This is a genomic window from Methylocapsa sp. S129, assembly GCF_009765995.1.
In the GTDB taxonomy this organism is placed as follows: Bacteria; Pseudomonadota; Alphaproteobacteria; order Rhizobiales; family Beijerinckiaceae; genus Roseiarcus.
Genome location: NZ_LMUI01000011.1, coordinates 674,555 through 726,993, shown reverse-complemented (window position 1 = coordinate 726,993; position 52,439 = coordinate 674,555). Strand labels below are relative to the sequence as shown.

The window sequence follows — 52,439 nt, the reverse complement described above, 5'->3', positions numbered from 1 at the left end:
AAAAGGCTTGCGGATCGGCCCGCCACTCGGCATATACCTCGGCGTAGCGGCTGGTCATCGTCGCATCCTCCCCGGCGGCCATTGTTTTGCTTTTGGATTCCTGCCGCAAGCTTCACACGGCGTAATTGTTGACGCGCGTTGCGATCGAACGCAATGCGCATTGCGTGGACGCCGGGCGCGGAGCCAAGAAAACGAAACGAAAAGCGAAAAACATGCTTGTCGACTGGACCTTCTATCTCGCCGCCATCCCCGCAGTGATCCTCGTGGGACTTTCCAAGGGAGGCTTTTCGGGCTTGAGCATGATGGCGATGCCGTTGTTGTCGTTGGCGGTGTCGCCGGTACAAGCGGCGGCGATCATGCTGCCGATACTGATCGTCCAGGATTGGGTCAGCGTTTGGGCGTTTCGGCGCGATTTCGAGCCGCGCAACCTTCTCATCCTGATTCCAGCTTCGCTGATCGGGATCGGCGCCGGCTGGATGCTTTATTCGGATGTCAGCGAAGCGCTGGTCAGACTCGCCGTCGGCGTGATCTCGATCGGCTTTGTCGCCTATATGGTCATCCGCTCGCGCGGCGGCGAACCCGCGCCTTCGCAGGGAAAGGTCGCGCCGGGGATTTTCTGGGGGGCGCTCGCCGGGTTCACCAGCTTCGTCAGCCACGCCGGCTCGCCGCCTTTTCAGGTCTATGTGATGCCGCAAGGCCTGTCGCCACGCTTGTTCGCCGGCACTGCGGTGATGGTCTTTGCCGCGATCAACTTATTGAAAGTCATTCCTTATTTTGCTCTTGGGCAGTTCAGCCGCGAGAACCTGATGGCGGCGGCGACATTGTTTCCGCTCGCCATTCTCGCAACGATGGCTGGGGTCTGGCTGGTGCGGCGCGTGCCGGCTGACCGCTTCTATAATCTGGTCTATGCGATGACCTTCCTGATCGGACTGCGCCTTGTCTGGGTCAGTTTGAGCGAAATACTGAGCTAACCGATCCTTAAGGCGCGGGGGCGCAGTTTGGCTTTTTGCAAAGCAAAACGAGGCGATGCAATGAGCCTGAGCGGGCCGGAGGCCCTCGAACGGAAAAGCGCCTTGGCGCGTCAGATACCCGCCTTCCTCGTCATTGGCGCGCTGGGCTTTTGCATCGACGCCGCGATCACGATTTCCCTCGCACAAGGGTTCGGCGTGCCCCCGCTTTTGGCGCGCCCGCCCGCTTTCGTCATTGTGACGCTCATCAATTTCGCCCTCAATCGCACCTTTACGTTCCGCTCCGCCGGCGCGCCATGGCTCACGGCATTGGCGCGCTACGTGCTCGTCTGCCTTGCCGGTTTGGCGGTGAACTATGCGGTTTACGCGGCCTGCCTGGCGCTGGCGCCCTCGTTTGGCGTCGCGATTTCCCCGGCGACGCTGACTTTGTTTGTCGCCTGCGGCACGGCGGCGGCGACATTGCTGACGTTTGTGGGCTTTCGCTCCTACGCTTTCCGGCGCTAAAGTCGGGAAGTCCTTCCCGAGCCAGAGCCCCGGCCATGATTGTTTCGCCTTACGATCAGGACCTTGACCGCAATCCCGCCAATTTCCAGCCGCTGACGCCGCTTTCCTTTCTGGAGCGCGCGGCCGCTGTTTTCCCCGATCGCCTGGCGATCGTGCACGGGCCGTTGCGGCGCGATTATCGCGACTTTTATGCGCGCGCGCGTCGCCTTGGCTCCGCGCTGGCGCGGCGCGGCTTCAAACGCGGCGATACGATCGCCGTCATGCTCGCCAACACGCCGGCGATGCTGGAATGCCATTACGGCGTGCCGATGTGCGGCGCGGTTCTCAACGCCCTCAACACGCGCATGGACGCCGCCGCCCTCGCCTTCATGCTCGATCACGGCGAAGCCAAAGCGCTGATTGTCGATCGCGAGTTTTCGGCGACGATCGCTCATGCGCTGACCTTATGCAAAGTGCGCCCGCTTCTGATCGATTACGACGATCCCGAATATGTCGGCTCTGGCGCGAAGCTCGGCGGACTCGATTACGAGGCCCTGCTCGCCGAGGGCGACCCCGATTACGCCTATAGCGCGCCGCAGGATGAATGGGACGCCATCTCGCTGAACTATACGTCGGGCACGACAGGCGATCCCAAAGGCGTCGTCTATCATCACCGCGGCGCCAATCTCCTGGCGCTCGGCAATGTCGTCACCGCCGATATGGGCCGGCATCCCGTCTATCTCTGGACGCTGCCGATGTTTCACGCCAACGGCTGGTGTTTCCCGTGGTCGATCAGCGTCAAGGCGGGCGTGCATATTTGCCTGCGCCAGGTGCGCGCCAAACAGATGTATGCGCTGATCGCCGAGCATGGCGTCACGCATTTGTGCGGCGCGCCGATCGTCATGTCGACGCTGCTCAATGCGCCCGATGAGGAGAAACGCGCCCTGCCCCATCTCGTGCGTTTCTTCACCGCCGCCGCGCCCCCGCCCGCCGCCGTGCTCGCCGCCATGCGTGAAGCGGGCTTCGAGGTGACGCATCTCTACGGCTTGACGGAGACCTATGGTCCCGCCGTCGTCAACGACTGGCAGGAGCACTGGAACGATCTCGACGGCCCCGAACAGGCCGCGCTCAAATCGCGGCAGGGCGTGCGCTATCACGCGCTGGATGCGCTCGACGTCATGGATCCTGAGACGATGACGAGCGTTCCCGCCGATGGCGAGACGCTCGGCGAAGTGATGTTTCGCGGCAATGTCGTCATGAAGGGTTATCTCAAGAACAAACCCTCGACGGACAAGGCGTTCGAGGGCGGCTGGTTTCACTCGGGCGACCTCGGCGTCAAACATCCCGACGGCTATGTCCAGTTGAAGGATCGTTCGAAGGACATCATCATTTCGGGCGGCGAGAATATTTCGTCGATCGAGGTCGAAGACGCCCTGTTTCAGCACCCCGCCGTGCAACTTGTGGCGGTGGTGGCGCGGCCGGACGAGAAATGGGGAGAAACCCCTTGCGCTTTTGTCGAATTAAGGCCGCAGATGAGCGCGACCGCCGAAGAACTGATCGAATGGTGCAGGGGGCGCCTGGCGGGTTATAAGCGCCCGCGTCACATTGTCTTCATGGAAATCCCGAAAACATCCACCGGCAAGGTGCAGAAGTTTGTGCTTCGCGAGCGAGCGCGCGCCATTGACCAGGCTTGAGGGATGACCAGCAAGAGCGATCCATGGCCGGAGCATTGCCGCCGGCGGCTGATCGCGGCCATTCTCGACGCGGCCGATCTTTTCCCCCATTCGGGCGAGGACAGCGGAACGCGCATTCATGATTCGCGCAAAGCGCTGAAAGAGGCGCGCGCTGCCGCCCGGCTGTTCGCCGTCGCGGTCGGCCCGCCCGCTTATGAGGCGGTAAGCGCCCTGGAATCCGCGCGCCGCCAGCTCGGCCGCGCGCGCGACCTCGACGTCATGCCCGCCGCGCTCGCCAGCCTGGGAACCGCCATCGACGCGGAAACCTCCGCGCGTCTCGCCCGCGCCATCGCCTTCGAGCGGGAGGTCGCGCGTCACGCGCATCGCAACATCGACGTCGCGGCCGAGATTGCGCGATTGCGCGAACTCGCCCGATCGATCGAGGCTTGGGAGATCGCCCCGGAGGTGACCACAACGCAATTGCTCAAGGCGCTGCGCGTGGCTTACCGCGCAGCGCGCCGACATGGGCGGCGCGCGCTGGCGCGCAGCGACGCGCATGAGCTGCATCAGTTGCGCGCGCAGATCGTCGACCTTGGCCATCATTTCGCGGCGCTGGAGGCCGCCTGGCCGGCGCTGTTCGCGGCGATCGGCGCGGAATTCCAGCGCATGCGCCAATCGCTTGGCGAGCACAACGACCTGACGGTCCTCGCCGAATTCGCCGTCGGCAGCCGCGACCTCTCGCTGATGCAGATGACCGATCTGGCGCTGAAGGTGGAGCGCCGTCAAAAGCAATTGACCCGCCGCGCCCGCAAGCAATTCGAGCGCCTATTCGCCGAACGGCCAAGCGCGCTGGAGCGGCGGCTGGCGGCCTATCTCGAATATCCGAAGACGCGAATGAAAGAAGAAAGCTGAGCGCTTTCCCGCGCGCTCGCGCGGCCATCGTGCGTCGGCTCTTCAACTACGCGTGATTTCAACTATGCGTGAAACCCGTTGAGACGCGAAGCTCGAATCCTCACGTGATCTCCCATGGTCTGATCCGCTTTGGATGAGACTTAAAATCACGGAGGAAATGCTATGCGCAATCTGATCGTGGCCGGAAGCGCGGCCGCTTTGTTTCTGGCGCTCGGGTCGGTCGCGGCTAACGCCGCCAATCCCAATGTTCCATCCTATTCGCCCTATGCGATCATGGCGTACGACGCCCCCTCGGCGCCTCAGCCTCAGGTCATGGAGCCTCGGATGGGCGAGCGCCGCGCAGCGTTTATCGGCGGCCAACCCGTGGCGGCCGTCGCCAACGGCAACGTACCGTCCTATTCGCCTTATGCGATCATGCCTCAGGCGCAGTGACGCTTCGGGCGTATTGCCTCAAGGAATGAGGATTGGTTGATCCAAGGACGGTTACGGATACCGCGCCTTCATCTCCGCGATGCGTTGCGCATCGTGGTCGATGATGCAGGCAAGGCGCGGGTCGCCGCCTTTGGCGCTCATGCCGGCTTCAAACGGCGCGACATCCTGACAATCGGTGTCGCGCCAGCCGAGCCATTGCGCCTCCGATTCATTGAGCGATCGTTTCCATCGCGCCTTTTGCGCAGAAAGCAATCCGACGCGCGTATCGATGGATTTGGCGGCGGCGTCGATGACGGCGGCGAGGTCTTTTTCTGACTTATCGGCGGCGGCGCGAAGGCAATCGGCGAGTTCCCGCGCGCCGATCTTCTTGCTATCGCAGACAATCTGCGAAGGACGCAAATCGTCGGCCCGAGCCTTGTCGGCCAAAGCCATCGGCGCCGCGGCCAGACAAATCGCCAGGGGGAAGAGCAATCTTCGCATAATCGGGGATCCAAAGCGGCGATTCATCGTCCAAATAACGGGATTCGGACGGGTTGTGTCAATGACATCGGCGAGTTTTACGGGACGGGGCGGCGCCGGCGTTTTCATCGGACCGTGTTTCGACGGCTGAGAAAATCACCGATGCGCTCCAAAGCGCGCCGAATATTGACGGTAGAATTGGCGTAAGACAAACGGATGAACCCTTCCCCGAAAACGCCGAAATCAGGGCCGCCGATGGTCGCCACGCCGGAATCGTCGAGCAAAGCGGAAGCCAGCGCCTTGGCCTTCCAGCCCGTAGCGGCGATATTAGGGAAAGCATAGAAGGCGCCTTTGGGAACCGCCGCGCGCACGCCCGGCAATTGGTTCAACCCCTCGACCACGACAGAGCGGCGCGCGTCGAATTCGGCGACCATCGCGCGCACGGCGTCCTGCGGCCCGGTCAACGCCGCGAGGCCGGCAAATTGCGTCGGCGCGTTGACGCAGGAATAGGAATTGACCGCAAGCTTGCGCGCGTTTTCATAAAGCGCGGCCGGCCAAATGGAATAGCCGAGCCGCCAGCCGGTCATCGCATAAGTCTTCGACCAACCGTCGAGCATGATCAGCCGATCGCGGATTTCGGGATAGGCGAGCAGCGTCTGATGCGCGAGGCCGTCATAGGTCATCTGGCCGTAAATCTCGTCCGATAGAAGCGCGACATCGGGCCATTTGGCGAGGCCCGCCACGAGCTTGTCGATTTCGGCTTTCGGCGTGACGCCGCCAGTCGGATTGGCGGGCGAATTGATGATCAGGAGGCGCGTCTGCGGCGTGATCAGCGCCAGCGTCTCCTCCGCCGAAAAGGCGAAGCCGTTTTCCTCGCGCACCGGCACGGGAACCGGCCGCGCGCCGGTATATTCGATCATCGAGCGATAGATGGGAAAGCCGGGGTCGGGATAAAGGATATCGACGCCCGGCTCGCCGAACATCAAGATCGCCATATACATCGTCACCTTGCCGCCCGGCACGATCATGACGAGATCGGGCGAGACTTCGACGCCATGGCGGCGCTTGAGGTCAGCCGCCACCGCCTCGCGCAGCGGCAAAATGCCGGTGGCGGCGGTATAGCCATGATGCCCGTCATGCAGCGCTTTGACTGCCGCCTCGACGATATGAGGGGGCGTCGAAAAATCGGGCTGGCCGATCCCCAGATTGATGATGTCGCGCCCCTGACGCTGCAATTCGGCGGCCTTGGCGAGCACCGCGAAGGCGTTTTCCTCGCCGATGCGCGAAAAAGCGGGATTGACGTGCAGCATGGAGCGTTTCCTCAGGTTTGTTGACGCTGTTGTGCCGCGAAAGGGGGGACGGGATCAAGCGGGGAGGTTTTACCCCTCCCTTAGGGCTATCGAGGAGGGAGCGCGCGCTGCTTTTCGTGTTTCAGCGCGTCCGGATTGGCCACCCGCACCGGCGCGCCGCGCGCAAACGCCGCCATCGCCTCGGGGACGGGGCCGTAGAAGGCGCGCAAAGTCTCGCGCGTGACATAGCCCAGATGCGGCGTGACCGTGACATTGTCCATCGTCCGGAACGGATGATCGGCAGGCGGCGGTTCGAGATCGTAGACGTCGATGCCCGCGCCGGCGATGCGGCGCGCGCGCAGCGTCTCGATCAAAGCGGGTTGATCGACGATCGGCGCGCGCGACGTGTTGATGAGATAGGCGCCCGGCTTCATCAGCGCGAGTTCGCGCGCCGTCACCAGGCCGCGCGTGCGTTCGCTGAGCACGACATGGATCGACAGGATGTCGGCCTCGCGGAACAGAGCATCCTTGGAGACGTAGCGAACGCCGACCGCCGACGCGGCTTCTTCCGTAAGGTTCTGGCTCCAGGCGATCGTTTTCATGCCGAACACATGCGCGTATTCGGCCATCCGCTTGCCAATGCGGCCGAGCCCCAGAAGACCCAGGGTTCGTCCCGCAAGAATGACGCCAACCGTGCTCTGCCAGCCGCCCTCGCCCATGCGCCGGTTTTCGGTAGCGAGATGACGGACGGTGGCGATCATCAGGCCCCAGGCGAGTTCGGGCGTCGCATTGGCGATTCCCGCGAGAGCAGGCGCGCGCGTATCGGAATGGACGACGATCACCCCATGATCGGTCGCCGCCGCCATGTCGAGGTTGGGCAGGGAAAGGCCGACGATCGTCACCAGTTTCAGATGGGGAAGCTTTTCGAACAGGCTGCGCGGCAGCGCCATGCGCTCGCGCACCGTGCACAGCACGTCGAAGGGTTTCAGCGCCGACGCCGCTTCCTCTTCGGTGAGATGGCGGTCGAAGACCGTGATCTCGGCGATGCCCGCCAGCGGCGACCAGTCGGCCGAGTCCAGCGCGACGCGTGCGTAATCATCAAGGATGGCGAGTTTCAACATGGCGGCTCCTCCTGCGGCGAAACAACCAAAGCGCGAGATATCCCGGCCTGCGCGCTCACAGCGTATCGGCGACGGGCTGCGGTTCGCGCGGCGGCGGCGAAGACGCATAGCGAAGGCGCCAGAGGCTCGCCGCTCCGGCGCCGGCGGCGAACAAAGCGGCGACGCCAAGCGCGAGAGGCTCTGCGTTTGAGGCGAAGCGAAAAGAGATGGCGGCCAGCGTCGCGCCAGTCGTTTGGCCAATCAGGCGCGCCGTTGCGAGCATCCCGCCCGCCGCGCCGCTGCGCGCGATCGGCGCCGCCAACAGCATCGTGCGATTGTTCGGCGTCTGGAAGAAGCCGAACCCGAAGCCGCAGATCGCCATGCGCCAGACGATCGCAAGAGACGTCGCATCGACCGGCAGGAGCGCGAGGGACATGAGCCCCAGCGCCAGCAAGGCAAGGCCGGCGCCGCTGAGGATGGGGGCGGGAAACCGGTCGGCCAAAGGCCCGGCGACCGCCGCCGCGACTCCTGTCGCGAGGGGCCATGGCGTCATCAGAAGACCGGTGTCGACCTGGCTGCGATGCAAAACGCCCTGGAGATAGAAGGGCAGCGACACGAAGGCGATCATTTGCGCGGCGAAGGAGGCGATAGAGGTGACGACGGTCAGCGAGAAAACCTTGTTTCTGAGCAGGTCGATCGGCACGAGGGGGTTGGGTTGCGCGCGCGATCGCAGCAGCAATGTCAGGCCGGTCAGCGCGGCCAGGACGAGTTCGGCGCCGCCGATCCATGGATTGCCGCCGCGCGTGAGCGCATCGACGCCGGTGAAGCCGAAACCGAAAGTCGCGATATTGAGCAGCGTGCTGGCGAGATCGAGCTTTCCCGATGTCGGGCTGGCGGGCAATGACGCGCGCGCGACAAAGAACGCAAGAATGCCGATGGGAAGATTGACCGCGAATAGCCATTCCCATGGTCCCAGCGACAGAATGCCGGAAGCGACGGTCGGGCCGAACGCCGCGGCGCCCGCCACCACAAGCGCATTGAGACCGACGCCGCGACCGAGCATTCTCTTGGGATAGGTGAATCGCACCAGCGCGCCATTGACGCTCATGATGCCGGACGCGCCCAGCCCCTGCAGGACGCGGGCGGCGATGAGGATGGGAAGGCTGTCGGCGAGCGCGCAGCCGAGAGACGCCACGGTGAAAATGACGATGCCGACCAGATAGACGCGGCGATAGCCAATCATTTCGCCCAGCGCCGCCAGCGGCAACAGCGAGACGACGACCGCCAGTTGGAAGCCGTTCACGACCCAGACCGTTTGATCGGGCGCAGCGGAGAGCTCGCGCGCAATCGTCGGCAAAGCCACATTGGCGATCGCGCCGTCGAGCACGGCCATGGTCAAGGCGATCCAGACCGCGAGCGCCGACCAATAACGCTGCGGAACCGGCAGACCGTCAGACTCGACCATCGATTCTCCATCCTGGAAATGCGGGCGCATCGGCGCGCAATGGCGCCCTAACGCGGACCGGGCCTTTTTGGAACCATTTTGGCGCGATCGCCGCTACACAAAACATTGATTCGCCCGAAATATGCGGCGCGCGGATAGATTTGGCCCCGGCCCTTCCCAAACCTCGCCGCAATGGACGGCTACGCCCGATCGTCCGCATCCATGGAGTCCTTCATGCTCGACCTCGATCATCTGACCTCCTTGCAGCCGCCCGCCGCCCCTCTCAACCGCCGCGCTTTGGTCAAGGCGAGCCTGACCGTCGGCTTTTGCGCCGCCGTCGCGCCGGTCTGGGCGCAGGTGGTGACGACTTCGGCCGAAGGCCTTGTCGCCGGCGAAGTCAAAATCCCCGCCGGCGACGCCGATATTCCCGCCTATCGCGCGATGCCCGACCGCGGCGGCCCATTCCCGACCGTCCTGGTGATCCACGAAATTTTCGGTGTCCATGAATATGTCAAGGACGTGTGCCGGCGCTGGGCCAAGCTCGGCTATTACGCGATCGCGCCCGATCTTTATGCGCGCGAAGGAGACGCTTCGAAAGAGCCCGATATGGCCAAATTGATGGCGGACATCGTCTCGAAAGTCCCCGACGCGCAAGTGCAGAGCGACCTCGACGCCACTTTCGCTTTCGCCAAGGCGAGCGGCTCAGCCGATGTCTCGCGCGCCGCCGTAACCGGCTTTTGCTGGGGCGGGCGACAAAGCTGGCTCTACGCCGCGCATAATCCGGCGCTGAAGGCGGCGGTCGCCTGGTATGGACCGCTTGCGGGAGCGGCGAGCGCGCTGAAACCGAAGAATCCGCCCGATGTCGTCGACGAACTCAAAGTTCCCGTGCTTGGCCTCTATGGCGGCAAGGACCCCGGCATCACGGTCCCGCAAATCGAGGCGATGAACCAGAAGCTGACCGCCGCGGGCGGCGCCTCGAAGATCATCGTCTATGCCGATGCGGGCCACGCCTTCCATGCGGATTATCGACCCAGCTACAACAAGGCCGACGCCGAAGCGTCATGGAAGGAAGCGACGGCATGGCTGAAAGATCACGGCGTCTAAGAAGACGCCGTGGCTTCAGCTCTCCTCGACGGCTTTGGCCGCCGCGTCGATCGCCGCGGCGATGATGCGGATTTGTTCGTCGGTCGTGGGCCGGCCCCTAAGCCGCAACCTGAGCGCAACGCCGAGGTTCTCCATGGCGCGCATGACCGACAGCGGCGGCCCGCGACGCGAGGAATTGGCTTCGGAAACCCGCGCCAGAATGGCGTCGACCAGCGTGCGGTTGGCTTCAAGGAAGGCGAGGCCTTCGGCTGAGAGCGTATAGAGCCGACGCCCGCTATGCTCGTCGGTGACGGTGGCGTGGCCGACTTCCTCAAGCAGCGTCAGGGTCGGATAGACGACGCCCGGGCTCGGGCTGTAGCCGCCGCCGACGCGCTCTTCGAGGTCTTTGATGATCTCGTAGCCGTAGCGGGGCTTCTCCTTGAGCAGCGCCATAATGACAAGGCGAAGGTCGCCATGTTCGAAAACGCGCTCGCTGTCGCGGCCGCGAAATCCGCCGCGGCGATGATGGCCGTCCATGCCGCCATGGCGTCCGCGCCCAAAGTCGTCGCGCGCGGCATGGCCGGGTTCGTGTCGATGGAAATGTCTGAAAAACAATGTTCTCTCCTGAGTTGAATGACATATTACGATATGTCGTGACTTAAGATATATCTTGATAAGCTCTTGTCAAGAGCGGCGCGGCAATTTTTTTGGCCGCGGCGCATGCGCGTGTTTTTTCGCGGCCCGCCCCTTGCGCCCCGCGACAAATTGGCCTTCTGGGTTGGCGAACGTCACGCAAGCGCCGTCGACCGCTACGAATGCGCGCGCGATTCTGGAGGAATTCCCACTGTGGCCAAACTGACCTCGATCGAGCCCGGCTTTTATCGCATCCCGCTGCCCGAAGCGCTCAGCGACAGCACCCACGGCGAAATCCGCGCCTTCGAACTCAACACCATTCGCCTCCGCGACGCAGACGGGGCGGAGGGCGTCGGCTACACCTTCACGGTCGGGCGCAACGGCGCGGCGATCGACGCCATCCTGACGCGCGAAATGCGCGACATCTTCGCCGACGCCGAGGCCGACCATATTGAAAGCTTGTGGCAAAAGGCATGGTGGGCGCTCCATTATGGCGGTCGCGGCGGACCGACCGTCCTCGCCATATCCGCTTTCGACATCGCGCTGTGGGACCTCAAGGCGAAGCGCGCAGGACTGCCGCTGTGGAATTTTCTTGGCGGCTTCGATCCTAAGGTTCCGTGCTATGCCGGCGGCATCGACCTCGACCTGCCGCTGGAGAAACTGCTGCGCCAGACCGACGGCAATCTCGCCAAAGGCTTTCGCGCGATCAAGATGAAGGTCGGCCGCAAGCGTCTCGCCGAAGACGCCGAGCGCGTGAAGGCGATGCGCGCGCATCTGGGCGACGGTTTCCCGCTGATGGCGGACGCCAATATGAAATGGACCGTCGATGAGGCGATCCGCGCCGCCCGCGCGCTGCAGCCCTACGACCTGACATGGATCGAGGAGCCGACCATTCCCGACGATCCCGCGGGACATGCGCGCATCGTGCGCGAAGGCGGCCTGCCGGTGGCGGCCGGCGAGAACCTGCGCACGCTGTGGGAGTTCAAACAATATATCGCGTCGGGCGCAGTGACCTATCCCGAGCCCGACGTCACCAATTGCGGCGGCGTCACGCAATTCATGAAGATCGCCCATCTCGCTGAGGCCTTCAACATGCCGGTGACCAGCCATGGCGCCCATGACGTGACGGTGCATCTCCTCGCGGCCTGCCCGAACCGCAGCTATCTGGAAGCCCATGGCTTCGGCCTCGATCTTTATATCGCGGAGCCGCTGCGGATCGAGGAGGGTTGCGCGATTGCGCCGAACCGGCCGGGCCATGGCATTGTCTTCGATTGGAAGAGCCTGGAGAAAATCCGCGCGTGAGCGAACGTTATGACTACATCGTCGTCGGCGGCGGCTCGTCCGGCTGCGTCGCGGCGGCCAAGCTGGTGAGGGACGCGGGCGCCCGCGTGCTGCTGCTTGAAGCCGGGCATTCGCATCGCCATCCGCTGCTGGATATGCCGCCGGGCATCTTCAAGATGATCAACGGCAGCAAGTTCATGCGCTATCACCACACCGTTCCGCAGGACCATTTGAACGGACGCGTCCACGACATTCCGCAAGGCCATGTTCTGGGCGGCGGCTCGTCGGTCAACGCTCAGGTCTATATGCGCGGGCGGCCTTCCGATTATGACGAATGGGACGCGATGCTGCGCGGCGACAATGATTATCCGGGCTGGGGCTGGGCCGATGTGCTGCCGCACTTTCGCGCGATGGAAGGCAACAACCGACTTTGCGACGAGCGGCATGGCGCCGACGGGCCGGTGCTGGTGTCGGACCCTGGACATATCGACGATGTCTCGCGCTGGTTCGTCCAGAGCGTGCAGGCTTTGGGCGAACCTTTCAGTCATGACTTCAATGGGCCGAAGCAAAGAGGCGTCGGCTTCTATCAATTCACCAATCGGCGCGGCAAACGCAGCAGCGCGGCCTACGCGTTCATTACGCCGCTGGCGGACAATCCCAATCTGACGATCCGCCTCGGCGCGCAAGCGCGCCGCATCGAATTGGCGAACGGTCGCGCCGTCGGCGTGACCTATCGCGATGCGAGCGGCGCCGAACGGCAGGCTTTCGCGGATGGCGAAGTGATCGTCGCCGCCGGCGCGCTGGCGACGCCGCAATTGCTGATGCTTTCCGGCATCGGCCCGGCTGACCATCTCAAGACGCATGGGATCGCCTGCATCGCGGACCTGCCCGGCGTCGGCGAGAACCTGATCGACCACCCGGAAGTTCCGATCATCGCCATCGCCAACGGCAAGCACGGCTATTACAAGCAGGGCGTCGGCTGGCGGATGCTGCTCAACGGTCTGCAATTCAAGCTGTTCGGCACGGGGCGGATCACTTCCGCGGGGGTGGAGGCCGGCGCCTTCGTCAATCCGATCGACCCCGAGGCGGACCCGACGATTCAAGCGTTCTGCGTGCCGATCGTCTACCTCGATCGTGACGCGCTCGGCCATGTCAAGGACACCTATGGCGTGACCATCACCACGGTGGTGGTGAAGCCGAAATCGCGCGGCTTCGTCAGACTCGCCTCGTCCAGTCCAGACGATATGCCGCTGGTCTCGCCCCATCTCCTCAAAGACCCGGCCGATGCGCGCGCGATGATCGACGGACAGCGTTTCTTCCTGCGCGCCTTCCAGACCGGCCCGCTCGCCAAGCGAATCAGCCATGTCGTCGCCCCCGATCCCAATGACCTCAGCGACGAGGCGATCATGAATCATTGCCGGCGTTTCGTGAAAACGAATTATCACCCGAGCGGAACATGCCGGATGGGCGCGAGCCACGATTCCTTGGCCGCGCTCGATGCGAAACTCCGGGTTCGCGGCGTCGACAATCTGCGCGTCTGCGACCTCTCCGCGATGCCCAATATCAATGCCGGCAACACCAACGCGCCCGCAATGATGCTCGGCGGCCGATGCGCCGAATTTATCACGGAGGCCGCGAGCGGCGGCGGGAGGGCCTCGTGAGCCAGGACGAAATGGAAGACGAGAAAGAGGGAGCGCGGGAGAACCTGATGCAGGCGCTGGCCGCGCTGCGCGACGGTCGCCTCGACGGCGCCGCTAAGCCGTCGACGGAGCGATGTTGCGCCCAACCGCATCGCGCCAACCGCGATAGCGCGATTCACGTTCATCGCGCGGCATCGAAGGCGTAAACCGGCGCTCCCTGCGCCAGTTCCGCGCGAATTCTTCCGGGCCGGGATAGACGCCCGCCTGCCAGCCCGCAAGAAAGGCCGCGCCGAGCGCAGTGGTTTCGAGAACGCCCGGCCGATCGACAGGCGCGTCAAGCATGTCGGCGAGAAATTGCATCGTCCAGTCGCTCGCGCTCATGCCGCCGTCGATGCGGATGACGGGATTGGCTTCCGGGCCCCCGCCCCTGCCTCCGTCAGCTTGCATCGCCGCGATAAGATCGCGCGTCTGGTAGGCGACGCTTTCGAGTGCGGCGCGCGCGATTTCCTTGCGCGTCGTCCCACGCGTCAGTCCGGTGATCGCGCCGCGCGCTTCGCTGTTCCAGTGCGGCGCGCCCAAACCGGTGAAGGCGGGCACGAAATAAACACGCTGCGCCGCATCCGCGCCGGCCGCGAGAGCCCCGGTCTCTGCGGCATTCGCGATAATTCCCAATCCGTCGCGCAGCCATTGCACGGTCGCGCCAGCGGAGAATATCGAGCCCTCGAGCGCGTAGCGGCGCGCGCCCTTCCATTGATAGGCGATGGTGGTCAACAACCGGTGTTTCGAGGCGACGGGCTCGTCGCCGGTATTCAACAAAACGAAGCCGCCGGTGCCATAGGTCGATTTCGCCATACCCGGCTGAAAGCACGCCTGTCCGATCAATGCCGCCTGCTGATCGCCTGCGACGCCGCGAATGGGCGCGGCGACGCCAAAATGTTCGGGCGAGGCGACGCCGAATTCGGCGGCGCAATCGCGCACCTCGGGCAACATCGAACGCGGCACGCCGAATAGCGCGAGAAGATCGTCATCCCAGGCGCCCGAATGAATGTCGAGCAGCAAGGTGCGCGAGGCGTTGGTCGCGTCGGTCGCGTGAACCTTGCCATTGGTCAGTCGCCACAACAGAAAACTGTCGACGGTGCCAAAAGCCAGTTCCCCTCGCTCGGCTTGGCTTCGCGCGCCCGACACATTGTCGAGCAGCCAGGCGATTTTGGTCGCCGAGAAATAGGGATCGAGCAGCAGGCCGGTTCGCTCGGCGACCAGGCGCTCATGTCCGCGCGCCTTGAGGTCGGCGCAGAGCGCGGCGGTGCGGCGGTCCTGCCAGACGATGGCGTTGTGAATAGGCCGCCCTGTCGCACGGCTCCATACCAACGTGGTTTCCCGCTGGTTGGCGATGCCGATTCCAGCCAAGGCGGAGGGCGCCAGACCGGCTTTGGTCAGCGCTTCGCGAACCGTCGCCAATGCCGAACGCCAGATGTCCTCAGGGTCATGCTCGACCCATCCCGGTTGCGGAAAGATCTGCCGGAATTCCTGTTGCGCGGTTGCGACCGGCGCCGCATCCGATCCAAACACAATGGTGCGCGTCGAGGTCGTGCCCTGATCGATGACGAGAATATGCCCGCTCATGGAGCGCCAATCCCTGCGAGAAATAAAAGAGGGCCGGGCGCAGCGCCCCGCCCCGTTCGCGGTCTCAAAAGCTCAGCCCTTCTTCGGAGGCTTAGCTGTCGCTGTCCAGGTGTTGAGCAGCGCATCATAATCGATCGTTTCGCCCGGCGCCGGAGACGGAATTGACGACGCCGCCAACGCCGATCATACGGGTGTCAACCTGGGGTTCGGGCGGATCGTGGCTCAATCAGCAGATTTGTTCTTTGTATGCGAACAGTAAGAGTCGCTCGTGATCTTCACAATCGAAAAAAACGAAGCGCCAATCGCGCATGCTGCGGAAATGGAAACGTGGCGCGCCAGCCGATGAATCCAAGGGATAGGTCGCCCGCTGCAGGCACGCCGCCCCGGGCGAAGCCGTCGGGTTCGACGCGGAGATCGGTCTTCGCGACGATCGGCGCCGTTTGGGGGCCGGGGCTCTTGGTGATGCTCGCCGATACGGACGCGGGCAATATTGTCACGGCGGCCGAGTCCGGCGCGCGTTGGGGATACCGCCTGGCGCCGTTGCTGCTTTTGCTGGTCCCCGTTTTGATCGTCGTCCAGGATCTGGCGGTCCGGATCGGTCTTTTCCGCCAATGCGGCTTTGGCGAACTGGTCCGCGAACGCTTTGGCCGCGTCGGCGCTTTTGTCGCCGCCGCGGCGTTGGTCGTGGCGACTTTGGGCTCGCTCGTGACCGAACTGACCGGGATCGCAGGCGTCGGCGAGCTTTACGGGGCGTCGCGCTGGCTTGTCCTGCCCCTGGCCAGCCTGACTTTGATCCTCGTCGCGCTGACCGGGGAATATCGGCGCGTCGAGCGCGTCGCTTTGCTGTTCGGCCTGTTTGAACTGAGTTTCCTGGTCGTGGCCTGGCGGTCCCACCCTTCGGGAGGCGAAATCATCCGCGATATCGCCGACCAGAAGTTGACCGATTTCAGCTATCTCTATCTGGGCGCCGGGCTGATCGGCGCGACATTCAATCCCTGGATGATCTTCTATCAAGCCTCGGCCGTTGTAGAAAAACGCCTTTCGCCTTCCGACTATCGCGCCGCGCGCTGGGATACGGCGGTGGGCGCCGTTCTGACGCAGCTTGTCACGGCCTCGGTGCTGGTCGCTATCGCAGCGCTCAAACGCGGCGGAACGGGCGCCTCGCTCAATGATATCGGCGAGATCAGCCAGGTGTTGACGCCGTTCCTGGGTGAGGCGACAGGCCGAATCGTGTTCAGCGCAGGCGTGGTCGGAGCGGCGATGGCCGCCGCTATCGTCAGTTCGCTTGCCTGCGCCTGGGGTTTGGGGGAAATTTTTGGGCTGAGACGGTCCCTTGAGCGCGAGGCGCGCCACCGCCTTGGCTTTCTCTCCGGATATGCTTTCTGGGTCGTTGGCAGCGCGATATTGGTCCTGTTCGTGCCCGATCTGATCTGGCTCTCGATCGGCATGCAGGTCCTCAATACCGTCCTATTGCCCGTCGTGGTCGCTCTCCTGGTGATCCTCGCCGCGACCGCATTGCCCGAAAGCGCGCGTTTGCGCGGCTGGCGTTTGTGGGTGACCGCGGGCGTTGTTGGCCTTGTGGCTATTGCAGGCGTGGCGGGCGCCTTCGCCGGGCTGCTGTGATCGACTTGGCGCGCCCAGCGCTGGGGCCCCCGCGATCGCCGCCCACTGCGCAAGCAAAAAAATGGCGCGCCCGGAGAGGCTCGAACTCCCAACCCTCGGTTTCGAAGACCGATACTCTATCCAATTGAGCTACGGGCGCGCGAACGCATGCCCATAACATGACGCGGGCGGCTCTGAAAGCCGGGCAAAAAACACCGGCGTTGATTTACCATACAATTGGTAGCATGTTAGAGCGAAGCAATCGCTCATGGCCACGAGCGAGGCGAATCATCGCAGGGGAAATGTCAATGAGCGGCAAGAACGAACCGTCCAAGCTGGGCGTCAAGGCCCCGGACAATAAGTACAAGGACGGCAAGCGGCGACTGCGCTCGACTCTCTGGTTCGACAATCCCGACAATCCCGGCATGACCGCGCTTTATATCGAGCGCTACCTCAATTTTGGCCTGACGCCGGGCGAATTGCGCTCGGGCAAGCCGATCATCGGCATCGCCCAGACCGGGTCGGACCTTTCGCCTTGCAATCGGCACCACCTGGAACTCGCCAAGCGCGTGCGGGACGGGATCATCGCCGCCGGCGGCATTCCATTCGAATTTCCGGTTCACCCGATCCAGGAGACCGGCAAGCGCCCAACCGCGGCGCTCGACCGTAACCTCGCCTATCTCGGGCTTGTCGAAACGCTGTATGGCTATTTCATCGACGGCGTCGTGCTGACGACCGGTTGCGACAAAACGACGCCCGCCTGCATCATGGCGGCCGCCACCGTCAACATTCCCGCCATCGTGCTGTCGGGCGGCCCGATGAACAACGGTTGGCACAAGGGCGAGCGGACCGGCTCGGGCACGATCGTCTGGAAGGCGCGCGAGGAACTGGCCGCCGGCAAGATCAACTATGAAGAGTTCATGGAAATCGTCACCTCTTCGGCGCCCTCGGTCGGCCATTGCAACACGATGGGCACGGCCTCGACGATGAATTCGCTCGCCGAAGCGCTCGGCATGAGCCTGCCCGGCTGCGCCGCCATTCCCGGCCCCCATCGCGAGCGTGGACAGATGGCCTATGAGACCGGCAAGCGCATCGTCGATATGGTGTGGGAGGATTTGAAGCCCTCCGACATTCTCACGCGCGAAGCCTTCGAGAATACGATCGTGGTCAACAGCGCCATTGGCGGTTCGACTAACGCGCCCATTCACATCAACGCCATCGCCCGCCATATCGGCGTGCGGCTCGCGATCGAGGATTGGGAGACGATCGGCCACAAGGTGCCGCTGCTCGTCAATATGCAGCCGGCGGGCAAATATCTCGGCGAGGAATTTCATCGCGCCGGCGGCGTGCCGGCGGTCGTCAACGAACTGATGAAAAAGAAGCTCATCCACAAGGGCGCGCTGACGGTCAATGGCAAGTCGATCGGCGAGAACTGCAAGGGCAAGGAAAGCGGCGATCTCGACGTCATCTTCCCGATCGACAAGCCGCTGAAGGCGGACGCCGGCTTCGTCGTGCTGCATGGTAATCTGTTCGACAGCGCGATCATGAAGACCAGCGTGATCGACGAAGAATTCCGCAAGCGCTACCTGTCCAACCCGAAGGACCCCGAAGCTTTCGAGGGTCGCGCCATCGTGTTCGACGGCCCCGAGGATTATCATCACCGCATCGAGGACCCCAAGCTCAAGATCGACGAGCATTGCGTGCTGTTCATTCGCGGCGCGGGCGCCATCGGCTATCCCGGCAGCGCGGAGGTCGTGAACATGCAGCCGCCCGCCGCGCTGATTAAAAAAGGCGTTCACGCCCTGCCCTGCATTGGCGATGGCCGACAATCGGGAACATCAGGCTCGCCTTCGATCCTGAACGCCTCGCCCGAAGCGGCGGTCGGCGGCGGGCTCGCGCTAGTGCGCACGGGCGACAAGGTGCGCATCGACTTGAAGAAGCGCACCGCCAATATGCTCATCACCGACAATGAACTCGAAGCGCGGCGCGCCAATTTCGAAAAGCACGGCTTTCCCTATCCGGCGAGCCAGACGCCCTGGCAGGAGATCCAGCGCGGCATCGTCGACCAGCTCGCCGACGGCATGGTGCTCAAGCCGGCGGTCAAATATCAGCGCGTCGCCCAGACCATGGGCATTCCGCGCGACAACCACTAGCGATGGCGTGCCTTTGAAATAAGAATGACGGTCGGACCCTGCGCGCGTCCGGCCGCCAGGAGCATCGCGACAAATTCGTTCGAAGCCCAAATTGAATTCTGTAGCGGCTCTTCCGCCGGACAGTTTGGCGAAGCTGTATGCTTCTGTCTCTAGGATCGCCCTCGCCTCTCGGCTATTCTGCCTCGAAAGCGCCGATGGACAGGCGCCGACCCCGGTCAATGGGCGATGTCGCGTGGAAGCGCCGCGAAGACAGATGGAGGACGGCTTTGAACGTGAGCGAACAACCGATCGGCGAACTTGTCGAGGCTCGACCCGCAAAACGCCCCGCACGCATAATTCTCTCGGGGCGCGCGGTCGATCTTGTTCCGCTCAACGCCGAGGCTCATGCCGATGCGCTGTTCGAAGGGGCGAACGGCGGCGACAAGGATCGCGTCTGGACCTATCTGTTCGACGCCCCTTCCACGGACCGCGCCGCCTTCCGCGCCAATATCGAGGCCAAGGCCAAATCGGAAGATCCGTTGTTTTTCGCAATCATCGACAAGGCCAGCGGCAAGGCGGTCGGCTACCAGACGTTGATGCGCATCGAGCCGCAGCACGGCGTGATCGAGGTCGGCAATATCATGTATACGCCGGCAATCCAGCGCACGATCGGCGCGACGGAGGCGCAATATCTGTTCGCGCGCTACGTCTTCGACGAACTCGGCTATCGCCGCTACGAATGGAAGTGCAATAATCTCAATGCGCCTTCGAAGCGCGCGGCGTTGCGTTTCGGCTTTACATTCGAAGGCGTGTTTCGCCAGCATATGATCGTCAAGGGCCGCAATCGCGACACCGCCTGGTTTTCGATGCTCGACAGCGAATGGCCCGCCCGCCGGGCCGCTTTCGAGCAATGGTTGGCTCCGGGCAATTTCGACGCCTCGGGCCGCCAAAAGTTCGCGCTGTCGACACTCAACGGGACGGATGCATCATGACCCTCACAATCGCCCAGAAGCGCGCCCGCTTCGCCGAAATCCACAAAGGTCCGGGCTGTTTCGTCATTCCTAATCCGTGGGATGTCGGCTCGACCAAATACCTGACCTCCCTCGGCTTCAAGGCGCTGGCGACGACCAGCGCCGGCGCCGCTTTCGCCGCCGGCCTGCCCGACGGCGGCATGACGCACAAGGCAGTGCTCGCCCATATCGCCGAGCTCGCAGCGGCGACCGACCTGCCCTTCAACGCCGATTATGAAGCGGGCTTCGCCGCTACGCGCGACGAATTGTATGAGAGCGCCGTGCGCTGCATCGCGACGGGAGTCGCCGGCTTCTCGATCGAGGATTACACGGGCGATTCCCACGCGCCTTTCTACGGCGTCAGGGAAGCGGCCGATCGCATTCGCGCCGCGCGCGCGGCCATCAATGCGAGCGGCGAGCGCGTGCTTCTGACCGCGCGCAGCGAAACGGTCCTGCGCGGACATCCGGACGGTCTCAACGAGGCGTTGCGCCGTTTGACAGCCTATGCGGAGGCGGGGGCCGACGTGCTCTATGCGCCGGGCGTGCGCAGCGCCGAGGACATCGGCCAGGTCGTGAAGACGGCCGGACCCTTGCCAGTCAATGTGCTGGCCATTGCGCCGGGGTTGACGCTCAAGCAACACGAAGATCTTGGCGTCCGCCGCGTCAGCGTCGGCGGCTCATTGGCGCGCGCCGCCTGGGGCGGGTTCATCAATGCGGCGCAGGATATCGCCCAGCACGGGCGATTCGACAGCCTCGCTCAAGGCGCGCCTTTCGCCGCGCTGAACAAATTGTTCAGCGGCGATCCGGCTTGACGTCTCCGCCCAGAGTGGCCGAGGCGCCGCCGCGCCGCGCGCAGATCGGCGATGTCGCCGCCGTCGAAGCGTTGCAGCACGCCGCCTATGCGCACAACCGCGACCTGCTCGGCGTCGAGCCGCTCCCCCTTCGCGCCGATTATAACGAGATCGTCGCGCAGATGGAGGTCTGGCTGTTCGGGCCGATCGAGGCGCTGCGCGGCGTGCTGGCGCTCAAAGCGGAGCCGGACGCCCTCCTCATCTGGAGCGTCGCCAGCGCGCCGCATGCGCAAGGCGCCGGGCTTGGCGCGTTCATGCTCGATTTTGCGCAGGCGCGGGCGCGCCAATTAAATCTGGCGGCGATCCGGCTCTATACCGGCGAGAAGCTGCAGGGCAATATCGACTGGTATCGGCGGCGCGGGTTTGCTATCGACCGCGTCGAAACGCTGGCCGATCGCAGAATCGTTCATATGAGCAAGCGGCTCGCATAAACCGGGAGGGACTTTAAAAAATGTCGCAACGTCTCAAGGGCAAGGTCGCGCTATTGACGGCGGCGGCGGCGGGCATAGGGCGCGCGACGGCGCAAGCTTTCCATGCGGAAGGCGCGCATGTGATCGCCACCGATCTCGACGCCGCCAAGATGGAAGGGTTGCAGGGCGATCTGCGCAAGCTCGACGTCCGCTCGACCGAAGCGGTCGAGGCTCTCGCCAAGGCGATCGGACCGATCGATATTTTGTTCAATTGCGCCGGCTTCGTTCATCACGGCACGGTCCTCGAATGTTCCGACAGCGATTGGGATTTCTCATTCGACCTGAATGTGAAGTCGATGCATCGCACCATCCGCGCCTTCCTGCCCGGCATGCTGGCCAAGGGGAGCGGGTCGATCGTCAATATTTCGTCGGGCGCCTCTTCGGTGCGCGGCATTCCCAACCGTTATGTCTATGGCGCTTCGAAAGCCGCCGTCATCGGACTGACCAAGGCCGTGGCGGCCGACACGATCAAGCGCGGCGTGCGATGCAACGCCATCTGCCCCGGCACGATCGAGAGCCCATCGCTCGACCAGCGCATTGCGACCTTGGCCAAGCAGACGAATCAATCGATCGAAACCGTTCGCCAGGCCTTTGTCGACCGCCAGCCGATGGGTCGGCTCGGCACGGCGGAGGAAATCGCCATGCTGGCGGTCTATCTAGCCTCGGACGAAAGCTCCTATACCACCGGCCAGATTCATCTGGCTGATGGGGGCTTCGCCCTATAGGAACCGCCCCGTCGCATGACGTTTCCCCAACGTCAGCCACGCTTTGTTAAGGTCAATTTTTAGGGTTAAGTCACCGTTAAGTTCTTCATGCCAATTTCCCTTCCGTTGAAAGCTTGCGCGAGGCTTTGGAGTCCGCGCCCAACGAAGGGATTCTGTCATGGGCGGATTAAAGGCCCTCTTTCTCGTCAGCGGCGCCGTCATCGGGATGACGAGCCTCGCCCATGCGGCCGATTTGTTGCCGCCGCCGCCGCCGATGGAGCCGGCGCCGATGTCCGCGCCGGACTTTTCCGGCTGGTATCTGCGCGGCGACGTCGGCATGGCCCTCCAAACCGGCAGCATCAATACGAACATCAGCCCGAACCCGCTGATCGGACTACCCAGCGACGCCTTCAATAGCTTCTACAACACATCGCTCTCAGCAGCGGCCCTATTCGACGTCGGCGTCGGCTACCAGATCAACAATTGGCTGCGCTTCGATGTCACCGGCGAATATCGCGGCGGCTCGCAGTTCCAGACGCTCGAACAAGTGGGGATACCCTCAACATCCCAGCAGTTCGGGGACTTCTACCGCGGCAACATGTCGTCCGTCATAGGCCTGGTCAATGGCTATGTCGATATCGGCACCTGGTACGGCATGACCCCGTTCGTCGGCGCCGGCGTCGGCTTTGCCAACAACACCCTCTCGGGTATGACAGACACCGGTTTCGCCTGTGGTGTCGGCTGCTCGCCCAGCGGCGGCTATTTCAGCGACAAGTCGAAGATGAACTTCGCCTGGGCGCTGATGGCCGGCCTCGACTTCAATGTCACTCAGAACCTGAAACTTGAACTCGGCTACCGCTTCCTCGACTACGGCAAGGCTCAGACAGCATCCTCGAACTGCTTCAACGGCACGGGCGCCGGCGGCGGCTTTAGCGCCGCCAATTGTGGCGGCTCTGGATATGTCCTCTCCACCCGCGAACTCTATTCGCAGGACTTCCGCTTGGGCTTGCGCTGGGCCTTCAACGATATGCCAAGCTATACGCCAGAGCCCGAACAGCCGCTCGTGCGCAAATACTGAAGATAGCATCCTTGATTTTTACGCGCGGCGCCGGCCTCAAACCGGCGCCGCGTCGCATTTGAGGCGCCCTAAAATCCTTCTCCCGCCGACGGCGAGAAGGAGAATCGCGGCATTGCCTTGCGCGCCCAGCGGACGTAAGCCCTTCTCGAAATCCTGATGCGTGAGCGCCTTCGCCCTGGCGGCCCGAGCGCGGTTAAAAAAGCATTCGAGGCGCGATTCGATGACCGATATTCCGGCTAAGACGCGCGCATCGCTTTGGAGCGGCTTGTGGCGCAGCCCGATGCTGCTTCTGTCGCTGACTGCGTTGATGTTCGCCGGCCATTCGGTGATCGGCCGTCTGGCGGTCGGCGAAATCTCGCCGATGACATTGACCTGCGCGCGCTGGGCCTTGGTCCTTATTCCTTTGAGCTTCGCGGCGCGCGGCAATTTCAGGCGGGATCTGGCGGTTCTGCGTCCGCGCTGGATGTTCGTCATCGTGATGGGGGCGCTCGGCTGCACCGCGTTCAATGCGTTGTTTTATACCGCCGCGCATCGCACCAGCGCCCTGAACCTTTCCATTATCCAGGGCTCGATCCCCGCCTTCGTGCTGATCGGCGCGCGTCTGGCCTTCGGCGTGCGGGTCGGCGTCTGGCAGGCTATTGGCGCCTTTGTCACAATGGTCGGCGTCACGGCGATCGCCAGCCAGGGGGATCTGGCCAGGCTCCTCGCGCTCACCTTCAACGGCGGCGATCTGATCATGCTGCTCGCCAGCGTCCTCTATGCCGGTTACACCGTGGGTCTGCGCAACCGCCCCCAGGTTTCCGGCCTCAGCTTTTTTACGGCGATGGCGGCGGTCGCCTTCGTCACTTCAATCCCGCTTTTGGGATTGGAAATCGCCAGCGGCGCTTTCATTCCGCCGACTTTGAAGGGCCTCGCCTTATTGCTCTACGTGGTGCTCTTTCCGTCCCTGACCGCCCAGCTTTTTTTCATGCGCGGCGTCGAACTGATCGGACCGGGTCGGGCTGGCATTTTTGTCAATCTGGTGCCGGTGTTCGGCGCTTTGCTTGCCGTCGTCTTGCTCGGCGAGACTTTTGCGCTTTATCACGCGATTGCGCTTGTCCTCGTCGCCGCGGGCATCGCGATCGCGGAGGGTTCGGCGCGGCCCAACGCCGCGCCCCGGTAACCCCTTTGTTATTTTGGGTTCTGTCGATCGCACGGCAGGTTGGAATTCCACAATCGGAGATGAAACATGGGTGAACATATCACGCTGAAGGCCAGCGACGGGGTCGAGATCGGCGCGTGGCGCGCCGACCCGGCGGGGGCGCCCCGCGGCGCCATCGTCGTCATTCAGGAAATCATGGGCGTCAATCATCATATCCGCGCCATCGCTGACCTCTACGCCTCGCACGGCTATGTCGCGATCGCGCCGGCCCTGTTCGACCGCGCCGAGCCCGGTGTCGAACTCGGCTATGACGGCCCCAGTATCCAGCGCGGCATGGCGCTCGCCGGCAAGCTCGACCGCGCCAATATGCTGCTCGACGTGGCCGCGGCGATCGAGCGCGTCAAAAGCGCGGGCAAAGTCGGAATCGTCGGCTATTGTCTGGGAGGCACGGTCGCCTATCTCGCCGCATGCAAGCTGCCGGGGCTCTCCGCCGCGTCCTGCTATTATGGCGGCGGCGTGCTCGCGGTGAAGGACGAATCACCCCGCATACCCACGATCCTGCATTTCGGCTCGAAGGACGCCCATATCCCGGTCGCAGGCGTGAAGGAATTCGAGACAGCGCATCCCGATCTGCCCGTCTATGTCTATGACGCCGATCACGGCTTCAATTGCGACGAGCGGGGCAGCTATGACGCGCCGAGCGCCGCCCTGGCGCGCGCGCGGACGCTGGATTTTTTCAAACAAAAAGTCGGTTGAAAACCGAAACCGCCCCTCGCCGCAAAGCGAGGGGCCGGATTTGCGGAACGCCTTTTATTTCACCAGCTTGGGCGCGCCGGCCCGCGCGGTTTCGCCTTCCTGCATGACGCCAAGGCGGCGCGCGACTTCGGTATAGGCCTCGATCAAGCCGCCCATGTCGCGCCGGAACCGGTCCTTGTCCATCTTGTCGTTCGATTTCGTATCCCAAAGGCGGCACGAATCGGGGCTTATTTCGTCGGCCACGACGATGCGCATCGTCTCGCCTTCCCAGAGCCGCCCGCATTCGATCTTGAAATCGACCAGCCGGATGCCGACGCCAAGGAACAGACCCGTGAGGAAATCGTTGACGCGAATGGCCAAAGCCATGATGTCGTCGATCTCCTGCGGGGCCGCCCAGCCGAAAGCGGTGATATGTTCTTCGGAGACGAGCGGGTCGTTCAAAGCGTCGTTCTTGTAATAGAATTCGATGATCGAACGCGGTAATTGAGTGCCTTCTTCAATCCCCAGGCGCGTCGCCAGAGAACCTGCGGCGATATTGCGAACAACGACTTCCAAAGGAATGATCTCGACTTCGCGAATCAATTGTTCGCGCATGTTGAGCCGGCGAATAAAATGCGTCGGCACGCCGATATCGTTCAAATTCTGGAACAAATACTCGGAAATCCGGTTGTTCAGGACGCCCTTGCCTTCGATAATCTCATGTTTCTTGGCGTTGAACGCGGTGGCGTCGTCCTTAAACCGTTGAATCAGCGTTCCGGGCTCTGGGCCTTCATAAAGGATCTTGCCCTTGCCTTCATAAATGGTGCGGCGGCGGTTCATGGGCAATAACCGTGGCTTGAGGAAATCCATGGATCGGCCTTTTTTCTTTGGCGCCCCGACCGCCCGAAGGCGACAGCCGGGATACAGTTGATTGGGGCCGCGAGAGCCAAACCCCTTGAGGCGACTCTTGAGGGCCGGCGGTCAGCCCCCTTTCAACCTAGCCGATCGACGCCCCCGGCACAACGCGGCGGCATGAATGCGACGTCAAAGCCGCGACCGCGCCTCGCTAGACCCGCCTCCACCGCCGGCGCCGCACTAGACGAAAGTTCGATAGCGCGATGGGTCGACGCCGCAACAATTTGACATCATTATGATCGCCGCCAAACAGCGATCAGGGGAGAGCGGCCCATAAGGGTTGCGCGGCCCAGCCAGCGCTCCAAGCGCCAATCGCTAAAAGAGACATTGTAGGGGGACAACGCATGACCATGGCAGCCGCCGCGCCAGTATCGGGCGCAGACCAGCCGATGACGGGCGCCGAGAGGAAGGTGATTTTCGCCTCTTCGCTCGGAACAGTCTTTGAATGGTATGATTTTTATCTTTATGGCTGGACCGCCGCGCAGATCGGCAAGGCGTTCTATTCGGCGTTCGACGCCAATACGCAGTTCATTTTCGCGCTGCTGACGTTTGCGGCCGGGTTCCTGGTGCGCCCGTTTGGCGCGCTGGTGTTCGGCCGGGTCGGCGATCTCGTCGGACGCAAATACACCTTTCTTGTCACCATCACGATCATGGGCCTTTCGACCTTCCTGGTCGGCCTGACGCCCGGTTACCAGGCGATCGGCTGGCTGGCGCCGGCGATCCTGATCTTCCTGCGCTGCCTGCAGGGCCTCGCGCTTGGGGGCGAATATGGCGGGGCGGCGACCTATGTCGCCGAACACGCGCCCCACGGCCGGCGCGGCTTCTATACCTCCTGGATCCAGACGACGGCGACGGTTGGCCTGTTCCTGTCGCTGATCGCCGTTTATGTCGTGCGCAACACGATGACCCCTGAGGGTTTCGCCGACGCAGCGCTGTCGGGCGGCTGGCGCATCCCCTATCTCCTGTCGATCATCCTGCTGGGCGTTTCCATCTGGATTCGTCTGCAACTGGCGGAATCGCCGATGTTCCAGAAGATGAAAGACGAAGGCACGCGCTCCAAGGCGCCGCTGACCGAAGCTTTCGGCAATTGGCGCAATGGCAGGGTCGCGCTTGTCGCGTTGCTCGGTCTCGTCGCCGGCGAGGCGGTCATTTGGTACGGCGGGCAGTTCTACGCGCGCGTCTTCCTCGTCAACACGCTCAAAGTGCCGGCCAATTCCGCCGACATCGCGCTGATCGTCGCGCTGATCATCGCCACCGGCGGCTTCGTGCTATTTGGCTGGCTGTCGGACAAGATCGGCCGCAAGCCGATCATCCTGGCTGGCTGTCTGCTCGGCGCGTTGACCTATCACTACGCTTTCAGCCTGCTCACCCACGCCGCCAATCCGGCGCTGGAGGCGGCGCTTGCGAACGCTCCGGTGACGGTCACCGCCGATCCCGCCGACTGCAACGTGTTGTTCGACCCGGTCGGCGGCCGGGTGTTCAAGAGTTCGTGCGACGTGGCGCGCAATGCGCTGATCGCCTCCTCAGTGGCCTTCAAGATGGAAAATGGAGAGCCGGGGAGCCTGGCCAAGGTCATGGTTGGCGACAAATCGTTCGATTCGGTCAATGGAACGCCGCTCGACGCCAAAGCTTTCGCCGACCAGCGCGGCGCTTTCGTGAAGTCAGTCACCGCGGCAGTCGGGGAAGCGGGCTATCCCGTCAAGGGCGCCGATCCCGCGGCGATCAACACGCCATTGTTGATCGCGGTCCTGACCTATCTCGCGATCCTCGTGACGATGGTCTATGCCCCGCTCGCAGCGGCGCTGGTCGAGCTGTTCCCGACCCGCATCCGTTACACCGGCATGTCGCTGCCCTATCACATCGGCAACGGCTGGTTTGGCGGGTTCCTGCCGCCCATCGCGGTCGCACTGGTGGCGGCGACCGGCAATATCTACGCCGGGCTTTGGTATCCGATCGTCATCGCGGCGATGACCTTCATCGTTGGGCTGATCTTCATACCCGAGACCAAGGATCGCGATATCAACAACATCGAGATCTGAACAAAGCCATAGTGCTGTTCTTTCACGCTGCGAATGGAGACCCCGCGACGCCCAGGCGTCGCGGGGTTTTGTTTGCCGGACGTGCGAAGCGCGCCAGCTCGCTCTTAAGAACTTGAAGGCAATGCCGCACCACCCGCGCGCATCTCGACCAGCCGGCCCTGGTCGAGCACCGCAATGTCGCTGGCCAGCCGCTCGACTTCGCTGACGCGATGGCTGACGAAAACGATCGGGATCGAAAACGCGTCGCGCATCTTCTCGATATAGCCGAGAATATCGAGCCGGCGCGCATCGTCGAGCGAAGAAAGCGGCTCATCCATCAGCAACAGACGCGGACTGACCAGCAAGGCGCGCCCGATCGCGACGCGCTGTTTCTCGCCGCCGGAAAGGCCGGCTGGCCGGCGCGTCAGCAATGCGTCCAGGCCCAGCAGCGACGTCACGGCGTCGAAATCGACAAGGCGGCGCGCCGATGGCGCGTATCTTTGGCCGTAGCGGAGATTTTGGGCGACGCTCAAATGGGGAAACAGCCGCGGCTCCTGAAAGACATAGCCGATGCGGCGATGGCGCGGCGCCAGATCAACGCCCTCGGCCGTATCGAGGAATGTCGTTCCGTCGACCGCAACGCGGCCGGCGCTCGGCCGCAGCAACCCTGCAATGACGTTAAGCAGCGTTGTCTTGCCCGCGCCCGAGGCGCCGCAGATCGCCAGCGTGCGGCCCCGCGCCGCGATGCGCGCCTCCAGGGCGAAGGCGCCAAGGCGAAGGGCGACGTCGATCTCGATCACAGTTCCGCCGCCCGTCTGGAGACGCGCGCCGCCAACAGTTCGGAAACGATCAGAGCGCCAAAGGCGATGACGATCGCGACCAGCGTCAGGCGCACCACGCTCGTCTCGGCGCCCGGCTCCTGCGTATAGCCATAGATCGCGGTGGCGATCGTCTGCGTCTCGCCCGGTATATTAGCGACAAAGGTGATGGTCGCGCCAAATTCGCCGATCGCCTTGGCGAAACCCAGAATGAGTCCGGCGATGACGCCCGGCAGCGCCAGCGGCAGCGTCACCGTGAAGAAAACCGCCAGAGGCGGCGCCCCTAGCGATTCGGCCGCCTGTTCGAGACGCGCGTCGACCGCCTCGATCGATAAGCGGATCGCGCGCACCATCAGCGGAAAGCCCATGACGGCCGCCGCCAGCGCGGCGCCCGTCCAGCGAAAGGAAAAGACAATGCCGCAGCAGGCATCGAGCGCATGGCCAAACCATCCGCGCTGTCCAAAACCGATCAGCAGCAGCCAGCCGGTGACGACGGGCGGCAGCACCAACGGCAAATGAACGAGACCGTTGACGAGCAGCTTGCCGGGAAACTGCCGGCGCGCGAGCAGCCAGGCCATCGCGACGCCGAAGGGCAGGCTCGCCAGCGAACCAATCGTCGCCACTTTCAGCGAAAGCGCGATCGCCGTCCATTCCTGCGGCGAAAACGCGAACCACGCGCCGGACGCCAAACCCTGCTCCACCCGCGACGCCTCGCTGTGCGAAAATGTGTCGACCGACAGTTTCAACTGCGCGGTCTATATTCTCGCAGATATAGCGTGAGCGAAGCGAGGCGGGCAAATCCGGCGCACACCAGCGCCTCTTCTCCCGCCGAAGGCGGGAGAAGAGGCGAACGCGACCGGACTCACCCTTCAATGATCGCCACCGCCCGCGTCCAGCCCGCCGAGGCGCGTTCGATCTTGACGGGGAAGCATGAAATCGTAAAGCCGGTTGAGGGCAGGCGCTCCAGATTGTGCAGCTTCTCGATATGGCTGTAGCCGATATGGCGGCCCGCCTTGTGCCCTTCCCAGATCAGCGAGAAATCGCGCGTTTCCGCATATTTCTTGGCGGTATGTACGAAAGGCGCGTCCCAACTCCAGCCGTCGGTGCCGGTCACGCGAACGCCGCGCTCCAGGAGATACATCGTCGCCTCGTAGCCCATGCCGCATCCGGAGGCGACATAGTCGGGTTGGCCGTATTTGAGGCCGGCGCTGGTGTTGACGACGACGATTTCGAGCGGGCGCAATTGATGGCCGATGCGTTTGAGCTCCGCCTCGACATCGGCCGCGCTTGCGACATAGCCGTCGGGAAAATGACGGAAGTCGAGTTTCACGCCGGGCTGGAAACACCATTCGAGCGGCACTTCATCGATGGTGGCGGAACGCTCGCCGCGATTCATCGTGGGATGATAATGCCATGGCGCATCGAGATGGGTGCCGTTATGGGTGGACAATTGCACGCGCTCGACCGCCCAGCCTTGGCCATCGGGAAGATCCTCGGCCTTCAGGCCGGGGAAGAATTTCAGCATCGCCGGCAGGCCCTGCTGGTGATCGATATATTCGATCGAAGGACCGCCGCCCGGCGGATCGGCCGCGACATCGTTCTGCAGCGGCACGGAAATATCGATCAACTGACGCGCCATGGATTCCTCCCTGATTCAGATTGTCCCGAGTCAGCTCTGCCGCTCGACCTTGTTCTTGAGCACGCCGATATTCTCGACCTGCAATTCGATCACATCGCCATGTTCGAGAAAGCGTCCGATTTCAAGGCCGCAGCAATTGCCGACCGTTCCCGAGCCGAAAAACTCGCCCGCGTGAATGGTCTCGTCCTGCGACGCATGGGCGAGAATCTCCTCGAACGAAAACAGCATCGCCGCCGTCTCGCCGCGGGAACGAACCTCGCCGTTCACTCTCACTTCGACCTTGAGCGTCTGCGGATCGCCGATTTCGTCCGGCGTGACGATCCACGGACCCATCACATTGGCGCCATCGAAACTCTTGCCCTTGGCGGGCCCGAGCCGGCCTTCCATTTCGACCATCTGCATGTCGCGCGCCGAAAAATCGTTAAAGATCGTATAGCCGAAAATGTGATCGCGGGCCTCGCCCAGCGGGATATTGGCGCGCGTGCCGCGCGTGACGATTCCGAATTCCAGCTCGTAATCCATCACCTTGCTGTAGCGGGGCCAAAGCACCGTCGTTCCCGGGCCGCGCACGATCATGCGATTGGTGATGTAGTAGATCGGTATCTTCTGGTAGACAGGCGCCAATTCGCCGAGCGGTTCGGCCATCGCCGCCTTGAAAGCGGCCTCGCCGCCCTTGCTCAAGGCGGCAAGCGCCCGCGCTCCGCGCCCGGACTGGCGAATATGGGTCGCAAAAGACATGCAATCGCGCATCTGCCGCGGTTGCGGCAGCGGCGCCAGCAATTCGGCCGCGCTCACATCGATCGACAGGTCGGCCTCCGCGCCGCGTTTGGCGAATAGACTGCGCGCCGCATCGAGGCCTGAAGCGTCGGAATCGATCAGCGCGAGCATCGAATCGAAGGCGCGATTCGCCGCGCCGTCGCGCGCCGCCGCCGCCGCCAGATCGAACAAGCGCGCATCGCTGGAATGGACCAACCCGATGCGCTCGGAACCATCGCGCCGAAATGTCGCCAGCTTCATTTTGGCCTCCCTTGTTGTTTCAAAAATATATATGATTTCATTTTTTATCGATTTACAAGCCTTGCGTCCAAAAAAAATATATGGTTTAGTTTTTTGTCGATTTAAAAGGGCCGGATGATCGAGCCCTTCAGGGAGGCGTTCATGAATCGTATTTCGCAAAGCGCCGCGCGCCCGTGGGCGCGCCTTTTCTTGAGCGCCGTCGCGCTTGCCGCGTTCAGCGTTCCCGCGCGCGCCCAGACGAAAATTGCGATCGGCTGCACCGCGACCAGCGACTGCGCCTCGGCGATGGTGGCGGTCGACCAGGGAATTTTCACCAAGCACGGGCTCGACGCGCAGATGGTGCGGATCGGCATCAATTCGACGATCCCGGCCGCCATCCTGTCCGATTCCATTCAGATCGGCGGACCGACCGAATCGGTCTTCCTGCAGGCGGTCGACGGCGGGCTCGATCTCGTCGCGGTCGAGGGCGCTTCGCGCATGGATCCTATCGCCAACGAGGCCGTCGCCGCTTTCGCGCGCAACGGGACGACGCTGAAAGAGGCCAAGGATTTCGTCGGCAAGAAAGTCGGCGCGCCGGGCATTGGCGCGTTCCTGCAAGTTCTGTTCGTCAAATGGCTCGTGGAAAAGGGCGTCGATCCGAAGTCGGTGAACTTCGTCGAAGTGACCTTCCCGACGATGAGCGACACGCTGAAATCCGGCGCCGTCGACGCGGTGCTGACGGCCGAGCCTTTCGTCACCCGGATGACGAAAGCCGGCACGGGCTATGTCGCCGCCCATTACGCCGCCGAACTCGCCCGCACCGAACCGATCATCTCCTATGTCGCCGCACGCGCCTACGCGGAGAAGAATCCCGAGGCGATCGCCAATTTCCGCGCCGCGATCGCCGAGGCCGCCGATATCGTCAACAATGACCGCGAGAAGGCGAGCGTATCGATTGCCAATTTCACCAAGCAGCCCCTCGAAATCGTCAGGTTGAACCGTCCCAATCTCGCGGCGCCCGAATTGAAGTCCGATCAATTGGCGTGGTGGCTCGACGTGATGAAGCAGCAGAATCTGCTACAGAGCCAGATCGACCCGTCGAAACTTGTGTTCCCATGATTCTGAACCTCGGCGCATCGCCAATCGAGAAACCGGCGGGCGATACGCTGAGCGAGCGGGCGGCGGCGCTTGTGGAGGCGGACATCGTATCGGGCGTCCATGCGCCCGGCTCACGCCTCGCCATCGCCGATCTTGCGGCCCATTATAGCATCGGCGCCACGCCGGTGCGCGAAGGGCTGTCGCGGCTGATCGCCCGCGGCTTGATCGTCGCGATCGGTCAGCGCGGATTCCGCGTCAGTGAAATCTCGCGCGGCGATCTCAAAGACATCACGCGCCTCCGCGTCTTGATCGAATGCGAGGCCTTGCGCGAAAGCATGGAGCGAGGCGACGGCGCCTGGGAAGGGGCGATCGTCGCCGCGCTGCATCGTTTGCGTCGCTACGCCGAGCAGAACAGCGAGGGATTGCGTGAGGGAAGTCCTGAATTCGATGCGCTGCATAAAGGCTTCCATACCACGTTGATCGCGCAATGCGGTTCGCCTCGCATGCTCGCCGCCCATTCCGATCTCTATGATCAGGCCTATCGCTATCGCCGCATCATGATGCGCACGTTCGAGGAAGGCGGCGAATTCGTCGACAGTCACCGACGCCTCGCCGATCTCGTCATCACACGGCAAAGCGCCAAGGCGCAGGCCAACCTCGCCGCCCATCTCACCTCGACGCTGGCGCTGGTCTATCCCGAAACTGCCGATCGGGATTCGCGCGGAGAAGGCCAGTGAACAAGGGTTCCTGCCGCGCCGGTGAGGCGCTCATTCGCTTTTCCAAAGTCGATCTTTCTTTTTCCGACCGTAAGATCCTCGAGGCGATCGATCTTGAAATCATGCGCGGCGAGATCGTCTGCCTCGTCGGCCCGTCGGGCTGCGGCAAGACGACGGCGTTGCGCATCGCGACGGGCCTGCTCGCCCCGACCGGCGGCGGCGTCGCTTTCGACGGCGCCCCTATCCTCGGGCCGCGCCGCGACGTCGCGATCGTGTTCCAGGACTATGGCAAGGCGCTCTTGCCGTGGCGCACGGCCGCCGGCAACGTCTCGCTCGCGCTTGAAGCGGTGGGAACGCCGCGCGCGGAGCGCGCCGCGCGCATCGACGCTCTGCTCGCCAAAGTCGGCCTGCCCCATCATGCCGACAAATATCCCTCGCAAATGTCGGGCGGCATGCAACAGCGCCTGCAGATCGCCCGCTGCCTCGCCCAGGAGCCCGCCGCGCTGATGATGGACGAGCCGTTCGGCGCGCTCGATGCGATGACGCGGCAGGAATTGCAGGACGAAATGCTGCAGATCGTGAGGACGACCGGCGCGACCGTTCTGTTCGTCACGCATGATCTCGAAGAGGCGATCTATGTCGGCGACCGCGTCATCGGCCTGCTGCCGCATCCCGGCCGCATCGGCATTGAATTGAAAATCGATCTGCCGCGCCCGCGCGACCAGATCGCGACACGCGAGGATCCGGAATTCCTGCGGTTACGGCGCGAACTCTACGAATTCATCAAGAGCGCCGAGCGATGAGGCTGGACGGACGCGCTTTCGTTCTGCCGGTCTGCCTCATCATCCTGGCGGAAATCGGCGCGCGCGCCGGCGGACCGAGCGACAGCATCGCGCCGCCAAGCGAAGTCTTGGTCGCGTTCGTCGGCGCGCTCGCCGACGGTTCGTTGCTCCTCGCCACGCGCGACACTTTGGCGAGCGCCTTCGGCGGCCTTGCGATCGGCGGCGCCATCGGGCTCGCGCTCGGCATCCTTCTGGGCAGCGTCGGCGCGCTCAATCGCCTGATGGAAGTCACGCTGGAGCTGATCCGTCCGATCCCGTCTGTCGCGCTGGCGCCCGTCGCGCTGGTGGCGCTCGGCTTTGGCTACCGGCTGGAGATCGCGATCGTCGCCTATGCTTCGACATGGCCCGTGCTGCTGCTGACCCGCTCCGCCGTCGCGGGCGTCGAGCCGCGCCTGATCGAGGTCGCGCAGGCATTGCGTCTGAGCTTTCCCGCGCGCGTCGCCAAAATCATCGTTCCCGCCGCGCTGCCGCGCATCTTCGTCGCCTTTCGCCTCGCCGCCGGTTTCGCGCTGATCGTCGCGGTGACGATCGAAATCGCGATCAATCCTCTCGGGTTGGGCGCCGGCCTGATGACCGCGGGCCAGGCCTTGCGGCCGGAGTTGATGCTCGCCTATCTCCTATGGATCGGCATCGTCGGCTTCGCGCTCAACATCCTGCTCGTCTTCGCCCAGCAGCGCTTGTTCGGCCGCGCGGCGCTTGTCGGAGACATCAGATGAAAGCGCTCCTGTGGCGCCTCGCGAGCCTCGCCGTCACCGCGGGCTTTGTCGCGATTTGGCAGATCGTCGCCGATTTCAAATTGGTTTCTCCGGTTTTCCTTCCGGGGCCTGATCGCGCCTGGGCGGCGCTCGTTCACGGCATGGTCGCGAGCAATCTGGCAACCAAGCTCGCCGGCACGATCGAACATATGCTGGAAGGCTGGCTCGTCGCCTCCATCGCGGGGGTTGTGCTCGGGGCCTTGATCGGCTCGTCGCGCTTCATGCGCGCCTATGTCGGGCCGACGTTGGAGTTCTTACGCCCGCTCCCCGCCTCCGCCGTCATTCCGCTCGCCATCGCGATCTTCGGGTTCAGCCCGGCGATGGCGCTGGGCGTTATCGCCTTCGGCGCGATCTGGCCGATGCTGCTGTCGACCGTCCATGGCTTCGCCGCCGTCGAACCGAGATTGTATGAGGTCGCCCGCGCGCTCCATCTTTCGCGCTGGCAGGTCATCGCCAAGATCGCCTTGCCCTCAGCCCTGCCCGACATCCTGGCAGGCCTGCGCCTTGGCCTGACCGTGGCGCTCATCCTCGCCGTCGTCTGCGAAATGATCGCGGGGCTGGACGGACTGGGTCAATGGGTGCTGCTCGCCGCGCGCTACTTCCGTTCGCCCGACCTGTTCGCCGGCGTCATCCTGCTCGGCGCGTTGGGGTTCGTCGGCGCTCTTGCGCTCGATATCGCGGAGCGGCGCCTGTTGGTGTGGCGCGCGCCCACGAACAGCCCTTGAAATCTAATTTCGCGTGTCGCTGGGCCAACTCCCGAGCGTTCAATGATTGGGGTCGTATCGTACGCGCTCAATTAAGCTGGTCCGCCACCTTATCCAACCCGGCCTGAACGCAAGGCTCATCGACTCCCGGCGAGCCGGAGACGCCGACGCCGCCGATCACGTCATCGCCGACCTTGACCGGCAGGCCGCCCGGAATGGCGATCACGTTGGGCAGCGTCACCTGCTGATGGACGAGCGGCTCGTTATTGGCGAATCGTTTGGAATATTCGGCGGTCGATGTGCGGAAACTGTTCGCGGTATAGGCCTTGCGCCGCGCATTCTCCATCGTGTGCGGGCTGGCGTTGTCGCCGCGCAGCGCGACGATCGTATCGCCGTCGCGATCGACGACGACCGCGGAAACGCGAAAGCCTTTCGCGGCGCAACTCTCGATCGCCGTTTCCGCAATTGTTTTAGCGATGGAATAGGACAGGTCCCGATGCGTGAGCAATTGCGCCTGGGCCGCTGTGGGGAGGGCGCCGAGCAGGCCGACGAGAGCGAGGCGAGGCCATGGCGCAGGCATGTCGTCTCCCTTGTTTGGATGGCGCCAATCGACCGATAGCGCCCTTAACCTACCAGCTCTGAGGCGCGTCGCCTACTGGAGCCCCACGCGGCGCCGTCGCCGACGGCTCAGATCTCGAACTCGCTGAGCGATGGCCCCACCGATTTGCGTTCGATGAGCGGGCATTCGATTTTGATTTGCGGCGGACGGAGCGGGGGCCGCCCCGCGTGATCGATCAGATAGGCGGCGGCTTGCGCGCCCATTTCGAAATGCGGCAACAAGACCGTGGTGAGCGGCGGATGCGTGAACTGGGCAAGCTCGCGATCGTCGTAGCCGACCACCGCGACATCCTCGGGAATGCGCCGCCCCAGCTCCCTCAGCGCCTCGATAGAGCCGACCGCCATCAGATCGTTCGCGCAGAAGATCGCCGTTGGAGGAGCGGCGAGCCGCATCAGCGCGAACGTCTGCTCGTAGCCGGCGGACGGCTCCCAATTGCCAGGCTTGACAAGGTCTGGGTCGAAGGGGAGGTCGGCGCCAGCGAGCGCGTGGCGATATCCCTTTAGCCGGTCGCGCGAGGCGTCCATCAGCGCCTCTCCCATGATGAATCCGATGCGACGATGGCCGGCGCGCAGAAGCCGCCGCACCGCCGTATGTCCGCCTGCGACCTCGCTGGGAACGATCGAAGGCAGGGAGCGATCGGCGGCGTAGCAATTGAGCAGAATGGTTGGAATGCGGCTCAGCGCTGGGGGCGGCGTGACGCGCTGCGTGTGGATTGTGCCGTAGATGAGGCCCAGAAGAGGTTGGGCGGCCATCTGGGCGAGAACGGCCTGTTCCATCTCGGCGTCGCCGCGCGTCACCGCGGCGCTGATCGTCAGCCCATGCTCCCACGCCTTCTCGCGGGCGCCGTCCATCGCGATGGCGGTCCATGGATCGGTCGACATTTCGTTGACGACAAAGCCGATCGCGGTCGCGCCAGCGATCGACTGCGCCGGCGCGCCGCGCTTCATCAGTCGATAGCCAAGCGTCCGCGCCGCCTCCAGCACCCGCTCGCGCGTCTGATCGAGAAGCCGCGCGCCTTCTGCTTCGTTGAGCACGAGCGACACGGTTGTCTGCGAAACCCCTGCGGCGGCGGCGACGTCGGTCATAGTCGGGCCGCGCGCGCCTTTGGTCGCGCCGTTGCGTCCATCCCTCTCCACGTCGCCAGAAGCCCTGCTCATGCCGTCAGCCGTTTCGTCCCTATTTTCTTATGCGCATATTACCACATTTAAACCATTGAAAAACCTATGTCGAACTGAGGGCAGACATTTAATCTCGTCTCGATTATTGACAAATATCACCATCGATGTGACTTTGATGGCAAGCGGCCGAACGAAACGCAGCGCCCCAAAATGGCGCGCGGCGGCCGCCGCAACCCAAAATAAAAGACCCCAGCGGAGGAAATAATGAAGAACCTTATGCTCACGAGCGCCGTGGCTGCGCTTTTTGCATCGACCGTGTTCTGCGCGCAGGCCGCCGACAAGAAGACGCTCGTATTCGTCGCCAATGGCGCGTCGGACTTCTGGAAAGCGGCGGAGGCTGGCGTCAAGAAAGCGCAGGAAGAACTCCCGAACTACAATCTCCAGTTTAAATATCCCGAGCAATCCGCCGCCGCTATCCAGGAGCGGCTCATGGACGATCTTGTCGCGGGCGGCGTCGCGGGCATTATGGTCAGCGCCGTCGATCCGAAGACCGAGACCGACGCGCTCGACCGTGTCGCGTCCCATACGCTTCTTCTCACCACCGACAGCGATGCGCCCAAAAGCAAGCGTCTCGCCTATATCGGATCGAGCAATGTCCTTGCCGGCAACCAGGTGGGAGAAATCCTGAAGAAGGCGCTGCCGAACGGCGGAAAATGCATGGCCTACGTGGGCCTCCCCGGCGCCGACAATGCGCGCGAACGCATCCAGGGCATCAAGGACACCATCAAGGGCACGAAAATCGAGATTGTCGACGTGCGCGCCGACGACATCGACCAGGCCCGCGCCAAGCGCAATGTCGAGGACACGCTGACCGCGAACCCCAACGTGGACTGCATGCTCGGCATCTATTCCTACAACATCCCGCAGATCTACCAGGCGTTGAAGGAATCGGGCGCGCTCGGCAAGATCACCGTCACCGGCTTCGATGACGATCCGATCACGCTCGGCGGCATCAAGGAAGGCACCATTGCGGGGACCGTCGTGCAACAGCCCTACGAATGGGGCTACCAGGGCATGAAAGACATGGCGAAGATCCTGGAGGGCGATAAGTCCTTTATTCCGAAGGACAATCTGATGATCATCCCGACCAAGGTCATCGACAAGGCTGGCGTCGACGATTACGCTGCCCAATTGAAGAAGCTGCAAGGCAAGGGCTGAACGGCCCAGCCTGACGCGGCGCTCATGGCGCCGCGTCGTTCCTGACCGCGGGCTCCCCGCGTGGAGACCGAACGATGGCGGAGCCATTTCTGGAGCTGATCGGGATCGGCAAGGCCTATCCCGGCGTGCAGGCTTTGGCTGACGTCAGTCTTGCGGTTTCCGCCGGCGAGGTCGTTGGCCTCATCGGCGAAAACGGCGCCGGAAAATCGACGCTCATGAAGGTTCTTGGCGGCGTGGTGGCGCCGAGTTCGGGCGTCATCCGCCTCGACGGGCAGGATCGTCCGTCCCTGACGGTCAAGGATGCGATCGCGGCGGGCATCGCCTTCGTGCATCAGGAACTCAATCTCTTCGACAACCTCGACGCCGCCGCCAACGTGTTCATCGGCCGCGAGCCGCGCATAGGCGGTCCGCTGAACCTTATCGACCGACGCAAGCTGCGCGCTTCGGTGCGTCCGCTACTTGAACGCCTCGGATGCGATTTCAAGCCTGAGACCCCGGTGATCGATCTCTCGATCGCGCAACGCCAGCAACTGGAGATCGCCAAGGCGCTTTCGCTCGGCGCCCGGGTCGTCATCATGGACGAGCCGACATCGAGCCTCACCATTTCAGAGACGAACCGTCTACTCGACATCATTGGCGATCTGAAGGCGAGCGGCGTCGCGATCATCTTCATCTCGCACCGGCTCAATGAGATCGAGCAATGCGTGGACCGCGTCGTCGTTCTGCGCGATGGACGCCTCGTCGGCGCGCTGGATCGCGTGGCGATCCGCCATGACGCCATGATTCGGCTGATGATCGGCCGGGATCTCAAGGAACTCTATACGCCGCCCGCAGCGCCGCCAGGCGAGAGCGTCCTCGAACTCGTCGCGCTCAAGACGTCCGCCTATCCTGAACGCAGCGTCAGCCTGTCGCTGCGGCGCGGCGAGATCCTCGGCCTTGCCGGTCTCATCGGCGCCGGCCGCACCGAGCTTGCCCGCGCACTCTTCGGCATCGATCGGCTCGCCGGCGGCGGAATCGTCCTGGCCGGCCAACCCATCGTCATCGCCAATCCTCGCGACGCCATTGATCGAGGCATCTACCTGATTCCAGAGGATCGCAAACAATCGGGCCTGATCCTTGAGCACAGCATCGCCAGCAACATTTCGCTGCCGGACCTGATGTCCTATGCCAGCTTCGCTTTGATCAGCGGCAGCCGGGAGGACCGAAACGCGACGGCCCAATGCAAAGCGCTACGCATCAAAACGCGCGATGTCGCAACGTTGGTCGGCGCCCTGTCCGGCGGCAACCAGCAAAAAGTCGTCCTCGCCAAATGGCTATCCATGCGGCCCAGGGTCCTGATCTTCGATGAGCCGACGCGCGGCGTCGACGTCGGCGCCAAGACCGAAATCTACGAGCTGATGCGGGCTCTCGCCGACAAAGGCGTCGCCATCCTGATGATCTCCAGCGATCTGGAGGAGGTGATCGGCGTCAGCGACCGCATGGCTGTGATGCACGAGGGCGCGATCGCGGGGATACTGGAGCGCGACAGCTTCAGCGAGGAGACAATCATGCAACTCGCCGTCGGCCACAGCATCCACTAGGAAAGTTCGCAATGCTTAAGAAAGACGCCAGCCTTCTCGTGCTGATCCTGGTGATCGGCGTCGTCACCGCTTATCTCAATCCGCGATTCATCTCGCCGATCAATCTGTCGAACACGGCGAACCTCATCGGTCTGTTCGGCCTTTACGCGATCGGGGCGGGCTTCGTCATCATCACCGGCGGCATCGATCTTTCGGTTGGGTCGCTGTTCGCGCTGCTGGGCGTCGTCTTCATCGATCTCCTCACGCGCTACCAGATGAATTGGGGCCTCGCCGTGGCGCTGATGGTGCTGGCCGGCATGGCGATTGGCGCCATCCATGCCTTCCTGATCGTCAAGATGCGGCTGCAGCCTTTCATCGTCACGTTATGCGGGCTGTTGCTGTACCGGGGAATCGCCCGTTGGTACACGGATGACGGCACGGCCGGTTTCGAATTCGGCCAGAGTTTCCCCTCGCTCGAATGGATTACGACGGGCCGCACCTATGGCGTGCCCCATAGTTTCGTCGTGTTTATCCTCGTCGCGATCGTCATGGGCATTGTGCTGCATGGCTCGGTTTTCGGTCGCTATCTCTGCGCGGTTGGCAAAAACGAAGAAGCGGCTCGCTATTCCGGCATCCAGACGGGCCTTGTCATCGCCGCCGCCTATGTCATCGCGAGCGGTCTGGCCGGCCTTTCCTCTGTCTACTTCGTGATGTACACGCGTTCGATCTCTCCGGCCTCGCATGGCAATTTCTACGAACTTTATGGTATTGCCGCCGCTGTGCTCGGCGGCTGTTCGTTACGCGGCGGCGAGGGTTCGGTGTTCGGCATCGTGCTCGGCGCCATTCTGCTTCAAATCCTGCAGAACCTTGTTAATCTCCTTGGCATTCCCAGTTCGCTCAACTTCGCGGTCATGGGCGCGGTCATCCTGATCGGCGTGCTCGCCGACCAGCAATTCGTCAACTACCGGCAATGGCTGCGCGGCCGCCGGGACGATGCCGCGCTTGCGCGCAACGCGCCGCCAAAGGACGCCGGCGCGTAACCCCCGCTGAAGGAGCGCCCTCGCGCTGTCGCGGTAAAATAACCGACCCATCGAGACTGGCCCGGCACGCGTCTGCGACCGACCCACACCGTCGCTCTAACGCACGCCCCGAATGAAGAACGTCACCGCGCCGGCAAGAAGCGTGATGAGCGCCGCGACGACGAACAATTCATCGTAGCCAAGGAATTTGATGAGCGCACCGCCGATGATCGGCGCGACGAATTGCGCCGCGGCGCCGGCCATGACGAGGAGCGCCAGATCGCGGCCGGCCGAATTCTTGCTTGGAAGCACGCTCGACATCAGGGTCAGATCGATGGTCGAATAGCCGCCCATCGCAAGGCCGCCGAGGACGGCGAAGATCAGCATGCCCGGCCAGGTCGGGCTGAGCGCAGGAACGACCATGGCCGCGGCCATACCGACCGCATAGACTTGCGCGAAAAGCTTTCGCCGCTCCGTCCGGTTGGCGAGCCACAAGCCGATGAAGATGGCGCCGACCGTCGTTGTCGTCCGCAGCGAATTCAGCACGCCCGCCGCGACCTGGGCGTTGTGGCCGGGGAGATGCTCGACGCCGATGTGGTCCTGCAGGATGTAGAGCAGATAATTGTTGATTGAAAATTGCGCGATGAACATGAGAATTCGGAAGGCATAGGCAAGAGAGAAGTCGCGCGAAGAAAAGCTTTGCAGGAGACGCAAATTCATCCGCAGCCGGCGTCCGGGAAGAGGGACGTCTCTGGGCTGCCCCACAGCCGCGGGCGCCAGGCATGCGTCTTCCCGCGCGAAGATGACGAAAGCCGCGGTCGCCATTGCAAGCATCGCTGCCAGCGAGGAATATCCCCGTTCGGCCGGCGCCATCGCGGCGAGATTGACGCCAAGCAGCGCGCCAAGCGGCGCGGCGATTCCGAAAATCGACGAGGCGAGGCTGCGCCGGCTTTCCGGCACGCGGTCAGGGATCACCGCCAGCAAGGCGCCCTGGAAAAAATTCAGCGTGAACCACAAGCCGCCATAGAATACGGCAATGCCCATCAGGCTGCGTTGCAGGCCCAGCGAGATCGACAGAAAGGCCGAGGCGGCCGCCATGCAGACCAACCAGGGCGCGCGGCGGCCCCATCGGCCTCGCGTCGCGTCGGACGCCGCGCCGCCCGCCGTCAAGCCGAGAACGCCCGTGACGGAGCAAAGCATCGTCAGCAACGCAATGTTGGCGATTTTCCCGGGGGGATCCAGCGCCTCGACCTGAACCGGAACGAGGATTTGCTGAATGCCCTGAAAGTTGGCGTACATAACGAACGCCGCGGGCATAAGCAGCGACAATAGTCGCGCGACACTCGTCGGGGCGGACGCTATTGATGCTCCTGGCCGAAGCGGTTCACGGGCGCGCGTTGAAATAGCCACAAAGGCTTGTCGCTTTCGCGCGCTTGACTTGTCAACCGCGCAGCGTTCGACAGAGCGCCGCTAAGCAAACAGCGCTTCGGCTGCCGACAATTTCGGCGCGCCCATGATCCGCACGACTGTGGCGCGAACCTCTGGCAGGAACAGATTCGGGTGTGTGGTCAAATGCGCTTTCAACGCGGGATAGATGGCGCTCGGGATGTCCCGCATGATCGCTATCGCGTCATGCTCAGACTTCGCTTTGGCGAGCGCATAAGCCACAGGAATCACACTGTCGGGCGCATCGTTGACGGTTGCGGCGCCGACCGGCTGGTGACTGAAATGCTGAGTTTTCCGGGCTGCCATTTTACAAAGTTTCCTGGGTTTGAAGACCAAGCGAGCGCATGCTGCGTCGCCGTCGAACGTCTTACGGTCTTGGTGGGCGCACGCGTATAACGCCCCGGCGCCGGGGCGGGTTCCCGCGCGCGGCCTAGCCAGGTTCGTGGCGCTGGCCTGGTCAGTCATCCGACGAAATGTCGTTGGGACGCAAGCAGCCCGTTGACAATCTGCTTAGCCCGGATTCCATCTGTTGTCGCCGAGCCCGTCGAAATACTGTCGGCTCGTTCGACTCTAGCAGCCATCCGCTGAGAGGGAGGGGCCTGTGACAAACCCTGAGAAAGCAAGCGCGCGCACGCTTGCCGGGAAGTGCCTGTGCGGCGCCGTCCATTACGCCGTCGTGGATGAATTCGTCTATGCCGCCAATTGCCATTGCTCGAATTGCCGGCGGGCGACCGGTTCGGCCTTCAAGCCGTTCGCCGGGATCGCGCGCGACAAACTGCGCATCGACAGCGGCGAGGACAAGCTCATGATCTTTGGCGATGAAAAGGGCCACGATGCCCATTGCAAGGCGTGCGGCTCGCTCCTCTATTCAGTGGTCGGCGACGGCGCCTTCGTCCATGTTGCGATGGGAACCCTCGTCGACGATCCGGCCATCCGTCCGACCAAACACATCTTCGTCGGCTCCAAGGCGCGATGGTTCACGATCGCCGACGACCTGCCCCAATATGAAGAGCATGCAACGGTCGCCGGGCCCACCGGCGGATAGGGTTGATGTTTCCTAGGATGAAGGGCGCGCGCCCGAAGTCGCCACCCAGATGACATGCCGCGCGCCGCCGCGCGCGCCATTGGCCCGCACCTTGATTTCTTCAACGCCAAAGCCGACGTGGCGGAGCCGTAGGGTGAAATTCCTGTTCGGCCCCGATGACCAGACCGCCAATATGCCGCCCGGGCGCAACGCCGTTCGCGCGGCGCTCAGTCCTTGCGTATCATAGAGAGCGTCATTGGCTTGGCGCGTCAATCCTTCAGGACCGTTGTCGACATCAAGCAAGATGGCGTCATAAGCCGATCGCGCAGATTTGATCACGCGGCCCACATCGCCTTCGCTCAGGCTGACGCGGCGATCGCTCAAACTATTGCCGAATACCTCAGCCATCGGACCCTGCGCCCATTTCACGACGGCGGGAACCAGTTCGGCGACGGCGATGCTGGCGTCGTCGCCGAGCGCGGCAAGCGCGGCGCGAAGCGTAAAGCCCATCCCGAGGCCGCCGATCAGGATCCGCGGCGCTGGCCGGTCCCGGATTCGCAAGCAAGGTATCGTGGCGAGCGCCTCCTCGGAGCCGCTCAGCCGACTGTTCATCAGTTCATTGGCGCCCAACCGGATCGAGAATTCGGCCCCGCGCCGCATCAGCCGGAGCTCGCCGCCGCCAGGCGCCTTTGCGGTGTCGAGCGACAACCAGGGAATCACCAACAGCTCCTTGACCGGCGCGGATACAGCGCGTCGAGCGCGAGTCGCCGCAATAAGGATGGGTTAATCAGCCATGCGGAGATCGCTATGCTGCATTGCAATATAAAATGTTGCTATGCAGCATAATCATGCGACAATCCAGGCGTCTGAAGGAGTCCGAACATGATTTTCGCCGGCATTATTGCCCAATTCAAAGACCGTCTGGCCAAACGCGCCGAGTTTCTCCGCCTGATTGACGACATCAATTCGCTGTCGAACAGCGATCTTATCGACATGCGCGCCGATCGCGCCGAGATGATCCATCACGCCTATCAGGAAATCTATGGCCGCGCGCCCTGAGAACGCTTTCTTTTCCGCTGACAATTAAGCTTTCGGCCGCCTGAGCGAGCGCTTGAGAATCGGGCTCCTAGTGCCGTTTCCCGCTCACCCCTTCGGCGCCGTCTCGCGCACGATCGACGCCATTGTCCGCGAGGCTTCGTCGCCCAATTCCTCAAGTCCCGCGACGACGCCGACGCGATCGGCGGCGGGGCGGTTCTGGCTCACCTTCCATTTGCCGGCAATGTCGGTGATTTCGATTTCAACGCCGATGATCGCCTTGATCTGCATGTCGATGAAAGCCTCGGGCGCGTCGCCGACTGCCCAGGGCGCTGACCGCGCGCTTTCATGTCGGTTGGTCAAAGCTTCGATCTGGACGCGCAGCCATGCGGCGTCGTCGATCACGCGCGGACGCCCGCGCGCCTGCACCATCACATAGTTCCACGTAGGCACGACCTTACCGGTCTCGCGCTTGGTCTCGTACCAGGCGGGCGTGATGTAATGATCCGCGCCCTGGAAGATGACGAGGACGTCGCTGGCTTCGCTCAAATTCCGCCATTGCCCGTTGGCGCGCGCCATATGCGCCTGCAACGTTCCGAACCTGGACGCCTGCGCATCGATCAGGAAGGGGATGGAATTGGCCTCCAGCCCGTGAGCGCCATGCGAGATCAACAGGCCAAGCGGGTGGCTGCGGATCAGCGCATGCTGCGCCTCCAAATGTTCCTGGCGATGGAGTAAGGGTTGATACATCGAAACATCCGGCGTGCGCAGCCTCAGCGAGGCGCAATGATACCAGCAAGCGCCAGGCGCGATCTACATGAATCATCACGCCGCGCGGCGGCGCTCACGCGTCGATGCGCTTGATGAACCATTGCAGGATGCGGCTCCAGACTTCGTCCTTGCCGATTTGATCCTCGACGCCATGTTCGAGATTGGGATTGTCGTTGACTTCGATGACGGCGATGGAATCGCCGGTTTCCTTGATGTCGACGCCATAAAAGCCGCCGCCGATGGCGCGCGCGGCGCGCAAAGCGACGTCGATCACTTTGGTGGGCGCGTCGGCGAGCCCGAGGGTGCGAAAGCCCCCTTCCTTGGCGCCGTCGGGGCCGTGTTTGATGATCTGCCAATGGCCGCGCGCCATCTGATATTGGCACACGAACAAAGGCTCGCCGTCGAGCACGCCGACCCGCCAGTCAAAGTCGGTCGGCATGAATTTCTGCGCCAGCAACAGGTCGGTATCGATGAATAACTCATCGGTAAGTTTTTGTAACTGCTCGGCATTCTCGACCTTATGAACGCCGCGCGAGAATGAACCGTCGGGGATTTTCACGACCATCGGCCAGCCCAGAACCTGCGCCGCCTTGGCGAGGTCCTCATCCTCGGCGAGCATCACCGTCGGCGGGATCGGCACGCCATGCGCCTCCATCAATTCATGGAGGTAGACCTTATTGGTGCAGCGGATCATCGAGACGGGATCGTCGATGACCGGCATGCCCTCCTGCAAGGCGCGGCGCGCAAAGCGATAGGTGTAATCGTCGATCGAGGTCGTCGCCCGGATGAACAGACCGTCGAATTCCGCCAATTCCGCCAATTGGCGTTTGGTGATGAGCTCGACATCGACCGAATGGCGTTCGGCGATCTTCTGGAAATAACGGAGCGTCTCGACGGACGAGGGCGGCAGCTCCTCCTGCGGATCATGCAGCACGGCGAGCGAATATTTGGCGACGGTGCGCGCGCGGGGATTGCGCCAGTCGCGCTGGGTGTGCTGATGCAGGGCGGTGCGAAAGAAAGCCGCCTCCTCCGGGCCGAGCTTGACCAGAGGGCGCGCGCGCAGCCGGTCGATCTTCCACCTCTTGCCCGCCGATATCGTCACCTCAAGCGCCGGGCAGCGATACCAGTCGAACAACAGGCGCCCGAACGCCTCGAAGCGCGGATCCTGCGTCAGGCCAAAGCAGAACAGCAGATCGAAGGTCGTGTGCTCGGTTGCGCGGGCGCGATGGGCGGCGCTGCTGAGCGCTTCCTCGAGGTCGGGCAAAGCATGTTCGTAAAGCTTGTGCTCGCGCAGCTCCAGCATGGTCTCGACGCTGGGGATCACACGGTGGCCGCGCGCTTCGGCGAGCAGCGAGGCGTAATAGCCTTTGGACTGATAATTATACGAGCGCGACAGATTGACGAGCTTGGCGCGTCCCGAACCCGCGAAAAGCTTGGGCCGCGCGAGATAGTCGCTGGTGGTGATGACCTTGTGCGGCGTTTCCGCATTGGGAAAGTCGCGCAATTGATCGACCAGAATCACCCAGCCCGTCATCGCGACGCGTCCGTTTCAGCGGCGTCCACCCCGGGACAGCTTGACCCATTGACGAAGGGAAAGCGCATGCGTCCGATCGGCTCCCTGGCCGGGCGCAAAAGAAGAAGCGATGGTCCCGCAAGGCGCGGCGCTGTTCAAACGCGCAGGTCTAATGGAGCGGCACAATGTGCCCGCTTTGCGGCCGATGCAACAGGCGCAGACGCCTCCGCACAAGAATTCTCGTTCGCTTCAGGACTGGGCGGGCGACGCGGCGGCGGCGAGCGACTTTTCGAAGCGCAGCGCCCTGGCGCCATCGGCGTAGTAATTGTCGTAATGGCCAAATTGCCTGAAGCCGAGGCGTTCATAAAGGGCGATGGCGGGCTGATTGTCCGAACGGACCTCAAGGCGCAAGGCGCGGCGGCCATGCGCGGCGGCGTAATGTTCGCACGCGGCCATCAGAGCGCGCCCGATGCCGCGCCGGCCGCTGCGCTGGTCGACCGCGATCGAATATAGGCGCGCCGCGGCGGCCCGCTTGCGCAAGGCGACCAGCGCATAGCCCGCCAGGCCCTCATCCGAAATGGCGACGAGGAGCGGGCGATGCGGGCTCGCGATGAAGGCGCGAAGGGAGCGCCGCGACAGGCGGTCGGTGGCAAAGACGGCGAGCTCCAGCGCCAGAATGGCGTCAAGATCGTTCAACTTCGCAGGGCGAATCGAAAGGCTGCTCATATCGGCTCGACAGGTCGGAGCATGGGGCGAAACGCCGGCGAATGTTTCATACCGCCGCGGCGGGGGGAAGCGCTTGCGCTGTTCGCGCGCCAGCCCCTAATGTCCCGCCGGGCGCGCCTGGCGTCCGCAGGGCATTCGACGGGATTATGGCGGCTAAAGCGCAACAGAGAATACGAAGCTTCACGGCGCTGCTGACGCAGGCGCATCAGCGCATGGCGCTCGAATTCGGCTTTCGGCTGTGGGACGGCTCGCATGTTCCCGCCGACTGGCCGGCGACCGCGCTCGCCATCGCCATCGCCGACGAGGGCGCGGTCGCCAGCCTGTTGCGCGCGCCCAAAATCACCACGCTCGCCAATCTGTGGGCGGCCAAACGGATCGACATTGTCAACGGCACTTTGTTCGACCTCATCGCCAAGCGGCCCAAGGGCCGCACGCGCGATTTCACCAAGTCGCTGGGCAAATTTCGGGCGCTGAAAACGGCTTTCGATTTTCTGTTCGTTCCGCGCGGCGGCCCGTGGCCGCTGGAGACGATCGCCCCGGATCGCGAAAGCGACGGATCGCAAGACGAGAACAAGAAAGACATCGCGCATCATTATGACGTCTCCAATGCGTTCTATCAGCTCTGGCTCGACAAGGAGATGGTCTATAGCTGCGCTTATTTTCACGATTGGGACGACGATCTCGAGACGGCGCAGATCCAGAAGATCGACATGATCTGCCGTAAATTGCGCCTGAAGCCGGGCGAAACCGTGCTCGACATCGGTTGCGGCTGGGGCGCATTCGCGTGCCACGCCGCGCAAAATTACGGCGTCAAAGTTCACGGCGTGACCTTATCCGAACAGCAGATCGCCCTCGCCAAAGAGAAGGTCAAACGCCTCGGCCTTGAAGATCATGTGACGATCGAACTGGCCGATTATTCCCTGATCCAGGGCGAGGGGCGTTTCGACAAGATCACCTCGATCGGCATGTTCGAACATGTCGGCGCCGCCAACTTCCCCACCTATTTCAAGACCGTCCATCGCCTGCTGAAGCCTGGCGGCCTGTTTTTGCATCACGCCATCACGCGCCCGGGCGGCAGCCGCGCGGCGCGCACAGGCAAGAAGCGCGCCGATTTTGCAGCGCTGACGCGCTATATCTTCCCCGGCGGCGAACTCGACTATATCGGCCGCACGGTCACCAATCTCGAATTGCATGGTTTCGAGATTCACGATGTCGAGGGTTGGCGCGAACATTACCAACGCACATGCCGGTTCTGGCACGACCGCCTCGTCGCCCGTTACGATGCGGCATGCAAGGAAGTCGGGGAAGTCACGACGCGGGTCTGGATGGTCTATCTCGCGGCGTGCTCGATCACTTTCGCGCGCAACAATGCGGGCCTCTACCAGACGCTGGCGTCCAAACGGGTGAGGGGTCCCGTCAATCTGCCGCCGACGCGCGCCGATTTATATCGGTGAGCGGCGGTGGCGCGTCCCGTTCCCACTGGAATTTGCGGGCGCTACGGCGCGGGGAGAAAGTCCAGCAATGCCGCGACAATCGCCTCCGGCGCATCGTCCTGCACGAGGTGGCCGGCGTCCGGAATGGCCCGAAAAACAGCGTTCGGCATTTTTGACGCCAGGACGCGCCCGCGTTCGATCGGAATCCACGCGTCCTGTTCGCCCCACAGAATTAAGGCCGGACAGTCAATCTCGCGGTAACGGCCCTCGACCTCATCGGTGAACCGCTGCTCCATCTGGGCGATCTGCCGGTAGAACGCCCCCTGCCCGGCGACGCTCAACCAGGGCTCGGCATAAAGCTTGAGCGCTTCACCCGACAACGGTCGATACGCGGCGCCGCTGATGTAAGCGGGAAGCACCGCCGTGTGGATATAGGCGGGCAGGCCCGCAAAAGCCGCCTCGTGACGCCTGACGTGATGCACGAAAGGCGAGCCCCATGGCGCAAGCGCGACAGGATCGATGAGCGACAAACTACAATAACGACAATCATTCAGCAGCCATGCGCGCAAGACGGTCGCGCCGCCAAAATCATGGGCGACGACATCGGGCCGGCTCACGCTCCAATGATCGAGCAAAGCGGCGAACAGGCGATTCTGAACGCCAAGCGAGACGTCTTGCCCGTCGCGCATTTCCGAGCGGCCATAGCCGAGAAGATCGCAATAGAAGACGCGCCGGCGCCTTGCCAGGTGCGGCGCAATTTTCCGCCAGACGACCGAAGAGAACGGCGTGCCGTGTACCAGAACGAGCGGCGGCCCTTCGCCCATCATTCCATAGCGGACGAACTGGCCCTCGAAGTCGAACGCTCCCGAGAGATCCCATTGATCGGTCACAAAGAAGTCCCCATCCGGAGGCCGGCGCGCCAATCCCGGGGCGGCGTCTCTCAGGCGCGCCCCGCCCGCCTAAACCATTCCTCTTCGTCGATCGCCTCGATTCCGAGCTCGCGCGCCTTGGTCAGCTTGGAGCCGGCGCCGGGCCCGGCGACCAGAAGATCGGTTTTCGCCGACACCGAGCCGGAGACCTTCGCGCCCAACCGTTCGGCCATCGCCTTGGCCTCATCGCGCGACATCTTTTCCAGCGAGCCGGTGAAGACGATGGTCTTGCCGGCCAGCGGATGATCGGCGGCGACCGCCTCCATCGGTATGGTCTTGACCTCAGTCAGCAATTGGTCGAGCGCAGCTTCGTTATGCGGCTCGGCGAAGAAATCGACCAGCGCTTCCGCGACAGCGGGGCCAATGCCGTCGATGGCGTCGATCTCCGCCCTGCCTTCGACGCTGACTGCCGCGGCGCGCAAAGCGGCGAAATCGCCGAAATGGCGCGCCAGCCGCCGCGCATTGGTTTCGCCGATATGGCGGATGCCGAGCGCATAGATGAAACGGTTGACCGCGACGGAGCGCCGCGCCTCGATCGCCGCGAAGAGATTGCGCGCCGAGAGTTCGCCAAAGCCGTCGCGTTCGCTGAGGCGCGGCCCTTTGGCGCCGTCGCGCTTTTCAAGCGTGAATATGTCGGCCGCCGTCTTGATCAGGCCCTCGGCGAAGAACAGTTCGATCTGCTTATCGCCGAGGCCCTCGATGTCCATGGCGTTGCGCGAGCAGAAATGTTTGAGCCGCTCGACCGCCTGCGCCGAACAGACCAGCGTGCCCGTGCAGCGGGTCACGACATCGGCGACGCCCGTCTTCTCGTCGATCTCGCGCAACGCGGCGGAACCGCAAACGGGGCAAATGGTCGGGAAAACGTAAGCGGGTCCGCGGCCAGGCCGGTCGGCGTCGACGACGCCGAGAACCTGCGGGATCACGTCGCCGGCGCGCTGCACCCTCACGCAGTCGCCGACGCGAACGTCCTTGCGCGCGATCTCGTCTTCGTTGTGCAATGTCGCATTGGACACGACGACGCCGCCGACCGTCACCGGCCGCAATCTGGCGATCGGGGTCAGGGCGCCGGTGCGCCCGACATTGATCTCGATCGCCTCGACGATTGTCGTCGCCTGTTCGGCGGGAAATTTATGCGCGACCGCCCAGCGCGGCGAGCGCGAGACGAAGCCGAGCCGTTGCTGCAACGCGAGCGAATTGACCTTATAAACGACGCCGTCGATGTCATAGCCCAAAGTCGCGCGCTGAGCCTCGATCGCGCGGTAATGGGCGATCATCTCCTGCGCCGAGACGCAGAGCCGGGTGAGCGGATTGACCGGCAGGCCGAAACGCTTGAACGCCTCGATCATGCCAAGCTGCGTGTCGGCGGGAAGAGCGCTGACCTCGCCCCAGGCATAGGCGAAAAAGCGCAACGGCCGCTCCGCCGTGATGCGCGCGTCAAGCTGGCGCAGGGAGCCGGCTGCGGCATTGCGCGGATTGGCGAAGACAGGCTTGCCCGCCTCCGCCTGGCGCACATTCATCGCCGCGAAATCCGCGTGCGCCATATAGACTTCGCCACGCACCTCGAGGACATCGGGCGCCCCGGTCAGCTTCTGCGGAATGGCCGCGATCGTGCGCACATTATTGGTGACGTCTTCGCCCTCGAACCCGTCGCCGCGCGTCGCGGCCTGAACGAGCAAGCCGCGCTCGAAGCGCAGGGCGCAGGAGAGTCCGTCGATCTTGGGCTCGGCTGTCACGCCAAGCTCCGCGTCTTCGGCGAGGCCGAGAAAGCGGCGCACGCGCGCGCAAAATTCCGCGACTTCCTCGTCCTCGAAGATGTTGCCAAGAGAGAGCATCGGCACGACATGCCGGACCTTGGCGAATTTCTCGGAGGGCGCGGAGCCGACGCGTTTATTTTGCGAATCGGCGCCCGCCAGCGAGGGAAACGCCTGTTCCAGCGTGGTGTAGCGCCGTCGTAGGGAATCATAATCGGCGTCCGAAATCACCGGTGCGTCTTCGCCGTGATAGCGCCTGTCATGCTCGGCGATTTCAGCGCCAAGCCGCGCATGTTCGGCGCGCGCCTCGGCAAGGCCAGCTTCGTCTGTGGGCGGAGGTTTCTTCGGCATCGGGAGCAAATTTACCGCAAGGCGACGGTCAAAGGAAGCCGTCGAAGGCGCGCTCGCCCGCTTCCACGGCCTTGTCGGGCGCGACCCAGGCGAATTCCGGCATCTGGTGGCGCGCCCAGGTGAATTGACGCTTGGCGTAGCGGCGGGTGTCGAGCGCCGAGCGGCTGGCCGCCTCGTCCAGGGACAGGTCCCCGTTCAGATGGGCGATGAGATGGGGGACGCCATGGGCACGCATGACGGGGAGCGCGGGATCGAGCTTGCGCGCCGCCAGCGCCGCGACCTCCTCCAGGGCGCCCGCTCGCAGCATCGCGGCAAAGCGCCTGTCGATCGTGGCGTTGAGCGTCTCGCGGTCAGGCGCAAGAAACATTCCCGTCCATTGTCCCGGCGCAAGCAAAGCGGCCCCGCGCGCGCCCTGGAATGAGGCGAGCGGCTGGCCCGTCGCGGCGAGAACTTCGAGCGCGCGAAGAATGCGTTGCCGGTCGCTCGGCCGCAATCTGGCGGCGGTCGCCGAGTCGCGAAGGGCGAGTTGGGCGTGCAATTCGACGCTTTGAAACGGCTCGGCTTCGGTACGCACCTGGGCGCGCACATCGTCCGGCACGGCCGGAATTTCGGAAAAGCCTTGCGTCAGCGCGCGGAAATAAAGCCCCGTCCCGCCGACGAAAATCGCCGGGACGCCCTCCGTG

General features: G+C 63.4%; 51 protein-coding genes and 1 tRNA gene (1 of these 52 cut by a window edge). 29 read left to right on the top strand and 23 right to left on the bottom strand.

All coding sequences use genetic code 11. The features are described from left to right. Window positions 1-212: 212 nt before the first annotated feature. The 5 genes from GSQ90_RS05870 (at window position 213) to GSQ90_RS05850 (ending at window position 4,468) form a co-directional block, all read left to right on the top strand. Window positions 213-971 (top strand): sulfite exporter TauE/SafE family protein, encoded by a 759-nt coding sequence (locus tag GSQ90_RS05870; RefSeq protein ID WP_158813837.1) that lies wholly within the window; start codon window positions 213-215, stop codon window positions 969-971. A gap of 60 nt (window positions 972-1,031) precedes the next feature. Next, window positions 1,032-1,472: a GtrA family protein gene (locus GSQ90_RS05865; RefSeq protein WP_158813836.1), complete on the top strand. Its 441-nt coding sequence runs from the start codon at window positions 1,032-1,034 to the stop codon at window positions 1,470-1,472. A gap of 35 nt (window positions 1,473-1,507) precedes the next feature. Then, complete coding sequence (locus tag GSQ90_RS05860; RefSeq protein ID WP_158813835.1) at window positions 1,508-3,145, top strand: acyl-CoA synthetase; 1,638 nt, start codon at window positions 1,508-1,510, stop codon at window positions 3,143-3,145. A 3-nt stretch (window positions 3,146-3,148) separates the two neighbouring features. Further along, the gene (locus GSQ90_RS05855; protein WP_158813834.1) at window positions 3,149-4,036 is read left to right on the top strand and encodes a CHAD domain-containing protein; all 888 of its coding nucleotides are present in this window, start codon (window positions 3,149-3,151) and stop codon (window positions 4,034-4,036) included. A 162-nt stretch (window positions 4,037-4,198) separates the two neighbouring features. Beyond that, window positions 4,199-4,468: a hypothetical protein gene (locus tag GSQ90_RS05850; RefSeq protein ID WP_158813833.1), complete on the top strand. Its 270-nt coding sequence runs from the start codon at window positions 4,199-4,201 to the stop codon at window positions 4,466-4,468. A gap of 51 nt (window positions 4,469-4,519) precedes the next feature. Here the strand turns inward: GSQ90_RS05850 and GSQ90_RS05845 are convergent, their stop codons facing one another. The 4 genes from GSQ90_RS05845 to GSQ90_RS05830 all read right to left on the bottom strand — a co-directional run bounded on the left by GSQ90_RS05845 (window position 4,520) and on the right by GSQ90_RS05830 (window position 8,781). Beyond that, window positions 4,520-4,948, bottom strand: a complete 429-nt coding sequence (locus tag GSQ90_RS05845) for a lysozyme inhibitor LprI family protein (protein WP_158813832.1) — start codon at window positions 4,946-4,948, stop codon at window positions 4,520-4,522. A 104-nt stretch (window positions 4,949-5,052) separates the two neighbouring features. Further along, the gene (locus GSQ90_RS05840; RefSeq protein ID WP_158813831.1) at window positions 5,053-6,237 is read right to left on the bottom strand and encodes a pyridoxal phosphate-dependent aminotransferase; all 1,185 of its coding nucleotides are present in this window, start codon (window positions 6,235-6,237) and stop codon (window positions 5,053-5,055) included. An 86-nt stretch (window positions 6,238-6,323) separates the two neighbouring features. Next, on the bottom strand, window positions 6,324-7,337 hold the full coding sequence (locus GSQ90_RS05835) for a D-2-hydroxyacid dehydrogenase family protein (protein ID WP_158813830.1): 1,014 nt from the start codon (window positions 7,335-7,337) through the stop codon (window positions 6,324-6,326). Between the two features lie 55 nt (window positions 7,338-7,392). Beyond that, on the bottom strand, window positions 7,393-8,781 hold the full coding sequence (locus tag GSQ90_RS05830; protein WP_158813829.1) for an MFS transporter: 1,389 nt from the start codon (window positions 8,779-8,781) through the stop codon (window positions 7,393-7,395). Window positions 8,782-8,982: 201 nt separating this feature from the next. Here GSQ90_RS05830 and GSQ90_RS05825 point away from each other — a divergent pair, with 201 nt between their 5' ends. After that, complete coding sequence (locus tag GSQ90_RS05825; protein WP_174247446.1) at window positions 8,983-9,864, top strand: dienelactone hydrolase family protein; 882 nt, start codon at window positions 8,983-8,985, stop codon at window positions 9,862-9,864. Window positions 9,865-9,879: 15 nt separating this feature from the next. On the opposite strand, the gene GSQ90_RS05820 is transcribed toward GSQ90_RS05825, so the two are convergent. Continuing rightward, window positions 9,880-10,458, bottom strand: coding sequence for a PadR family transcriptional regulator (locus GSQ90_RS05820; RefSeq protein ID WP_246731426.1), 579 nt, complete (start codon window positions 10,456-10,458; stop codon window positions 9,880-9,882). 231 nt (window positions 10,459-10,689) lie between these two features. Here GSQ90_RS05820 and GSQ90_RS05815 point away from each other — a divergent pair, with 231 nt between their 5' ends. Together GSQ90_RS05815 and GSQ90_RS05810 are read left to right on the top strand one after the other, a co-directional pair. Continuing rightward, complete coding sequence (locus tag GSQ90_RS05815; protein ID WP_158813827.1) at window positions 10,690-11,778, top strand: mandelate racemase/muconate lactonizing enzyme family protein; 1,089 nt, start codon at window positions 10,690-10,692, stop codon at window positions 11,776-11,778. Continuing rightward, entirely contained in the window at window positions 11,775-13,418 is a 1,644-nt protein-coding gene (locus GSQ90_RS05810; protein ID WP_158813826.1) for a GMC family oxidoreductase, read from the top strand. The genes GSQ90_RS05815 and GSQ90_RS05810 overlap by 4 nt, the downstream gene beginning before the upstream one ends. A gap of 93 nt (window positions 13,419-13,511) precedes the next feature. Here the strand turns inward: GSQ90_RS05810 and glpK are convergent, their stop codons facing one another. After that, complete coding sequence (gene glpK / locus GSQ90_RS05805; RefSeq protein ID WP_158813825.1) at window positions 13,512-15,020, bottom strand: glycerol kinase GlpK; 1,509 nt, start codon at window positions 15,018-15,020, stop codon at window positions 13,512-13,514. Window positions 15,021-15,482: 462 nt separating this feature from the next. Between glpK and GSQ90_RS05800 the strand changes: the two genes are divergently transcribed. After that, window positions 15,483-16,643, top strand: a complete 1,161-nt coding sequence (locus GSQ90_RS05800; RefSeq protein WP_210254823.1) for an NRAMP family divalent metal transporter — start codon at window positions 15,483-15,485, stop codon at window positions 16,641-16,643. 62 nt (window positions 16,644-16,705) lie between these two features. On the opposite strand, the gene GSQ90_RS05795 is transcribed toward GSQ90_RS05800, so the two are convergent. Next, a tRNA-Arg gene (locus GSQ90_RS05795) sits at window positions 16,706-16,782 on the bottom strand. A 148-nt stretch (window positions 16,783-16,930) separates the two neighbouring features. Here GSQ90_RS05795 and GSQ90_RS05790 point away from each other — a divergent pair. From GSQ90_RS05790 to GSQ90_RS05755, 8 genes are all read left to right on the top strand, one after another. Then, complete coding sequence (locus GSQ90_RS05790; protein WP_158813823.1) at window positions 16,931-18,775, top strand: IlvD/Edd family dehydratase; 1,845 nt, start codon at window positions 16,931-16,933, stop codon at window positions 18,773-18,775. A gap of 272 nt (window positions 18,776-19,047) precedes the next feature. Beyond that, on the top strand, window positions 19,048-19,746 hold the full coding sequence (locus GSQ90_RS05785; protein WP_246731425.1) for a GNAT family N-acetyltransferase: 699 nt from the start codon (window positions 19,048-19,050) through the stop codon (window positions 19,744-19,746). Further along, complete coding sequence (locus tag GSQ90_RS05780) at window positions 19,743-20,576, top strand: isocitrate lyase/phosphoenolpyruvate mutase family protein (RefSeq protein ID WP_158813821.1); 834 nt, start codon at window positions 19,743-19,745, stop codon at window positions 20,574-20,576. The genes GSQ90_RS05785 and GSQ90_RS05780 overlap by 4 nt, the downstream gene beginning before the upstream one ends. Further along, a complete protein-coding gene (locus GSQ90_RS05775) occupies window positions 20,573-21,046 on the top strand; it encodes a GNAT family N-acetyltransferase (RefSeq protein WP_158813820.1) in 474 nt (157 codons plus the stop codon). Before GSQ90_RS05780 ends, GSQ90_RS05775 begins: the two co-directional genes overlap by 4 nt. A gap of 20 nt (window positions 21,047-21,066) precedes the next feature. Further along, window positions 21,067-21,810: an SDR family oxidoreductase gene (locus tag GSQ90_RS05770; protein WP_158813819.1), complete on the top strand. Its 744-nt coding sequence runs from the start codon at window positions 21,067-21,069 to the stop codon at window positions 21,808-21,810. Window positions 21,811-22,078: 268 nt separating this feature from the next. After that, the gene (locus tag GSQ90_RS05765; protein ID WP_246731424.1) at window positions 22,079-22,867 is read left to right on the top strand and encodes an outer membrane protein; all 789 of its coding nucleotides are present in this window, start codon (window positions 22,079-22,081) and stop codon (window positions 22,865-22,867) included. Window positions 22,868-23,087: 220 nt separating this feature from the next. Continuing rightward, window positions 23,088-24,029: a DMT family transporter gene (locus tag GSQ90_RS05760; RefSeq protein WP_210254822.1), complete on the top strand. Its 942-nt coding sequence runs from the start codon at window positions 23,088-23,090 to the stop codon at window positions 24,027-24,029. 66 nt (window positions 24,030-24,095) lie between these two features. Further along, a complete protein-coding gene (locus GSQ90_RS05755; RefSeq protein ID WP_158813817.1) occupies window positions 24,096-24,764 on the top strand; it encodes a dienelactone hydrolase family protein in 669 nt (222 codons plus the stop codon). Window positions 24,765-24,818: 54 nt separating this feature from the next. Here GSQ90_RS05755 and purC read toward each other — a convergent pair whose 3' ends face one another. Beyond that, window positions 24,819-25,613 (bottom strand): phosphoribosylaminoimidazolesuccinocarboxamide synthase, encoded by a 795-nt coding sequence (purC, locus tag GSQ90_RS05750; RefSeq protein ID WP_158813816.1) that lies wholly within the window; start codon window positions 25,611-25,613, stop codon window positions 24,819-24,821. Between the two features lie 389 nt (window positions 25,614-26,002). On the opposite strand from purC, the gene GSQ90_RS05745 reads away from it, so the two are divergent. Then, window positions 26,003-27,697, top strand: coding sequence for an MFS transporter (locus tag GSQ90_RS05745; protein WP_158813815.1), 1,695 nt, complete (start codon window positions 26,003-26,005; stop codon window positions 27,695-27,697). Window positions 27,698-27,801: 104 nt separating this feature from the next. Here the strand turns inward: GSQ90_RS05745 and modC are convergent, their stop codons facing one another. From modC to GSQ90_RS05725, 4 genes are all read right to left on the bottom strand, one after another. After that, complete coding sequence (modC, locus tag GSQ90_RS05740; RefSeq protein WP_158813814.1) at window positions 27,802-28,476, bottom strand: molybdenum ABC transporter ATP-binding protein; 675 nt, start codon at window positions 28,474-28,476, stop codon at window positions 27,802-27,804. Beyond that, window positions 28,473-29,183: a molybdate ABC transporter permease subunit gene (gene modB, locus GSQ90_RS05735; protein ID WP_158814248.1), complete on the bottom strand. Its 711-nt coding sequence runs from the start codon at window positions 29,181-29,183 to the stop codon at window positions 28,473-28,475. The genes modC and modB overlap by 4 nt, the downstream gene beginning before the upstream one ends. 173 nt (window positions 29,184-29,356) lie before the next feature. Next, window positions 29,357-30,133: a cyclase family protein gene (locus tag GSQ90_RS05730; protein WP_158813813.1), complete on the bottom strand. Its 777-nt coding sequence runs from the start codon at window positions 30,131-30,133 to the stop codon at window positions 29,357-29,359. A 30-nt stretch (window positions 30,134-30,163) separates the two neighbouring features. Beyond that, window positions 30,164-31,150, bottom strand: a complete 987-nt coding sequence (locus tag GSQ90_RS05725) for a fumarylacetoacetate hydrolase family protein (protein WP_158813812.1) — start codon at window positions 31,148-31,150, stop codon at window positions 30,164-30,166. Between the two features lie 141 nt (window positions 31,151-31,291). Between GSQ90_RS05725 and GSQ90_RS05720 the strand changes: the two genes are divergently transcribed. The 5 genes from GSQ90_RS05720 to GSQ90_RS05700 are packed head-to-tail and all read left to right on the top strand — an operon-like array spanning window position 31,292 to window position 35,265. Next, window positions 31,292-32,248 (top strand): ABC transporter substrate-binding protein, encoded by a 957-nt coding sequence (locus GSQ90_RS05720; protein WP_158813811.1) that lies wholly within the window; start codon window positions 31,292-31,294, stop codon window positions 32,246-32,248. After that, a complete protein-coding gene (locus GSQ90_RS05715; RefSeq protein WP_158813810.1) occupies window positions 32,245-32,964 on the top strand; it encodes a GntR family transcriptional regulator in 720 nt (239 codons plus the stop codon). The genes GSQ90_RS05720 and GSQ90_RS05715 overlap by 4 nt, the downstream gene beginning before the upstream one ends. Next, window positions 32,961-33,746: an ABC transporter ATP-binding protein gene (locus GSQ90_RS05710; RefSeq protein ID WP_158813809.1), complete on the top strand. Its 786-nt coding sequence runs from the start codon at window positions 32,961-32,963 to the stop codon at window positions 33,744-33,746. The genes GSQ90_RS05715 and GSQ90_RS05710 overlap by 4 nt, the downstream gene beginning before the upstream one ends. After that, complete coding sequence (locus GSQ90_RS05705) at window positions 33,743-34,501, top strand: ABC transporter permease (RefSeq protein ID WP_158813808.1); 759 nt, start codon at window positions 33,743-33,745, stop codon at window positions 34,499-34,501. Before GSQ90_RS05710 ends, GSQ90_RS05705 begins: the two co-directional genes overlap by 4 nt. Further along, window positions 34,498-35,265, top strand: a complete 768-nt coding sequence (locus tag GSQ90_RS05700) for an ABC transporter permease (protein WP_158813807.1) — start codon at window positions 34,498-34,500, stop codon at window positions 35,263-35,265. Before GSQ90_RS05705 ends, GSQ90_RS05700 begins: the two co-directional genes overlap by 4 nt. 67 nt (window positions 35,266-35,332) lie before the next feature. Here the strand turns inward: GSQ90_RS05700 and GSQ90_RS05695 are convergent, their stop codons facing one another. Together GSQ90_RS05695 and GSQ90_RS05690 are read right to left on the bottom strand one after the other, a co-directional pair. Beyond that, on the bottom strand, window positions 35,333-35,824 hold the full coding sequence (locus GSQ90_RS05695; RefSeq protein WP_158813806.1) for a heme-binding protein: 492 nt from the start codon (window positions 35,822-35,824) through the stop codon (window positions 35,333-35,335). A 107-nt stretch (window positions 35,825-35,931) separates the two neighbouring features. After that, window positions 35,932-37,020: a LacI family DNA-binding transcriptional regulator gene (locus tag GSQ90_RS05690; protein WP_210254821.1), complete on the bottom strand. Its 1,089-nt coding sequence runs from the start codon at window positions 37,018-37,020 to the stop codon at window positions 35,932-35,934. 237 nt (window positions 37,021-37,257) lie between these two features. Between GSQ90_RS05690 and GSQ90_RS05685 the strand changes: the two genes are divergently transcribed. The 3 genes from GSQ90_RS05685 to GSQ90_RS05675 all read left to right on the top strand — a co-directional run bounded on the left by GSQ90_RS05685 (window position 37,258) and on the right by GSQ90_RS05675 (window position 40,798). Continuing rightward, entirely contained in the window at window positions 37,258-38,199 is a 942-nt protein-coding gene (locus GSQ90_RS05685; protein WP_371418340.1) for a sugar-binding protein, read from the top strand. A gap of 74 nt (window positions 38,200-38,273) precedes the next feature. Further along, a complete protein-coding gene (locus GSQ90_RS05680) occupies window positions 38,274-39,779 on the top strand; it encodes a sugar ABC transporter ATP-binding protein (protein WP_158813804.1) in 1,506 nt (501 codons plus the stop codon). An 11-nt stretch (window positions 39,780-39,790) separates the two neighbouring features. Next, window positions 39,791-40,798, top strand: a complete 1,008-nt coding sequence (locus GSQ90_RS05675) for an ABC transporter permease (RefSeq protein ID WP_158813803.1) — start codon at window positions 39,791-39,793, stop codon at window positions 40,796-40,798. 96 nt (window positions 40,799-40,894) lie between these two features. Here GSQ90_RS05675 and GSQ90_RS05670 read toward each other — a convergent pair whose 3' ends face one another. Next, complete coding sequence (locus GSQ90_RS05670) at window positions 40,895-42,094, bottom strand: MFS transporter (RefSeq protein ID WP_371418339.1); 1,200 nt, start codon at window positions 42,092-42,094, stop codon at window positions 40,895-40,897. Window positions 42,095-42,247: 153 nt separating this feature from the next. Further along, window positions 42,248-42,529 (bottom strand): hypothetical protein, encoded by a 282-nt coding sequence (locus GSQ90_RS05665; RefSeq protein ID WP_158813801.1) that lies wholly within the window; start codon window positions 42,527-42,529, stop codon window positions 42,248-42,250. A 295-nt stretch (window positions 42,530-42,824) separates the two neighbouring features. Between GSQ90_RS05665 and GSQ90_RS05660 the strand changes: the two genes are divergently transcribed. Then, entirely contained in the window at window positions 42,825-43,268 is a 444-nt protein-coding gene (locus GSQ90_RS05660; RefSeq protein WP_158813800.1) for a GFA family protein, read from the top strand. A 12-nt stretch (window positions 43,269-43,280) separates the two neighbouring features. Here the strand turns inward: GSQ90_RS05660 and GSQ90_RS05655 are convergent, their stop codons facing one another. After that, window positions 43,281-43,967 carry a spermidine synthase gene (locus GSQ90_RS05655; RefSeq protein ID WP_158813799.1) on the bottom strand — a complete coding sequence of 229 codons (687 nt, stop codon included), beginning with the start codon at window positions 43,965-43,967 and terminating at the stop codon, window positions 43,281-43,283. 162 nt (window positions 43,968-44,129) lie between these two features. Between GSQ90_RS05655 and GSQ90_RS31975 the strand changes: the two genes are divergently transcribed. Then, window positions 44,130-44,306 (top strand): hypothetical protein, encoded by a 177-nt coding sequence (locus GSQ90_RS31975; RefSeq protein WP_174247445.1) that lies wholly within the window; start codon window positions 44,130-44,132, stop codon window positions 44,304-44,306. An 84-nt stretch (window positions 44,307-44,390) separates the two neighbouring features. On the opposite strand, the gene GSQ90_RS05650 is transcribed toward GSQ90_RS31975, so the two are convergent. From GSQ90_RS05650 to GSQ90_RS05640, 3 genes are all read right to left on the bottom strand, one after another. After that, on the bottom strand, window positions 44,391-45,032 hold the full coding sequence (locus GSQ90_RS05650; RefSeq protein ID WP_158813798.1) for an FMN-binding negative transcriptional regulator: 642 nt from the start codon (window positions 45,030-45,032) through the stop codon (window positions 44,391-44,393). Between the two features lie 94 nt (window positions 45,033-45,126). Beyond that, window positions 45,127-46,587 carry a RimK family protein gene (locus tag GSQ90_RS05645; protein ID WP_158813797.1) on the bottom strand — a complete coding sequence of 487 codons (1,461 nt, stop codon included), beginning with the start codon at window positions 46,585-46,587 and terminating at the stop codon, window positions 45,127-45,129. A gap of 228 nt (window positions 46,588-46,815) precedes the next feature. Further along, window positions 46,816-47,292 (bottom strand): GNAT family N-acetyltransferase, encoded by a 477-nt coding sequence (locus GSQ90_RS05640; protein ID WP_158813796.1) that lies wholly within the window; start codon window positions 47,290-47,292, stop codon window positions 46,816-46,818. A 146-nt stretch (window positions 47,293-47,438) separates the two neighbouring features. Here GSQ90_RS05640 and GSQ90_RS05635 point away from each other — a divergent pair, with 146 nt between their 5' ends. After that, window positions 47,439-48,746: a cyclopropane-fatty-acyl-phospholipid synthase family protein gene (locus GSQ90_RS05635; RefSeq protein WP_158813795.1), complete on the top strand. Its 1,308-nt coding sequence runs from the start codon at window positions 47,439-47,441 to the stop codon at window positions 48,744-48,746. A 41-nt stretch (window positions 48,747-48,787) separates the two neighbouring features. Here the strand turns inward: GSQ90_RS05635 and GSQ90_RS05630 are convergent, their stop codons facing one another. The 3 genes in view from GSQ90_RS05630 to miaA are tightly spaced (at most 50 nt apart) and all read right to left on the bottom strand, a layout consistent with a single transcriptional unit that may run on beyond the window. Then, window positions 48,788-49,615: an alpha/beta fold hydrolase gene (locus GSQ90_RS05630; protein WP_246731423.1), complete on the bottom strand. Its 828-nt coding sequence runs from the start codon at window positions 49,613-49,615 to the stop codon at window positions 48,788-48,790. Between the two features lie 50 nt (window positions 49,616-49,665). Then, complete coding sequence (ligA, locus tag GSQ90_RS05625) at window positions 49,666-51,756, bottom strand: NAD-dependent DNA ligase LigA (RefSeq protein WP_158813794.1); 2,091 nt, start codon at window positions 51,754-51,756, stop codon at window positions 49,666-49,668. A gap of 28 nt (window positions 51,757-51,784) precedes the next feature. Next, on the bottom strand, window positions 51,785-52,439 hold the 3' portion of the coding sequence (gene miaA, locus GSQ90_RS05620) for a tRNA (adenosine(37)-N6)-dimethylallyltransferase MiaA (protein ID WP_246731422.1). The gene runs 281 nt beyond the window's last position; the window shows 655 of its 936 coding nt (coding positions 282-936); its start codon lies off the right edge, out of view; it ends in the stop codon at window positions 51,785-51,787.

What these genes read in the sequence shown, in the direction of transcription:
- ligA (WP_158813794.1), bottom strand. Translation starts at nt 51,756, where the DNA reads ATGCCGAAGAAACCTCCGCCCACAGACGAAGCTGGCCTTGCCGAGGCG.
- GSQ90_RS05865 (WP_158813836.1), top strand. Translation starts at nt 1,032, where the DNA reads ATGAGCCTGAGCGGGCCGGAGGCCCTCGAACGGAAAAGCGCCTTGGCG.
- GSQ90_RS05700 (WP_158813807.1), top strand. Translation starts at nt 34,498, where the DNA reads ATGAAAGCGCTCCTGTGGCGCCTCGCGAGCCTCGCCGTCACCGCGGGC.
- GSQ90_RS05730 (WP_158813813.1), bottom strand. Translation starts at nt 30,133, where the DNA reads ATGGCGCGTCAGTTGATCGATATTTCCGTGCCGCTGCAGAACGATGTC.
- GSQ90_RS05650 (WP_158813798.1), bottom strand. Translation starts at nt 45,032, where the DNA reads ATGTATCAACCCTTACTCCATCGCCAGGAACATTTGGAGGCGCAGCAT.
- GSQ90_RS05790 (WP_158813823.1), top strand. Translation starts at nt 16,931, where the DNA reads ATGAGCGGCAAGAACGAACCGTCCAAGCTGGGCGTCAAGGCCCCGGAC.
- GSQ90_RS05855 (WP_158813834.1), top strand. Translation starts at nt 3,149, where the DNA reads ATGACCAGCAAGAGCGATCCATGGCCGGAGCATTGCCGCCGGCGGCTG.
- GSQ90_RS05835 (WP_158813830.1), bottom strand. Translation starts at nt 7,337, where the DNA reads ATGTTGAAACTCGCCATCCTTGATGATTACGCACGCGTCGCGCTGGAC.
- GSQ90_RS05760 (WP_210254822.1), top strand. Translation starts at nt 23,088, where the DNA reads ATGACCGATATTCCGGCTAAGACGCGCGCATCGCTTTGGAGCGGCTTG.
- GSQ90_RS05640 (WP_158813796.1), bottom strand. Translation starts at nt 47,292, where the DNA reads ATGAGCAGCCTTTCGATTCGCCCTGCGAAGTTGAACGATCTTGACGCC.
- GSQ90_RS05840 (WP_158813831.1), bottom strand. Translation starts at nt 6,237, where the DNA reads ATGCTGCACGTCAATCCCGCTTTTTCGCGCATCGGCGAGGAAAACGCC.
- GSQ90_RS05695 (WP_158813806.1), bottom strand. Translation starts at nt 35,824, where the DNA reads ATGCCTGCGCCATGGCCTCGCCTCGCTCTCGTCGGCCTGCTCGGCGCC.
- GSQ90_RS05800 (WP_210254823.1), top strand. Translation starts at nt 15,483, where the DNA reads ATGCTCGCCGATACGGACGCGGGCAATATTGTCACGGCGGCCGAGTCC.
- purC (WP_158813816.1), bottom strand. Translation starts at nt 25,613, where the DNA reads ATGGATTTCCTCAAGCCACGGTTATTGCCCATGAACCGCCGCCGCACC.
- GSQ90_RS05770 (WP_158813819.1), top strand. Translation starts at nt 21,067, where the DNA reads ATGTCGCAACGTCTCAAGGGCAAGGTCGCGCTATTGACGGCGGCGGCG.
- GSQ90_RS05780 (WP_158813821.1), top strand. Translation starts at nt 19,743, where the DNA reads ATGACCCTCACAATCGCCCAGAAGCGCGCCCGCTTCGCCGAAATCCAC.
- GSQ90_RS05705 (WP_158813808.1), top strand. Translation starts at nt 33,743, where the DNA reads ATGAGGCTGGACGGACGCGCTTTCGTTCTGCCGGTCTGCCTCATCATC.
- GSQ90_RS31975 (WP_174247445.1), top strand. Translation starts at nt 44,130, where the DNA reads ATGATTTTCGCCGGCATTATTGCCCAATTCAAAGACCGTCTGGCCAAA.
- GSQ90_RS05680 (WP_158813804.1), top strand. Translation starts at nt 38,274, where the DNA reads ATGGCGGAGCCATTTCTGGAGCTGATCGGGATCGGCAAGGCCTATCCC.
- GSQ90_RS05645 (WP_158813797.1), bottom strand. Translation starts at nt 46,587, where the DNA reads ATGACGGGCTGGGTGATTCTGGTCGATCAATTGCGCGACTTTCCCAAT.
- glpK (WP_158813825.1), bottom strand. Translation starts at nt 15,020, where the DNA reads ATGAGCGGGCATATTCTCGTCATCGATCAGGGCACGACCTCGACGCGC.
- GSQ90_RS05850 (WP_158813833.1), top strand. Translation starts at nt 4,199, where the DNA reads ATGCGCAATCTGATCGTGGCCGGAAGCGCGGCCGCTTTGTTTCTGGCG.
- GSQ90_RS05675 (WP_158813803.1), top strand. Translation starts at nt 39,791, where the DNA reads ATGCTTAAGAAAGACGCCAGCCTTCTCGTGCTGATCCTGGTGATCGGC.
- GSQ90_RS05745 (WP_158813815.1), top strand. Translation starts at nt 26,003, where the DNA reads ATGACCATGGCAGCCGCCGCGCCAGTATCGGGCGCAGACCAGCCGATG.
- GSQ90_RS05665 (WP_158813801.1), bottom strand. Translation starts at nt 42,529, where the DNA reads ATGGCAGCCCGGAAAACTCAGCATTTCAGTCACCAGCCGGTCGGCGCC.
- GSQ90_RS05715 (WP_158813810.1), top strand. Translation starts at nt 32,245, where the DNA reads ATGATTCTGAACCTCGGCGCATCGCCAATCGAGAAACCGGCGGGCGAT.
- GSQ90_RS05830 (WP_158813829.1), bottom strand. Translation starts at nt 8,781, where the DNA reads ATGGTCGAGTCTGACGGTCTGCCGGTTCCGCAGCGTTATTGGTCGGCG.
- GSQ90_RS05720 (WP_158813811.1), top strand. Translation starts at nt 31,292, where the DNA reads ATGAATCGTATTTCGCAAAGCGCCGCGCGCCCGTGGGCGCGCCTTTTC.
- GSQ90_RS05635 (WP_158813795.1), top strand. Translation starts at nt 47,439, where the DNA reads ATGGCGGCTAAAGCGCAACAGAGAATACGAAGCTTCACGGCGCTGCTG.
- GSQ90_RS05725 (WP_158813812.1), bottom strand. Translation starts at nt 31,150, where the DNA reads ATGAAGCTGGCGACATTTCGGCGCGATGGTTCCGAGCGCATCGGGTTG.
- GSQ90_RS05765 (WP_246731424.1), top strand. Translation starts at nt 22,079, where the DNA reads ATGTCCGCGCCGGACTTTTCCGGCTGGTATCTGCGCGGCGACGTCGGC.
- GSQ90_RS05860 (WP_158813835.1), top strand. Translation starts at nt 1,508, where the DNA reads ATGATTGTTTCGCCTTACGATCAGGACCTTGACCGCAATCCCGCCAAT.
- GSQ90_RS05825 (WP_174247446.1), top strand. Translation starts at nt 8,983, where the DNA reads ATGGAGTCCTTCATGCTCGACCTCGATCATCTGACCTCCTTGCAGCCG.
- GSQ90_RS05690 (WP_210254821.1), bottom strand. Translation starts at nt 37,020, where the DNA reads ATGAGCAGGGCTTCTGGCGACGTGGAGAGGGATGGACGCAACGGCGCG.
- GSQ90_RS05870 (WP_158813837.1), top strand. Translation starts at nt 213, where the DNA reads ATGCTTGTCGACTGGACCTTCTATCTCGCCGCCATCCCCGCAGTGATC.
- GSQ90_RS05755 (WP_158813817.1), top strand. Translation starts at nt 24,096, where the DNA reads ATGGGTGAACATATCACGCTGAAGGCCAGCGACGGGGTCGAGATCGGC.
- GSQ90_RS05685 (WP_371418340.1), top strand. Translation starts at nt 37,258, where the DNA reads ATGCTCACGAGCGCCGTGGCTGCGCTTTTTGCATCGACCGTGTTCTGC.
- GSQ90_RS05845 (WP_158813832.1), bottom strand. Translation starts at nt 4,948, where the DNA reads ATGCGAAGATTGCTCTTCCCCCTGGCGATTTGTCTGGCCGCGGCGCCG.
- GSQ90_RS05670 (WP_371418339.1), bottom strand. Translation starts at nt 42,094, where the DNA reads ATGCCCGCGGCGTTCGTTATGTACGCCAACTTTCAGGGCATTCAGCAA.